This is a genomic window from Citricoccus sp. NPDC055426, from assembly GCF_040677445.1.
GTDB lineage: Bacteria > Actinomycetota > Actinomycetes > Actinomycetales > Micrococcaceae > Citricoccus.
The window spans coordinates 216368-272260 of the sequence record NZ_JBFARZ010000003.1 but is presented as its reverse complement, the minus strand read 5'-3'; the positions used below and the strand labels follow the sequence as shown (position 1 = coordinate 272260).

General features: G+C 69.9%; 52 protein-coding genes (1 of these 52 running past the window's edge). 32 read left to right on the top strand and 20 right to left on the bottom strand.

What is annotated here, in order from left to right:
- Positions 1 to 1189: the 5' portion of an SLC13 family permease gene (locus tag AB0K08_RS07020; RefSeq protein ID WP_363352814.1), read on the bottom strand. It extends 374 nt beyond the left edge of the window; only the first 1189 of its 1563 coding nucleotides appear in the window; it begins with the start codon at positions 1187 to 1189; its stop codon lies off the left edge, out of view.
- A 246-nt stretch (positions 1190 to 1435) separates the two neighbouring features.
- Here AB0K08_RS07020 and AB0K08_RS07015 point away from each other — a divergent pair, with 246 nt between their 5' ends.
- Positions 1436 to 2380, top strand: a complete 945-nt coding sequence (locus tag AB0K08_RS07015; RefSeq protein ID WP_363352813.1) for a LysR substrate-binding domain-containing protein — start codon at positions 1436 to 1438, stop codon at positions 2378 to 2380.
- A 107-nt stretch (positions 2381 to 2487) separates the two neighbouring features.
- The gene (locus AB0K08_RS07010) at positions 2488 to 3591 is read left to right on the top strand and encodes an enolase C-terminal domain-like protein (RefSeq protein ID WP_363352812.1); all 1104 of its coding nucleotides are present in this window, start codon (positions 2488 to 2490) and stop codon (positions 3589 to 3591) included.
- A gap of 96 nt (positions 3592 to 3687) precedes the next feature.
- On the opposite strand, the gene AB0K08_RS07005 is transcribed toward AB0K08_RS07010, so the two are convergent.
- The 3 genes from AB0K08_RS07005 to AB0K08_RS06995 form a co-directional block, all read right to left on the bottom strand.
- Positions 3688 to 4719: a hypothetical protein gene (locus AB0K08_RS07005; protein ID WP_363352811.1), complete on the bottom strand. Its 1032-nt coding sequence runs from the start codon at positions 4717 to 4719 to the stop codon at positions 3688 to 3690.
- A gap of 176 nt (positions 4720 to 4895) precedes the next feature.
- On the bottom strand, positions 4896 to 5525 hold the full coding sequence (locus tag AB0K08_RS07000) for a hypothetical protein (RefSeq protein WP_363352810.1): 630 nt from the start codon (positions 5523 to 5525) through the stop codon (positions 4896 to 4898).
- Between the two features lie 75 nt (positions 5526 to 5600).
- Positions 5601 to 6002 carry a DUF3052 domain-containing protein gene (locus AB0K08_RS06995; RefSeq protein ID WP_363352809.1) on the bottom strand — a complete coding sequence of 134 codons (402 nt, stop codon included), beginning with the start codon at positions 6000 to 6002 and terminating at the stop codon, positions 5601 to 5603.
- Between the two features lie 137 nt (positions 6003 to 6139).
- Here AB0K08_RS06995 and AB0K08_RS06990 point away from each other — a divergent pair, with 137 nt between their 5' ends.
- Positions 6140 to 7291 (top strand): thermonuclease family protein, encoded by a 1152-nt coding sequence (locus AB0K08_RS06990; protein WP_363352808.1) that lies wholly within the window; start codon positions 6140 to 6142, stop codon positions 7289 to 7291.
- Between the two features lie 126 nt (positions 7292 to 7417).
- Here the strand turns inward: AB0K08_RS06990 and AB0K08_RS06985 are convergent, their stop codons facing one another.
- The 3 genes from AB0K08_RS06985 to AB0K08_RS06975 form a co-directional block, all read right to left on the bottom strand.
- A complete protein-coding gene (locus AB0K08_RS06985) occupies positions 7418 to 8197 on the bottom strand; it encodes an SDR family oxidoreductase (RefSeq protein WP_363352807.1) in 780 nt (259 codons plus the stop codon).
- Between the two features lie 137 nt (positions 8198 to 8334).
- The gene (locus tag AB0K08_RS06980) at positions 8335 to 9447 is read right to left on the bottom strand and encodes a YihY/virulence factor BrkB family protein (RefSeq protein WP_363352806.1); all 1113 of its coding nucleotides are present in this window, start codon (positions 9445 to 9447) and stop codon (positions 8335 to 8337) included.
- A gap of 101 nt (positions 9448 to 9548) precedes the next feature.
- Positions 9549 to 10667 carry a YihY/virulence factor BrkB family protein gene (locus AB0K08_RS06975; RefSeq protein ID WP_363352805.1) on the bottom strand — a complete coding sequence of 373 codons (1119 nt, stop codon included), beginning with the start codon at positions 10665 to 10667 and terminating at the stop codon, positions 9549 to 9551.
- A 211-nt stretch (positions 10668 to 10878) separates the two neighbouring features.
- On the opposite strand from AB0K08_RS06975, the gene AB0K08_RS06970 reads away from it, so the two are divergent.
- The 4 genes from AB0K08_RS06970 to AB0K08_RS06955 all read left to right on the top strand — a co-directional run bounded on the left by AB0K08_RS06970 (position 10879) and on the right by AB0K08_RS06955 (position 13877).
- The gene (locus AB0K08_RS06970) at positions 10879 to 11559 is read left to right on the top strand and encodes a YoaK family protein (RefSeq protein ID WP_363352804.1); all 681 of its coding nucleotides are present in this window, start codon (positions 10879 to 10881) and stop codon (positions 11557 to 11559) included.
- 63 nt (positions 11560 to 11622) lie between these two features.
- Complete coding sequence (locus tag AB0K08_RS06965) at positions 11623 to 12744, top strand: DNA adenine methylase (RefSeq protein ID WP_363352803.1); 1122 nt, start codon at positions 11623 to 11625, stop codon at positions 12742 to 12744.
- A complete protein-coding gene (locus AB0K08_RS06960) occupies positions 12728 to 13150 on the top strand; it encodes a thioesterase family protein (RefSeq protein WP_363352802.1) in 423 nt (140 codons plus the stop codon). Before AB0K08_RS06965 ends, AB0K08_RS06960 begins: the two co-directional genes overlap by 17 nt.
- A gap of 106 nt (positions 13151 to 13256) precedes the next feature.
- Positions 13257 to 13877: a malonic semialdehyde reductase gene (locus AB0K08_RS06955; RefSeq protein ID WP_363352801.1), complete on the top strand. Its 621-nt coding sequence runs from the start codon at positions 13257 to 13259 to the stop codon at positions 13875 to 13877.
- A 3-nt stretch (positions 13878 to 13880) separates the two neighbouring features.
- On the opposite strand, the gene AB0K08_RS06950 is transcribed toward AB0K08_RS06955, so the two are convergent.
- A complete protein-coding gene (locus AB0K08_RS06950) occupies positions 13881 to 14060 on the bottom strand; it encodes a hypothetical protein (RefSeq protein ID WP_363352800.1) in 180 nt (59 codons plus the stop codon).
- A gap of 74 nt (positions 14061 to 14134) precedes the next feature.
- Positions 14135 to 15439, bottom strand: a complete 1305-nt coding sequence (locus AB0K08_RS06945; protein ID WP_363352799.1) for a benzoate/H(+) symporter BenE family transporter — start codon at positions 15437 to 15439, stop codon at positions 14135 to 14137.
- Positions 15440 to 15664: 225 nt separating this feature from the next.
- Between AB0K08_RS06945 and benA the strand changes: the two genes are divergently transcribed.
- The 5 genes from benA to AB0K08_RS06920 all read left to right on the top strand — a co-directional run bounded on the left by benA (position 15665) and on the right by AB0K08_RS06920 (position 23101).
- A complete protein-coding gene (gene benA / locus AB0K08_RS06940; RefSeq protein WP_363352798.1) occupies positions 15665 to 17050 on the top strand; it encodes a benzoate 1,2-dioxygenase large subunit in 1386 nt (461 codons plus the stop codon).
- Between the two features lie 40 nt (positions 17051 to 17090).
- Positions 17091 to 17627, top strand: a complete 537-nt coding sequence (benB, locus tag AB0K08_RS06935) for a benzoate 1,2-dioxygenase small subunit (RefSeq protein WP_363352797.1) — start codon at positions 17091 to 17093, stop codon at positions 17625 to 17627.
- 99 nt (positions 17628 to 17726) lie between these two features.
- Complete coding sequence (benC, locus tag AB0K08_RS06930) at positions 17727 to 19373, top strand: benzoate 1,2-dioxygenase electron transfer component BenC (protein ID WP_363352796.1); 1647 nt, start codon at positions 17727 to 17729, stop codon at positions 19371 to 19373.
- Positions 19373 to 20200, top strand: a complete 828-nt coding sequence (locus AB0K08_RS06925) for a 1,6-dihydroxycyclohexa-2,4-diene-1-carboxylate dehydrogenase (RefSeq protein WP_363352795.1) — start codon at positions 19373 to 19375, stop codon at positions 20198 to 20200. The genes benC and AB0K08_RS06925 overlap by 1 nt, the downstream gene beginning before the upstream one ends.
- Positions 20201 to 20278: 78 nt before the next feature.
- Positions 20279 to 23101, top strand: coding sequence for an AAA family ATPase (locus AB0K08_RS06920; RefSeq protein WP_363352794.1), 2823 nt, complete (start codon positions 20279 to 20281; stop codon positions 23099 to 23101).
- Here the strand turns inward: AB0K08_RS06920 and AB0K08_RS06915 are convergent.
- The gene (locus AB0K08_RS06915) at positions 23083 to 24579 is read right to left on the bottom strand and encodes an aromatic acid/H+ symport family MFS transporter (protein WP_363352793.1); all 1497 of its coding nucleotides are present in this window, start codon (positions 24577 to 24579) and stop codon (positions 23083 to 23085) included. The genes AB0K08_RS06920 and AB0K08_RS06915 overlap by 19 nt on opposite strands.
- A 237-nt stretch (positions 24580 to 24816) precedes the next feature.
- Between AB0K08_RS06915 and AB0K08_RS06910 the strand changes: the two genes are divergently transcribed.
- The gene (locus tag AB0K08_RS06910) at positions 24817 to 25515 is read left to right on the top strand and encodes a maleylpyruvate isomerase family mycothiol-dependent enzyme (protein WP_363352792.1); all 699 of its coding nucleotides are present in this window, start codon (positions 24817 to 24819) and stop codon (positions 25513 to 25515) included.
- An 87-nt stretch (positions 25516 to 25602) separates the two neighbouring features.
- Here the strand turns inward: AB0K08_RS06910 and AB0K08_RS06905 are convergent, their stop codons facing one another.
- The 5 genes from AB0K08_RS06905 to AB0K08_RS06885 form a co-directional block, all read right to left on the bottom strand.
- Positions 25603 to 25974 carry a VOC family protein gene (locus tag AB0K08_RS06905; RefSeq protein WP_363352791.1) on the bottom strand — a complete coding sequence of 124 codons (372 nt, stop codon included), beginning with the start codon at positions 25972 to 25974 and terminating at the stop codon, positions 25603 to 25605.
- Positions 25975 to 26210: 236 nt separating this feature from the next.
- Complete coding sequence (aceB, locus tag AB0K08_RS06900) at positions 26211 to 27893, bottom strand: malate synthase A (RefSeq protein WP_363352790.1); 1683 nt, start codon at positions 27891 to 27893, stop codon at positions 26211 to 26213.
- A 198-nt stretch (positions 27894 to 28091) separates the two neighbouring features.
- Entirely contained in the window at positions 28092 to 29396 is a 1305-nt protein-coding gene (gene aceA, locus AB0K08_RS06895; protein ID WP_363352789.1) for an isocitrate lyase, read from the bottom strand.
- Positions 29397 to 29603: 207 nt separating this feature from the next.
- Positions 29604 to 30464, bottom strand: coding sequence for an NUDIX hydrolase (locus tag AB0K08_RS06890; protein WP_363352788.1), 861 nt, complete (start codon positions 30462 to 30464; stop codon positions 29604 to 29606).
- Positions 30461 to 31135 carry a TetR/AcrR family transcriptional regulator gene (locus tag AB0K08_RS06885; protein ID WP_363352787.1) on the bottom strand — a complete coding sequence of 225 codons (675 nt, stop codon included), beginning with the start codon at positions 31133 to 31135 and terminating at the stop codon, positions 30461 to 30463. The genes AB0K08_RS06890 and AB0K08_RS06885 overlap by 4 nt, the downstream gene beginning before the upstream one ends.
- Before the next feature lie 115 nt (positions 31136 to 31250).
- On the opposite strand from AB0K08_RS06885, the gene AB0K08_RS06880 reads away from it, so the two are divergent.
- Genes AB0K08_RS06880 through AB0K08_RS06865 form a run of 4 tightly spaced genes read left to right on the top strand, consistent with a single transcriptional unit; the run spans position 31251 to position 36239 of the window.
- On the top strand, positions 31251 to 32843 hold the full coding sequence (locus tag AB0K08_RS06880; protein WP_363352786.1) for a carboxyl transferase domain-containing protein: 1593 nt from the start codon (positions 31251 to 31253) through the stop codon (positions 32841 to 32843).
- A 5-nt stretch (positions 32844 to 32848) separates the two neighbouring features.
- Positions 32849 to 34933 (top strand): acetyl-CoA carboxylase biotin carboxylase subunit, encoded by a 2085-nt coding sequence (locus AB0K08_RS06875; RefSeq protein ID WP_363352785.1) that lies wholly within the window; start codon positions 32849 to 32851, stop codon positions 34931 to 34933.
- Positions 34930 to 35427, top strand: a complete 498-nt coding sequence (locus AB0K08_RS06870; protein ID WP_363352784.1) for a MaoC family dehydratase — start codon at positions 34930 to 34932, stop codon at positions 35425 to 35427. Before AB0K08_RS06875 ends, AB0K08_RS06870 begins: the two co-directional genes overlap by 4 nt.
- Positions 35424 to 36239 carry a CoA ester lyase gene (locus AB0K08_RS06865; protein WP_363352783.1) on the top strand — a complete coding sequence of 272 codons (816 nt, stop codon included), beginning with the start codon at positions 35424 to 35426 and terminating at the stop codon, positions 36237 to 36239. The genes AB0K08_RS06870 and AB0K08_RS06865 overlap by 4 nt, the downstream gene beginning before the upstream one ends.
- A 1-nt stretch (position 36240) precedes the next feature.
- Here AB0K08_RS06865 and AB0K08_RS06860 read toward each other — a convergent pair whose 3' ends face one another.
- Both AB0K08_RS06860 and AB0K08_RS06855 read right to left on the bottom strand, forming a co-directional pair.
- Complete coding sequence (locus tag AB0K08_RS06860) at positions 36241 to 37986, bottom strand: AMP-binding protein (protein WP_363352782.1); 1746 nt, start codon at positions 37984 to 37986, stop codon at positions 36241 to 36243.
- Between the two features lie 45 nt (positions 37987 to 38031).
- Positions 38032 to 38541 (bottom strand): thioesterase family protein, encoded by a 510-nt coding sequence (locus tag AB0K08_RS06855; protein WP_363352781.1) that lies wholly within the window; start codon positions 38539 to 38541, stop codon positions 38032 to 38034.
- A gap of 202 nt (positions 38542 to 38743) precedes the next feature.
- Here AB0K08_RS06855 and AB0K08_RS06850 point away from each other — a divergent pair, with 202 nt between their 5' ends.
- Positions 38744 to 39526, top strand: a complete 783-nt coding sequence (locus AB0K08_RS06850; protein ID WP_363352780.1) for an electron transfer flavoprotein subunit beta/FixA family protein — start codon at positions 38744 to 38746, stop codon at positions 39524 to 39526.
- A gap of 73 nt (positions 39527 to 39599) precedes the next feature.
- Complete coding sequence (locus AB0K08_RS06845; protein WP_363352779.1) at positions 39600 to 40589, top strand: electron transfer flavoprotein subunit alpha/FixB family protein; 990 nt, start codon at positions 39600 to 39602, stop codon at positions 40587 to 40589.
- Between the two features lie 186 nt (positions 40590 to 40775).
- Here AB0K08_RS06845 and AB0K08_RS06840 read toward each other — a convergent pair whose 3' ends face one another.
- Together AB0K08_RS06840 and AB0K08_RS06835 are read right to left on the bottom strand one after the other, a co-directional pair.
- Positions 40776 to 41156, bottom strand: a complete 381-nt coding sequence (locus tag AB0K08_RS06840; protein ID WP_363352778.1) for a hypothetical protein — start codon at positions 41154 to 41156, stop codon at positions 40776 to 40778.
- 123 nt (positions 41157 to 41279) lie between these two features.
- Complete coding sequence (locus AB0K08_RS06835; RefSeq protein WP_363352777.1) at positions 41280 to 41732, bottom strand: hypothetical protein; 453 nt, start codon at positions 41730 to 41732, stop codon at positions 41280 to 41282.
- On the opposite strand from AB0K08_RS06835, the gene AB0K08_RS06830 reads away from it, so the two are divergent.
- From AB0K08_RS06830 to AB0K08_RS06785, 10 genes are all read left to right on the top strand, one after another.
- Positions 41725 to 42603 (top strand): cytochrome b/b6 domain-containing protein, encoded by an 879-nt coding sequence (locus tag AB0K08_RS06830; RefSeq protein WP_363352776.1) that lies wholly within the window; start codon positions 41725 to 41727, stop codon positions 42601 to 42603. The two genes, AB0K08_RS06835 and AB0K08_RS06830, sit on opposite strands and share 8 nt — an antisense overlap.
- 101 nt (positions 42604 to 42704) lie before the next feature.
- Positions 42705 to 43841: an acyl-CoA dehydrogenase family protein gene (locus AB0K08_RS06825; protein WP_363352775.1), complete on the top strand. Its 1137-nt coding sequence runs from the start codon at positions 42705 to 42707 to the stop codon at positions 43839 to 43841.
- Positions 43842 to 43850: 9 nt separating this feature from the next.
- A complete protein-coding gene (locus tag AB0K08_RS06820) occupies positions 43851 to 44921 on the top strand; it encodes an enoyl-CoA hydratase/isomerase family protein (RefSeq protein ID WP_363352774.1) in 1071 nt (356 codons plus the stop codon).
- A 32-nt stretch (positions 44922 to 44953) separates the two neighbouring features.
- A complete protein-coding gene (mmsB, locus tag AB0K08_RS06815) occupies positions 44954 to 45946 on the top strand; it encodes a 3-hydroxyisobutyrate dehydrogenase (RefSeq protein WP_363352773.1) in 993 nt (330 codons plus the stop codon).
- A gap of 43 nt (positions 45947 to 45989) precedes the next feature.
- On the top strand, positions 45990 to 46790 hold the full coding sequence (locus AB0K08_RS06810; protein ID WP_363352772.1) for an enoyl-CoA hydratase: 801 nt from the start codon (positions 45990 to 45992) through the stop codon (positions 46788 to 46790).
- A gap of 32 nt (positions 46791 to 46822) precedes the next feature.
- Complete coding sequence (locus AB0K08_RS06805) at positions 46823 to 48325, top strand: aldehyde dehydrogenase family protein (RefSeq protein ID WP_363352771.1); 1503 nt, start codon at positions 46823 to 46825, stop codon at positions 48323 to 48325.
- 13 nt (positions 48326 to 48338) lie between these two features.
- On the top strand, positions 48339 to 49619 hold the full coding sequence (locus AB0K08_RS06800) for a CoA transferase (protein ID WP_363352770.1): 1281 nt from the start codon (positions 48339 to 48341) through the stop codon (positions 49617 to 49619).
- Positions 49616 to 50464 carry an enoyl-CoA hydratase/isomerase family protein gene (locus AB0K08_RS06795; RefSeq protein WP_363352769.1) on the top strand — a complete coding sequence of 283 codons (849 nt, stop codon included), beginning with the start codon at positions 49616 to 49618 and terminating at the stop codon, positions 50462 to 50464. The genes AB0K08_RS06800 and AB0K08_RS06795 overlap by 4 nt, the downstream gene beginning before the upstream one ends.
- Positions 50461 to 51237: a MarR family transcriptional regulator gene (locus AB0K08_RS06790; RefSeq protein WP_363352768.1), complete on the top strand. Its 777-nt coding sequence runs from the start codon at positions 50461 to 50463 to the stop codon at positions 51235 to 51237. Before AB0K08_RS06795 ends, AB0K08_RS06790 begins: the two co-directional genes overlap by 4 nt.
- A gap of 152 nt (positions 51238 to 51389) precedes the next feature.
- The gene (locus AB0K08_RS06785) at positions 51390 to 51935 is read left to right on the top strand and encodes a CarD family transcriptional regulator (protein WP_363352767.1); all 546 of its coding nucleotides are present in this window, start codon (positions 51390 to 51392) and stop codon (positions 51933 to 51935) included.
- Positions 51936 to 52036: 101 nt separating this feature from the next.
- Here AB0K08_RS06785 and AB0K08_RS06780 read toward each other — a convergent pair whose 3' ends face one another.
- Positions 52037 to 52897, bottom strand: a complete 861-nt coding sequence (locus AB0K08_RS06780) for an acyl-CoA thioesterase domain-containing protein (protein ID WP_363352766.1) — start codon at positions 52895 to 52897, stop codon at positions 52037 to 52039.
- 388 nt (positions 52898 to 53285) lie between these two features.
- Between AB0K08_RS06780 and ectA the strand changes: the two genes are divergently transcribed.
- The 3 genes from ectA (at position 53286) to AB0K08_RS06765 (ending at position 55805) form a co-directional block, all read left to right on the top strand.
- Positions 53286 to 53801 carry a diaminobutyrate acetyltransferase gene (ectA, locus tag AB0K08_RS06775; RefSeq protein WP_363352765.1) on the top strand — a complete coding sequence of 172 codons (516 nt, stop codon included), beginning with the start codon at positions 53286 to 53288 and terminating at the stop codon, positions 53799 to 53801.
- 143 nt (positions 53802 to 53944) lie between these two features.
- Positions 53945 to 55246 (top strand): diaminobutyrate--2-oxoglutarate transaminase, encoded by a 1302-nt coding sequence (gene ectB, locus AB0K08_RS06770; RefSeq protein WP_363352764.1) that lies wholly within the window; start codon positions 53945 to 53947, stop codon positions 55244 to 55246.
- A 115-nt stretch (positions 55247 to 55361) separates the two neighbouring features.
- Positions 55362 to 55805 carry an ectoine synthase gene (locus AB0K08_RS06765; protein ID WP_363352763.1) on the top strand — a complete coding sequence of 148 codons (444 nt, stop codon included), beginning with the start codon at positions 55362 to 55364 and terminating at the stop codon, positions 55803 to 55805.
- Positions 55806 to 55893 lie beyond the last annotated feature (88 nt).

Below are 55893 nucleotides of genomic sequence, written 5' to 3'. Positions count from 1 at the left end.
GCCACTCGGAGAAGCCGGTGGCCGTGAACATGGCGGACAGGGACAGGCCGCCGCCGAAGAGCAGCAGCAGGCCCCACGGGATCTCCTTGGCGGCGGACCACCGCAGCAGCGGGGTGCCGTCGGCGTCCGCGGAGCGCTTCTGGGCCGGGACCAGGAAGCAGGCGATGGCGGCGGCCATGGCGACCTGGGTGTCCGAGATGGCGCCGAGGAACGGCAGGGTCTGGGCCACGGCCGGGATGTCCGCGATGAAGGGCACGGCGACCCAGAAGAAGATCGCGACCAGGAAGATGATGCCCACCCGGCGCTCCGGGGTGGTGAGGCGGCCGAGCTTGCTCAGCTCGTCCTTGATCATCTGTCTGCCGCCCGGGATCTCGGAGACCTCGGCGCGGAACACGAGCTTGGTCAGCACCAGCCAGGCGATGAGCACCATGACCACGGCCCACGGGACGCCGACGAGCATCCACTGGCCGAACTGCAGGTCGTAGCCGTGGGACTCCAGCAGGTAGGCCTTCATCAGGGCCATCGGCGGCTGGCCGATCAGGGTGGCGGTGGAGCCGATGGTCACGCCGTACGCCACGCCGAGGAGCATGGAGGCGGCGAACTTCTTGCCGGCGGCCGACGGGTCCACGGAGCGGACCAGCTGGAGGATGGACACGGCGATCGGCACCATGATGACGGCCGTGGCGGTGTTGGACACCCAGGCCGAGATGAAGGCGGAGGCCACCATCAGGCCGAGGACGATCTGAGCCGGCCTGGTGCCGATCGTCCGGATGGTCAGCAGGGCCACCCGAAGGTGCAGGTTCGACTTCTCGGTGGCCAGGCCCAGGATGACGCCGCCCATCACGAGGAACACCACCGAGTTGGCGTAGGGTGCAGCGACCTCGGCCATGGTGCCCATCCCGAACAGCGGGAAGAGCACCAGCGGCAGCAAGGAGGTCACCGGGATCGGGGCGGCCTCGGTCATCCACCAGATCGCCATCCAGAGGGCGCAGCCGGCCACGGCGCGTCCCTCGAAGGACAACGACGCCGGCAGCACCAGTGCCAGCACCAGGCCGGCGACCGGCCCCAGGGCCAGCAACCACCAGTTGCGCTTGCCCCCGGAGTCCAAGGCGTCGCCCTGGGGTTCGGTCTGCTGGTCAGGCTGGACGCCCGGCTCCGGCCCGACGGCCTCGGTCGTGGACTGTGTCATCGCATTCATCCTTGAAGGTGTCTGAAAGTGTGAGTTAACACACCGTACGTGGATCAATGTATGGACAGAAGTACACATTCAACCCTCATTGATATCCTGGACGTTCTAATATGGCCGGAACTGGTCTTTCACTTGTGAGTCAGGTCATCCCTACGCTGGATCGGTACACGGCCGACGCCACGGCGCGGCCCGTGCCGGTGGCCGGACGCCGGCGCCGGGGATGACTTCAGAGAGGGGGTGGCGCCGGTGGACCTGCGCCAGATGCGTTACTTCGTGGCCGTGGCCGAGGAACGGCACTTCGGGCGGGCCGCCGAACGGCTGCACATGGCCCAGCCGCCCCTGTCCCAGCAGATCAAGCAGCTGGAGGCCTCCCTCGGCACCAAGCTCTTCGAACGCACCACCCGCCGCGTGGACCTCACCGATGCCGGGCAGCTCATGCTCGAGCGCGCCCGCCAGATCCTGGCCGATGTCGATGCCCTGGGCCATGACGTGAAGGAGATCGGTGACGGCGCCGCCGGGGTGCTGCGCGTCGGCTTCGTGGGCTCGGCCACCTACCGGGTCATGCCGGCCCTGGTGCAGCTCGCCCGGCGGGAGCTGCCCGGCGTCCGACTGCATGTGATGGGGGAGATGCTCACCCCGCAGATCGAGCAGGGCCTGCTGGAGAACCGTCTCGACGCCGCCGTGCTGCGCCCCCCGGTGCAGTCCTCGGACCTGGTGCTGGACACCCTGGAGGGGGACAGCCTGGTCGTGGCCCTGCCCGCACACCACCGCCTGGCCACGGGCGGTGGTCCGATTCCCCTGTCCGAGTTGGCCGGGGAGGAGTTCGTGGGCTACCCGCAGGGCTCCGCCGTCTCCACCATCACCTCGGAAGCCTGCCGCGCGGCCGGCTTCCGTCCCCGGGTGGTGCAGCAGGCCACGGAGACCTCGACCCTGCTGGCCTTCGTCGGAGCCGGCATGGGCCTGGCCCTAGTCCCTGACGGCGCCCGCCGGGCCGCGGCCTCCCCGGTCGCCTACCGCGAACTCATCGGAGCGCCCACGGTGGGGCTGGCCGTCGCGTGGAAGCGGGACAGCCGCTCCACGCTCATCTCCTCCTTCCGCTCCCTCGTCCACCGCGTCGTGGACGAGGTGCGGGACCTCCCCCGTCACTCCGACCCGACCCCGACCTCACCCCACCCCCGAGGCGCGAAGTGACTCCACCCCCGCCGGAGTGACGCCTCCCGGTCACTCTGTGCCCACGCCGACCGCCCCGACCGTCCCGTCCGCCCCGTCCAGAACGAGCCCAGCCCCCAGGAGCGCCCATGAAGATCACCGGCATCGAAGCCATCCCCTATGCCATCCCGTACCACCACCCGTTGAAGTTCGCCTCGGGTTCGGTGGAGACCGCCGACCACGTGCTGGTGAAGATCCACACGGACGAGGGGGTCACCGGGGTGGCCGATGCCCCGCCGCGTCCCTACACCTACGGGGAGACGCAGGTGTCCATCAAGAACGTGGTGGAGGAGATCTTCGCCCCGCAGGTCATCGGCCTGGACCCCTTCGACCGCGAGAAGGTCCACGCCGTGATGCGCCGGACCATCCACAACCAGGTCGCCAAGGGCACCGTGGACATCGCCCTCTGGGACCTGGCCGGCAAGGCCGTCGGCCGTCCGGTGCACCAGCTGCTCGGCGGGTGGACCGATTCGATGCGGGTCTCCCACATGCTTGGGTTCAAGCCGGCCCAGGAGCTGCTGGACGAGGCGGTGCGGTTCGGTGAGGAGTACGGCATCACCACCTTCAAGCTCAAGGTCGGCCGCCGCCCGCTGTCCCTGGACATCGAGGCCTGCCGGGTGCTGCGGGAGGGGCTCGGCGAGGACGTTGAGCTCTACCTGGACGCCAACCGCGGCTGGACGGCCAACGAGGCCATGCAGGTGCTGCAGCAGACCGAGGGCCTGGGCCTGACGCTGCTGGAGGAGCCCTGCGATGCCAAGGAGGCGATGAGCCGCCGCCGCCTGGTGGAGAAGTCGCCCATCCCCGTCGTCGGGGACGAATCCGTGCCCACGGCCGGGGATGCCTCCCGCGAGTTGCTCTCGGGCGGCTGCAACGCGATCTGCATCAAGACCGCCCGCTCCGGCTTCACCGAGGCCACCGAGATCCTGGGGCTGTGCACGGGGCTCGGCGTGGACGTGACCATGGGCAACCAGATCGACACCCAGATCGGCTCGCTGGCCACCGTGACCTTCGGCGCGGCACACGAGGCCACCTCCCGCCGGGCCGGGGAGCTGTCCAACTTCCTGGACATGTCCGATGACCTGCTCGCCGACCCGATCGCCATCGTGGACGGCAGGATCTCCGTGCGGGACCTTCCGGGCGTCGGGGCCGAGGTCAGCGAGGACAAGCTGGCCCGGTACCGCACCGACCGCTGACCCCTCAGGCGCAGGGTGACGCCGCCCCCACCCTCGTGACGGGGCGTCGTCACTCTGTGCCCAGGCCGGTCAGGTCGGTCAGGCCGGTCGCATCGGTCAGGCGGACCAGCGGATCGAGGCACGACGTCGGCGCGGCACCCGGTTGCGCACCAGCAGTTCCGCGAAGCGCTGGGGATCGGACGCATCGGTCCAGTCCCAGCGGATGAACCGGTAGCCGCGCTCGCGGAGGGCGTCCTCACGCCGCTTCTCCCGGCGGAGCGACTCCGCCGGGTCGGCGCCGTCAGTGGAGTACTTGCCCCAGCCGTCGGATTCACCGACCAGGCCCAACTCCTCCCACCAGAAGTCGACCCGGTAGTCCACGCCGTCGGCCCCGGTCAGATGAACCTGCAGCTGTGGAAGCTCGAAGCCCAGCTCGATCATCCGGGCGCGGCTCAGGGACTCCGCGGGTGACTCGCTGAGACGGCTCGCGTGGCGGAACACGCGGCCCAGGGGCGAGGTGGCGGTCCCCGAGGTCTCCTGCTTGAGCAGTCTCTCCAGTTCGTTCCGACCGAACCGGATCCCCTCCCGGTTGCGGCCGGACAACAGGCTGTCGGTGGCCATCAACGCGCCGCTGAAGTCCAGGCTGGTCAGGGTGTCGACCAGGTGCTCACCCAGGTCCACGCACCGCAGCGAGGTGGGGATGCCCGGCCACAGCGGCTCGTTCAGGCTGTAGGGCGGTTCCCGGAAGACATGCCGGGTCCGGTGGATGTAGGGCAGGTCATCCGCATCCCGCAGGTGGGCCTCGTGGTACCCGGGCATGGTGGTCTGCAGCCCCGCCCGCGACGGCGTCGAAGTGACGACGTCCACCGTGGCCGGCGTCTCCGCGAGAGGGATCCCCTGCAGCGCCAGGGCGGTGGCACCGGTGAAGACGGGCTGGTGCAGGCGTCCCGCCACCGCCTTGACCGTCGTCATGAAGCGCTGCGCCGAGGTGGCCTCACGCCAGAGGCCTGTCTCGACATAGAAGCCCTGGCGCACCCGGACGAGGTCTCCCGCCGCGAAGGCGCGGCTCAGCGATTTCCGGGACCGGCCGCCGTCGTTCCCGGGGGTCAGAGCCGGCAGGGGCCGGAACCACTCATCCACGTCATCCATGCGCACCAGCATCCCAGCGGAGGCCCGCCGCCCGCACGGTTATCCACAAGCTGTGGATTGCCATGCCGGACGGCCGGGTGACGGGGCGCAGAGTGACGAGGAGGCGTCACAACGGTGGGGGCAGAGTCACTTTGCGCCTGAAGGCGAGGTGGGGCGGGCCGTGTGGCCGTGTCGGGTCAGCCCTCGTTGACGAGGGGGCGGATGCCGCACAGGCGCATGGCCTGGCCGTAGGTCTCGACCATCTGGTCCTCGATCTCCTCCGGCGTGAGCTTCTTGTTGGCGCTCTGGGTCTGCAGGGCCGGAACATGGAAGACCTTGATGGCCTTGTCCGTCAGCACGGTGCCGCCGATCGTCGCCGCGAAGGCCTTGAGCAGCTTCTGGGCCTCGCCGCCGTGGGCCATGATCGCCACCACGCGGGGGACCTTCTTCAGGAAGCGGTTGAAGGGCTTGATGCCGCTGGTGATGCGGTCCTTCGTGAGGTTCAGGGCGTAGTCGTCCTGGGTCCAGGGGTGGACCGTCCACGGGATGGTGTGCTTCGGGTCCAGGCCCGCCGCGGCGAAGACGCGGAGCAGGCGCTCGGAGGAGTCGTCGTCGTTCTCGTGCGAGAGGAAGCCGGAGGCGGTGCCGGGGCCGGGTGCCGGCGTGAGCACGAGGATGCGGGCCCCGTCCACGTCGTAGAAGGGGTCGACGTAGGGCACGGTGCCCTTGTCCGCGGTCTTCAGGGAGTCGCAGAGCTGGGTGATCGGGGCGATGTTCTCGTCGTGGACACGCTCTTGGCAGTCGGAGACGTAGTCAGGATCGGACATGTGGCGCATGGGTGCTGTCCCTCAGTGTTGAAGTGTGGTGCTCCGGCCGGTTCGTGCCGGCGCGCTGCCTCCAGTCTACGAGCCGGTGCGCACCCGGACCGAGGACCACTCCTGGGACAGCGGGATATTGGCGTTCAGCCGGTGCCCGCGGGCCTCGATGTCCTTCCAGATGGTGTCCCGGTTGATGTCAGAGCGCCCGCCCTTCGGATAGCCGATCCACAGCACACGCGCGCCGAGGCCGGGCTCCAGCCAATCGTCCAGCACGCCGTCCAGCGACTTCTGGTCCTGGGCGAACAGCATGACGGCCGTGGCCTCGGTGATGTCCTGCGTCAGGGTCACGCCCTGCGGCAGCGGATCCAGCAGGGCGTGCAGGCCCTGGTGGCCCCCGCCGAGGTAGAGGGTGTCGGTCGGCTTGATGAACAGCTTCTGGGCTGTGGTCTTGACGGGCTGAGCGGGCTGTTCTTCAGTGGTGGCCATGTCCCCATTCTGCCCGTCATCTCCGGTGTCCGTAGCCGTGGTGCCCTGCCGGTCGCCTATCCTGCTGTGGTCATCACGCGGAGGGGACTCGCACAGGGGACACGACGTACATGGCTGGATTATGGGCAAGGTCAACGGTGACCGCCAAGGTCGTCACCGGAGTGGCGGTACTGACGGTGGCGGCAGGAGCCACCGGCATCGCGGTGGCGCAATCAGGCGGACCCGACGACCGCGACCGGGCCACCGTGGTCCGGGTGATCGACGGTGACACCATCGACGCGGAGGTGGACGGCGACGTCGAACGCGTCCGGCTGCTGAACGTGGACACCCCGGAGACCAAGCACCCGGAGAAGGCGGTGCAGTGCCTCGGGCCGGAGGCCACGGAGTTCCTCGAGGACCTGCTGGCCCCCGGGGACCGGATCGAGCTGGCGTACGACGTGGAGCGGACCGACCGCTACGACCGCACCCTCGCCGGTGTCTACAAGGACGACTCCCTGGTCAACGCGGATATCGCCGAGGCCGGCTTGGGCGTGGCCGTGCTCTACGAGCCGAACGACCGGTTCTACCAGGAGGTGCTGGACGCCCAGGCTCTGGCCCAGGAGGCCGGCGAGGGACTCCACGACCCGCAGGTCGGGTGCACGCTGCCGGCGCTGGCGGAGGCGCTGCCGCCTCTGGAGGAGCTCCCCGCGGAGATCCCGGCGGATGCTGCGGGGGTGGCGGCCGCCTTGGCCGCCGCCGCACCGGTGATCGCCGCTGGTGAGGTGCTGGGATCCGCGTTGGATCTGGTGGAGTCCGGCTCCCACGTGGTGCTGGCCAAGGCCTATGCGGCCTCGGTGCCAGGGTGGAGGAAGCGGATCGACGCCGCGCTGCCGGCGGCCGTGGCCTACCAGGAGGACCTGCAGTCCGCGAAGGCAGAGCTGGACGAGGCCGAACGCCAGGCCGAGGAGGCCAGGAAGGCGGCGGAGAAGAAGGCAGCCGAGGAAAAGGCTGCCGCAGAGAAGGCAGCGGAGGAGGCCGCGGCGAAGAAGGCGGCGGAGGAGGCCGCGGCGAAGAAGGCAGCTGAGGAAGCTGCTGAGCAGGCCGAACGCGAACGGCAGTGGCAGGTCGAACGTCAGCGCCAGGAAGCGCAGCGGCAGCAGGAGGCAGAACGCCGCCGCGCGCCAGCACAGCAGCAGGCACCCCCGCGCCAGCAGGCCCCGTCCAGCGGATACGGGACCGACGCGGACTACCCCGGATACACCGGGCCGCGCTGCTACGCGCCCGGCGGTCAATCCTGGAGGCCCTGCTGACCACCGAGACTTTCCGGGCAGGGATCACTGGTGATCTCTGCCCGGAGAACCCCGGGGACGACGCCGGCCCGGCACCTTCCCGAGGAATCTCGCGGAAGGCGCCGGGCCGGCGTCGTGATGGGGAAGTCAGTACTTGATGTGCTGGCCGCCGTCGATCGGGATGACGGTGCCGTTGATGAATCCGGCGGTGTTGGAGAGCAGGAAGGCGACCAGTGCGCCGACCTCCTCCGGCTTGCCGAAGCGCTTCATGGGGTTCGGCTGGACGAACTCCTTGCCGACCTCTTCCCAGTTCTCGCCGCCGATCTGCTTCAGGGAGCCCTCGACCATGGGGGTGAGGATGGCGCCCGGGGCGATGGCGTTGACAACGATGCCCTTCTCGCCGTACTCGATGGCCGAGTTGCGGGTCAGGCCCACCACGCCGTGCTTGGCGGCGGCGTAGCCGGACTGGTTGCCGACGCCGCGGATGCCGCCCACAGAGGCGGTGTTGACCACGGCGCCGTGACCCTGCTGAGCCATGATCTTGAGGACCTTCTCCAGGCCGAGGAAGACGCCGGTGAGGTTGACGGCGAGGACCTTTTGGAACTCCGCGTTGGTGAAGTCCTCCGTGAGGTTCTGCTTGCCCTCGATGCCGGCGTTGTTGAAGAAGCCGTCGATCGCCCCGAACGTGGCCACGTGCTCATCCACGTACTTCTGGACCTGGGCCTCGTCCGTGACGTTGGCGGTGACCAGGAGGATCTCGGCGTCCGGCACGGACTGGAGGATCTGCTCCCGGGTGGCCTTCAGGCCGTCCTCGTTGAGGTCCACCAGGGTCTGCCGGCCACCCTGACGGGCGATCTCGAGGGCGGCTGCGGCGCCGAGGCCGGACCCGGCGCCGGTGATGATGACTGACTTTCCCTTGAGTGACATTGAGGTTCTCACTTTCGCTGGAGATCTGCCGTTGCGGTGCCGGTGACCGGCCCGTGGCGGGAGGAATCCCGTCACCCAGCACAACCCTATGAATTTGAAAAGTATTCCCGCAAGCTAGTTTCGTCAGCCGGCGCTCATCAGCCCGCGGGGTCTGCGGGGCCGTAGGTCAGGCGCAGCACCCGGCCGTCGGACTCCAGCTTCTCCCGCACGTCCTTGGCCTTGTGCACCCTGGCGGTGTCCTGGGGAGGCAACTGGATCGCCACTTCAGCCGGGATCCCGGCCAGCAGCTGCCGGGCCCGGGCCACCTCGGCGTCGACGTAGGCGCCGAACAGCAGCACGATGTTGAAGACCCACAGGACGACCAGCAGAGCCATCACCGTGCCGACGGCGCCGTAGGAGCTGTACCCGGCGAACCGGCTCAGGTAGATGGACAGGGCGACCGCAGCGAAGCCGATCCCGAGGATGGCAAGCACCGAGCCGCTGCGCAGCCAGCCCGACCTGGGCTTCTTCACGTTGGGGGTGGCCAGGTAGAGCACCGCGATCATGCAGATCATCAGCGCCAGGACGACGGGCCACCTCAGCCACGCCCACAACGGCAGGAACGTCTGCGTGAGGAAGGCCAGGGTATCGGTCAGGCCGAGGGGCTCGGCGATCGGACCGAGCACGCCGTTGACGAGCGACTGGTTCAGGGCCAGGGACACCAGGATCAGCACGACGCCGATGAGCAGCGCCAGTGTGGTCAGGAGCATCGTGGCGAGCTGCCGAACGAGACCGCGGCCCTCGTGGACCCCGTAGACCGTGTTCATGCACCGGGAGAAGGCCCTGACATAGATCGAGGCCGACCACAGCGCGGTGGCGATGCCGATCGCGAGCGCGACGGCACCACCCGAGGAGGCCCTGATGACCGTGCCCACCAGGTCGACGATGAGTCCCCGGTAGTCGGCGGGCACGTACTCGACCACCAGGTCATTCACCAACTGCGTCACCGTGTCCGCGTGGTTCGCCAGGACGAGGGAGATGATGGAGAAGACCGCCAGCAGTGCCGGTGCCAGGGAGAGCACCATGAAGTAGGTCAGCGTGGCGGACAGGTCGATGCCTCCCGTGGCGACGAATTCCCTGATAGCCCGAGTGAAGGCGTACTTCCGGCCCGGGCCGTTGAGTCGGCCGGGGACGGGCGGCTGGCCTCCGTGGTGCCGTTCCGACCGGTCCGCCGCTGCCAGGGTGGTCTCAATGGGGTCTGTGATCGGCACGTCGGAGGTCCTCTCGTCGTCCACTGCTCGCTGGTCGTGCTGTCGTCGCGACCGCGGACCCGTGGCTCCCGGACGACTCTGGGGTCACCGCGGGCCGAGGGTCATGTCTCCCGTGCCGACCCGGTGTCGCTGTGCGCCAGGCGAAGCACGCGCCCCTCGGATTCCAGGTCGTCGCGCGCCTTCTGCAACTTTTCCACCTTGGAGATGTCCCGCGGCGGGAGCTGGATCATCTCCTCCGCCTGGATGCCCGCCTGCAGCTGCCGGGCGCGTTCGACCTCCGCATCGATCTCCGCGCCGAGCAGCAGGACGATGTTGAAGACCCACAGGGCGAACAGCAACGCCATCACGGTGCCGATCGCGCCGTAGGAGCTGTACCCGGCGAACTGCGAGAAATAGATGGACAGGGCCACGCCCGCAATGGCGATACCGAGGATCGCCACGATGGAGCCGATGCCGACCCAGGTGAACTTGGGCTGCTTGACGTTGGGCGTGAAGTAGTACAGCACGGCGATCATCGCGATGATGAGGGCCAGCATCACCGGCCACTTGACCCAGGCCCAGATCGGCAGGAACGTCTCGGTCAGGAAGGTCAGGGTGCCGCCCATCCCGAGGGGCTCGGCGATCGGGCCCAGGACGCCTTCGACCAGGGACTGATTCAGGGCGAGCGAGACCAGGATGAGCACCACGCCGATGAGCAGGGCCAGGGTGACCAGGAGCATGGTGGCGAGCTGCTTCACGAGGCCGCGTCCCTCCTCCACCCCGTAGATGGCGTTCATGGAGCGCGAGAAGGCCTTGACGTAGGCCGAGGCCGACCACAGGGCGGTGGCGATACCGATGACCAGGGCGATGACGCCTCCGGTGGAGGAGCTGATCATCGTGTCCACGAGGTTGACCACGAGGCTCTGGTAGTCCGCCGGCACGTGCTGCTTGACCAGGTCGTCCACCAAGGTGGTGACCGTGTCGGCGTTGTTGGCGAGCACGAGCGTGATGATCGAGAAGATGGCCAGCAGGGCCGGCGCCAGGGACAGCACCAAGAAGTAGGTCAGTCGGGCAGCCAGGTCGGTGCCGCTGTCGGTGCTGAACTCCTTGAATGCCCGTTTGAAGGCGTACTTCCAGCTGGCGCCCGTGAGTTTGGGCGGGTTGTCAGGCTTCTCGCCGTGATCCGGGGACGGGGAATCCGCCGCGTCGAGCGTGGCGTCAATGGGGTCTTTGATGGGCACGTGCTGTCCTCTCTCGTTCCCTCGCTCGAGGTCCTGTCTGCCGGACGCTGGGCCGCTGGCTGGTGACGGCTCCGGGTGGGCACCGGCCGCTCTTCGTGTTCCCTGTCATCCTGTCCTGTTGTGCCGTCGATGGGAACCACCCTAGGACGACGCCTGGTCCAGGCGCACCCGAGTACAGTCGAGTCGTTGACCCGAGGGAGAGGAGCAGGCCGTGGCCGGACACCTGAGTCTCCGCCAGGGACTGCTCGCCGCGGTCCTGACGAGCATCGCCGGGTTCGTGGACGGGCTCGCCTTCATCCACCTCGGCGGCTATTTCGTCTCCTTCATGTCCGGCAACTCCACCCGGGCCGGCGCGGACCTGGCCACGGGCGACCTGCTGGGCTGGGCGAAGGCCATGGGCCTGGTGCTGTTCTTCGTTCTCGGGGTGGTGGCCTCCTCCCTCGCGGTGCACGTGCGGTCCTCCCGGTCCGGGCGCGTGCCGCTGGTCGGCCCGCGCTCCACTGCGGTGTGGGTGTCCCTCATCCTCCTGCTGGTCGCCGCCGTCTTCGCCTCGGTCCCCGTCCTCCAGGTCGCCGTCCCGCCCGTCATCGCAGCCGGCATGGGGGCGGTCAACGGGACCTTCACCCGGGGTGGCGAGGTCACCGTGGGGCTCACCTACATGACGGGGACCCTGGTCAAGACGGGTCAGCATCTGGCCCACGCCCTCACCGGGGGCGACCGCACCCACTGGCTGCGCTACCTGGTGTTGTGGTGCGCCATCGCCGTGGGTGCCATCGCGGGGGCCGTCGCCTACCAGGTCCTGGGACTGGGGGCGCTGTGGGTGGCCGTCGTGCTGTTGCTGGTGCCCGCCGTGACCCTGAGCCTCAGCCAGCGGCGGCCGCGTGCCGCTTGATCCGCCGCCACCGGGCGCCGCGCCTTCCCCCGCCGCACCTCAGGTGTCGGTTAGGTTCGATGCATGATCAAGTACCTGGGCTCCAAGCGCCTGCTGGTGCCCGTGCTGGGAGCCCTGGCGGAGGCGGTAGAGGCTCGGACCGCCGTCGACCTCTTCTCCGGGACCACCCGCGTGGCCCAGGAGTTCAAGCGCCGCGGCCTGAACACCACGGCCTCGGACCGGGCAACCTACACCGGCGTGCTGGCCGGGTGCTACATCGCCACCGACGCGCGGGACATCGACCGCGCGCACCTCGCCGGGATCCTCGCGGACCTGCAGGGCACGACGCCGGCCCGCGGCTATGTGACGGCGACGTTCTGCGAGCAGGCGCGCTACTTCCAACCCAAGAACGGCATGCGGATCGACGCGATCCGCCAGCGGATCGAGGACGAGTACGCCGGCACCGGCTGGTACCCGATCCTGCTGACCTCCCTGATGGAGGCGGCCGACCGGGTGGACTCCACCACCGGCATCCAGATGGCCTACCTGAAGTCCTGGGCCCGGCGCTCCGGACGGGACCTCGAACTGCGGGTCCCGGCGCTGCTGGAGGGCCCGGGCGAGGTGGTGGTGGGAGACGTCATGGACACGCTGGACACCCTCCCCGCCGCGGACCTCTACTACGTGGATCCGCCGTACAACCAGCACCGGTACTACGCCAACTACCATGTCTGGGAGACCCTGGTGCGGTGGGACGAGCCCGAGCACTACGGGGTCGCCTGCAAGCGGGTGGACGTCCGGGACGAGGACACCCGGAGCGTCTTCAACTCCAAGCGCACCATGCCCGCCGCGCTGGCCGAGGTGTTCGCCCGGATCCGCTCCGAGGTGGTGATCGTGTCCTACAACGACGAAGCCTGGATCACGGCCGAGGACATGGAGGACTCCCTGCGCGAGGCCGGCCACGAGGCGGTGGCCGTACTGGGCTTCGACTCCAAGCGCTACGTCGGGGCGAGCATCGGCATCCACTCGCCCACGGGCCAGAAGGTCGGTACGGTGTCCCACCTGCGCAACACCGAGCTGGTGTTCATCGCCGGCCCCCAGGAGAAGGTCGAGGCGGCGCGAGCGGCGGTCGGCACCACGATGAACACCCGAGATGACACCAGCAGGAACACCGGAGATGACAGGAGACACCGTGTCCACACCGTATGAGATCGAGATGGACCTGCGCTGGTCGGACCAGGATGCGCAGGGCCACGTCAACAACGCGAAGATCGTGACGCTGGCCGAGGAGGGGCGGATCCGCTTCCATACGTTCCTGGCGTCCCGTCGTCAGGGCGGCGGGGAGAGCGGCAGCCTCGTGGTGGCCCGCCAGGAGATCGACTACCACGCCCAGACCCGGTACGCCCCCTCCATCACCCTGCGGGTGTCCGTGGTGCGGATCGGCACCAAGTCCTACACGCTGCGCCAGCAGGGGATCCAGGGGGGCGAGCCGGTCTTCACCGTGGACTCCATCCTGGTGCGGTTGGACGGATCCGGTGCCTCCCGGGCCCTGACGGAGCAGGAGCGGAAGGAGCTGGCCGCCTGGTCCTGGCCGGAGGAGCAAAGCTCGGCGTGAGGTGCATCTCAGGCGACGCTGCGGGGGAATAGCGGGCCAGCCCGCACCGGTTGTGAGTAGAGGACCAACCGCCCTCCGGCGCCGCCGGCCGAGCCCAGGAGCATGCATGACCGAGACCATCCAGAACACCGAGACCGTCGCGATGGAGCCAGTGGACCCGAAGGCGCTGGACCAGCTGTTCCATGACGCCCGGACCGCCAACACGTTCTCCGACGAGCCGGTCTCCGCGGACACCCTCCAGGCGATCTACGAGCTCACCAAGATGGGCCCGACCATGATGAACCTGCAGTCCCTGCGGATCACCTGGGTGCAGTCCGAGGAGCAGCGAGCCCGGCTCGTGGCCCACGGCGGCGGCAACGCCCCCAAGGCCACGACCGCCCCGGCCGTGGCCGTGCTGTCCTGGGATGCCGACTGGCACGAGAACTTCCCGGTGTTCTTCCCGCACGCCCCGGAGCGCAAGGAGATGTTCTCCGACGCCGACTCCCGCGCTCTGATCGCCCGCCAGAACGCCTGGCTGGCCGCCGGCTACTTCATGCTCGCCGTCCGGGCGCAGGGACTGGCCGCCGGCCCCATGACCGGCTGGGACTTCGCCGGGGTGGACGCCGACTTCAACGCCGGCACCACCTGGAACGCCTTCATGGTGGTCAACGTCGGCAAGCCCGGCGCGGATGCCTGGTTCCCGCGCCTGCCTCGCCTGGACGAGGAGCTCGCGGTCAAGACCGTCTGAGGGTCAGTAGTTCGAGGGCGGGTCCGAGGCGGGGAAGGACTCGTCCTCCCACTCGTCCACCCGCTCGTCGTCGTGCTGGTGGACGGCCGCCGCCGCGGCGTCCTCGGTGGACTCCGCGTCCGTCTCCGTCAGCGCCTCCTCCACGCGGTCCTCGTCCGGGACCTCGGGATTCACGTGCTCCATGCTGGCTCCTTCATCCGACTTCATCCGACGCTGGGGCTCCCAGTCTGGCGACCGCCCCCGGACGGGGCAAGCGCTCAGGTTCCCCTCCGGTGGGCCGTGGCGGTCAGGACCAGGTAGACCAGCGCTCCGGCGAGGAACCCCCAGAACGGCGCGGCGATGTCCGCCACGGTCAGTCCGGAGGCGGTCACGGCCAGGGTCACGACGCCGGCCTCGAGACCTGCGAGGCGGGCCCGCCCGGTGCTGCCGGTTGCCTTGGCCCCGCCCGCCTTGGCCCCGCCCGCCTTGGCCCCGCCCGCCGGCGGATCCACCCGGACCGTGTCCGTCAGGGCCCCCTGTAGCGCGCCGATCAGGGCGACGCCCGCGGCGGCGGTGACCAGCTGCTCGGGCACCGCCCCCAGCAGCTCCACGATGTTCTGCCCCGCGAAGCCGAAGGCCGCGAAGAACACGCCGCAGGAGATCCCGGCCACGTAGCGCCGGGCCGGGTCCTCGTGGGCCTCCCGCCCGCAGCAGATCCCGGCGGTGATGGCGGCCAGGTTGATGGAGTGGGCCCCGAAGGGCGCGAAGAGCACTGAGCCGGCCCCCGCGGCGCCGAGGAGCAGCCGGTCGTCCGCGGCGTAGCCGTTCGAGTGCATCATGGCCAGGCCGGGGCCGTTCTGACCGGCCATCGTGACGATCAACAGCGGGATGGAGATCCCCATGACCGCCTGCAGGTCGAAGGTCGGGGTGGTCCACAGCGGCATGGTGGCCCCGGCACTCAGGTGCGCGGCCGTCGTCGTGCCCGTGGCGAAGGCCAGCACGACCCCCACCGCCAGCGCCAACAGCACCGCGTACCGGGGCAGCAGGCGGCGGCCGAGGAAGTAGGCCAGCACCAGGCCGCCCGCCACGATGGGCGCCTCGGCGGAGGCCCCCGCGGCATCGAGGACGAAGGGCAGCAGCACCCCGGCCAGGACCCCGGCCATGATCGGCTTCGGAAGGGCCTGCATCAGCCGGCCGAACCACCCGGTGACGCCCAGGATGATGGTCAGCACGCCGGTGACGATGAAGGCCCCGATGGCGTCGGAGTAGGCGTAGTCGCCGAGCGTGGTGATCAGCAGCGCGGCGCCCGGCACGGACCAGGCCACCACCACGGGCTGGCGGGTCACCAGGCTCATGGCCACGCAGATGATGCCGCTGCCCACGGAGATGGCCCAGACCCAGGACGCCGTCTGGGCGGCGTCGAGGCCGGCCCGTTGGGCGGCGCCCAGGACCACGAGCAGCGGCCCGGCGTAGGAGATGGCGACCGCCACGAGTCCCGCCACCACGGCGGACACGGAGACGTGCCGCCAGGCCGGGCGGCGGGCGGTGGTGATGCTGCGAGGAGGATCGGTGAGCTGGGTCACGCAGGCCACCGTACGGCCCCGGGATCCCTCCGCGCCAAGAGGGAATCGCTGCCGATTGAGACGCCCGCTCTGCCCAATCCGACCCCCTGGGTCAGCCCTAGGGGAATGCCTGATGTGACTGGGGTCACCGGTCCTCAGACTGGCTGGGTACGCATCTGGGGAAGCCTCCCGGCCGCCGCATCTGAGGCGCCGGTGCCGTCCCTCCCCGTGAAGAAGGAGAACGACATGACCGAGAACCTGACCCACGTCCGGGACGTCCTCACCGACGCCGTGGTGGACGACCGCGAGAAGGGCATCATCCGGGCCAAGCGGGAGATCTTCACCGACGAGGAGGTCTTCGAGCTCGAGATGAAGCACCTCTTCGAGGGCAACTGGGTGTACCTGGCGCACGACTCCCAGATCCCGAACGTGGGCGACTACTTCACCACGTACATCGGGCGCACCCCCGTGGTCATCACCCGGGACAAGGAGGAGAACCTCAACTGCATCGTCAACGCGTGTTCGCACCGCGGGGCCATGCTGTGCCGCCGCAAGACGGACAACCGCACGACCTTCACCTGCCCGTTCCACGGCTGGACGTTCAAGAACTCCGGCGAGCTGCTCAAGGTCAAGGACGGCCGGAAGGGCGGCTATCCGGAGGGCTTCAACACCGACGGCTCCCACGACCTCACCAAGGTGGCCCGTTTCGAGTCCTACCGCGGCTTCCTCTTCGGGTCCCTCAACGCGGACGTCCTGCCGTTGCAGGAGCACCTGGGGGATTCGACCAAGGTCATCGACTCGATCGTGGACCAGTCCCCGGACGGGCTCGAGGTGCTGCGCGGGGCATCCACCTACACGTATGACGGCAACTGGAAGGTCCAGGCGGAGAACGGGGCGGACGGATATCACGTGACCGCCGTGCACTGGAACTACGCGGCCACCACCGCCCGCCGCACCGCCGGCGACTCCGCCACTACCACCAAGGCCATGGATGCCGGCAAGTGGGGCAAGGTCAAGGGCGGGTTCTACTCCTATCCCAACGGCCACCTGCTGCTCTGGCAGGAATGGACCAATCCGCAGGACCGTCCGCTGTGGGACCGGCGCGAGGAGCTGGTGGAGAAGTACGGGGAGGAGATGGCGAACTTCATGATCAACATCTCCCGCAACCTGTGCCTCTACCCGAACGTCTACATCATGGACCAGTTCTCCTCCCAGATCCGCCACTTCCGGCCGATCTCGGCGGACCAGACCGAGGTGACCATCTACTGCATCGCCCCGAAGGGCGAGTCGGCCGAGAACCGCGCCAAGCGCATCCGCCAGTACGAGGACTTCTTCAACGCCACCGGCATGGCCACCCCGGACGACCTGGAGGAGTTCCGCTCCTGCAACAAGACCTACTGGGCCACGAGCGCCCCGTGGAACGACATGTCCCGCGGCGCCACCCACCAGATCGACGGCCCGGACGAGCAGGCCGCCGCGCTGGGCATGAACGATGTCATCGCCTCCGGCGCCCGCACCGAGGACGAGGGGCTCTTCCCGATCCAGCACATGTACTGGCACGAGGTCATGGAGCAGGCCGTGGCGGAGGAATCAGCGGCCGAGGAATCGACCGCCGAACCGTCCCTGGCCTGACCGAAGCCCACCCACGAACAGCGCGAGGAGCTAGAACAGCATGACCACCAACGCCACAGCGGTGCCCACCGCCAAGACCGTCGAGGACGTCGCCACCCTCGAGACCATCCGCGCCTTCCTCTACAAGGAGGCCCGGCTACTCGACGACCGCGAGTTCGACGAGTGGCTCGAGTGCTACCACCCGGACTCCGAGTTCTGGATGCCGGCCTGGGATGACAACGACGAGCTGACCGAGGACCCCCAGTCCGAGATCTCCCTGATCTACTACGAGAACCGGGGCGGGATCGAGGACCGGGTCTTCCGCATCAAGACCGACCGCTCCTCCGCCACCTCCATGCCCGCCCCGCGCACCGGGCACAACATCACGGACGTGGAGCTGCTGGAGCGGGACGGGGACACCGTGAAGGTCCGGTTCAACTGGTTCACGCTGTACCACCGCTACCAGTCCACGGACACGTATTTCGGGACCAGTCACTACACGATCGACCTCTCGGGGCCCGAGCCCGTCATCCTGCGCAAGAAGGTCGTGCTGAAGAACGACTACATCCACCATGTGGTGGACATCTACATGATCTGAGCCGCCCCGGAGACCTCCGGCCGCACTCCGGACCCAGACACCCCACCACCAGATCCACCAGATCCAGCAGACCCACCCAGATTCACCCAGGAGGACACCATGGGCCATCAAGTAGCCCTCAGCTTCGAGGACGGCGTGACCAAAGTCGTCAAGGTCGGCGACTTCGAGACCATCATGGACGCCGCCTACAAGGCGCGCATCAACATCCCCTCGGACTGCCGCGACGGGGCCTGCGGGACCTGCAAGTCCTTCTGCGACTCGGGGACGTTCGACCCGGGCGACTTCATCGACGACGCCCTGACCGAGGACGAGCTGGAGAAGGGGTTCCTGCTGACGTGCCAGGCCGTCCCGGAGTCGGACATGATGATCCAGGTCCCGGCCACGGCGGAGTCCGCGAAGACCTCGGCCGCCGCGTTCACCTCCACCCTGAGCCAGCTGGACAAGCACTCCGAGTCCACCATCTCCTTCACCCTGGACGTGCAGGACCGCGAGGAGCTGGCGTTCCTGCCGGGCCAGTACGTGAACATCAAGGTCCCCGGCACGGACGCGGAGCGCTCCTACTCCTTCAGCACCGGCCCGGAGGATGACGGCTCCTCCTTCATGGTGCGCATCACCCCACAGGGGGCCATGTCCGAGTACCTGCGGGACCGCGCCGCGGTGGGGGACACCGTGGAGTTCAGCGGGCCGTACGGCTCCTTCTTCCTGCGCGAGCCCAAGCGGCCGCTGCTGCTGCTGGCCGGCGGCACCGGGCTGGCGCCGCTGATGTCCATCCTTCAGAAGCTCAGCGCCAACCCGCCCGCGGACCCCGTGCACCTGATCTACGGGGTGAGCCGCGAGGCGGACATCGTGGGCCTGGAGTGGCTGCGCGCCTACGAGGAGAAGCTGCCGAACTTCACCTGGGACCTCATCGCCTCGGAGGAGGGCACCTCCGCGCCCCACACCGGCTACGTCACCCAGATCATCGAGCCGCAGCACCTGAACGACGGTGACGTGGACATCTACCTCTGCGGGCCGCCGCCCATGGTCAACGCCGTGGCCAAGTGGCTGGACACCGAGGGCATCGAGCCGGCCAACTTCTACTTCGAGCGGTTCGCACCCAAGGAGGCCACCGGCGGGGACGCCGAGACCGGTGCCCCGGCCTCCGCCGAGCAGGTCCGGTCCGAGGGGGACACCCTGACCCGGTCCGAGGCCGTCTCCTCGATGACCACGGGCCGACTGTCCTTCCGCAAGGAGGACAGCTACGCGCAGCTGGACGCCCGGATGGGCCTCGAGCTGGCCATCACCGGGCTGATGGTCGGCCGGCTCACGGACGAGCAGCTCCAGCAGTTCCGCCGTCTCGCCGAGGCCACCGCGGCCTGCGTGGGGGAAGGCACCGTCACGGACCCGGAGGAGTACGTGAAGACCAACGAGGCCTTCCACGAGTACCTCTTCACCATCTCGGACAACCCGGTCCTGCTGGAGTCCTACCGCCGGCTGGACCTCAGCGAGCAGATGTTCGCCACCTTCGAGCAGGGCACCGAGATCTTCACCCGGGTGGCCCAGGACCACCTGGACGTGGTCCAGGCCTTCGAGGACGGTGACGGCGAGCGGATCCGCGAGATCGTCATGGCCCACGCCCGGGACGCCAAGGACACCATGGCCACGGCCATCGACGTGGTCGAGTCAGGTTCCGGTGGCTCACGGCAGGGGCACGACGCCGGCCCGGCGGGCTCCGCGGCCGGCTCGGCCGGCGCGGCGGTCGCCTGATGGCGGCCCCCTACGCCGGTCAGTTCATCACCCCGGGGCGCTTCGCCGGCAAGGTCGCGGTGGTCACCGGGGCGGCCCAGGGGATCGGTTCGACGGTGGCCGAGCGGATCGGCGCCGAAGGCGGCACGCTGGTGCTCGTGGACCGCGCCGAGTTGGTCCACGAGGTGGCCGCCGCCCTGACCGAGCGCGAGGCCTCCACCGGGTCCGGGGGATCGGCCACGGCCGTCACCGCCGACCTGGAGACGTTCGCCGGCGCCGAGGCCGCCGTGGCGGCGGCGGTGGCCACGCACGGCCGGGTGGACGTGCTGGTGAACAACGTGGGCGGGGCCATCTGGATGCGCCCCTTCGAGACCTTCAGCGCCGAGCAGATCGAAAGGGAGGTCACCCGGTCCCTGTTCCCCACCCTGTGGATGTGCCGCGCCGTGCTGCCCACCATGCTCGAGGCCGGCCAGGGCACCATCGTCAACGTGTCCTCCAACGCGACCCGCGGCATCCACCGGGTGCCCTACTCCGCAGCCAAGGGCGGGGTGAACGGCATCACGCAGGCCCTGGCCATGGAGACCGCCGAACGCGGGATCCGGGTGGTCGCCACCGCCCCCGGCGGCACCCAGGCGCCGCCCCGCACCGTCCCGCGCGGCCCCGGCCCGGAGGGCGCCCGCGAGGAGCAGTGGATCCAGGACGTGGTGGACCAGGTGACCCGGTCCTCCTTCATGAAGCGCTACGGCACCCTGGACGAGCAGGCCGCGCCGATCGTCTTCCTGGCATCGGACGAGGCCTCCTACGCCACCGGGACCATCGTCCCGGTGGCAGGTGGCGACCTCGGCTGAGCCCGCCCAGGAACCGTCCCGTCCACCGTGGCACTGCCCCACCACGTCCTCGGAGGATGGCTCGGTAGACTTCCGCCCATGACGCCTGGCCACCACTCAGGTGCCGAGATGCCGCTCGTCGGCCGGGCCCGGGTCCTCGACGAGTTGCTGCAGGCACTGTCCCGGGCCCGTCACGGGGCCGTGCAGACGGTGGTGCTCAGCGGGCCTGCCGGTTCCGGGAAGACCGCCCTGCTGGACCACTTCCTGGCCCAGTGCGAGACCGCGGGCTACGAGGTCCAGCTCCTGAGCGCGGCCGGGGACGAGTGGGAGCGCGGGCTGGCCCTGTCCGGGTATTCGCAGCTGATGCGCCGCGAGCCCCTGCGCTCGTCCAAGGGCATCGAGGGGGCCGTGCTGCCCAGGCCGGAGTCCGAGGTGGACCTCACCCCGGCGCGCGCCGCGCACTTCGCGGACACCCTGGCGGCGCACCTCACGGCGCTGCAGGCCCGTTCCTGCGTGGTCGTGGCCGTCGATGACGTGCAGCTGCTGGACGAGCCGAGCCTGCGGGTGCTGCTGTTCGCCCTGCGGCGCATCCACCGGCAGAAGGTCCTCTTCGTCCTCACCCTGGACCACGCCCGGGCCCACCAGGTCCCCCCGGGGCTGCTCGACCTGCTGAACAGCCACCGGGTGGACCACCTCCGGCTGGAGCCCTTGGAGGCCGAGGACGTGCGGGAGCTGGCGCGGCGGCGGTTCTCCCTCGACCTCGGGTCCACCGCCGCCCACGGGCTGGTCCGCCACACCCGCGGGATGCCCCAGCCGATCGTGGAGCTGCTGGGCGAGCTGCCGCCCGAGACCTGGCAGTCCTGGTTCCCCAGCCTGCCGGCCAGCTCGCGGATGCTGGCCCGGGTCCGCGGGGTCCTGGAGACCTCCTCGGAACAGCTCGTGCGGGTGGCGGAGGCCGTCGCGGTCCTGGGCGTCGCCGCGACCACGGATGCCCTCGCCCATGTCAGCGAGGTGGACGAGCTGATGGACGCCCTCGATGAGGGGCACCGGGCGCGGTTGCTGCGCCTGGCCGTCGACCCCACGCAGGCGCTGGTCGAGTTCGTGGCGCCGGGGGCCGCCGAGGCGGTGTACGGCCAGCTGCCGCCCAGCCGCGGCCAGCAGCTGCACCGGCGCGCGGCCGACGTCGTCCCCCTGGAGGGTGACCGACTGGGTCACCGGGCGGCCGCCACCCTGGGGGTGGACGAGGACCTGGCGGTGGAGCTCGAGGAGTTCGTGCGCCGCCGGGCCCAGGTGGGGGCGTGGAGCGATGTCGCCACCGCGCTCTTCGCCGCATCCCGGCTCTCTCCCAGCCCCCTGGCCCGGAGCCAGCGGCTGTTGCGGGGCGTGGACGCGCTCGTGGCCTCCGGCAACATCGCCCAGGCCCAGATGTGGGCCGCGGCGGTGGAGGACATGCCGCCCTCGCCCCTGCGGTCCTCCGTGCTCGGCTACCTGTCCACCGCGTCCGGGCACCAGAACACGGCCCGGACCCAGCTGGAGCAGGCCTGGGCGGACAGCGACCCCGAGCGGGACCCGGCCGCGGCGGCCTCGGTAGCCCAGCGGATGGTGCTGCACGGGGTGGCGTCCTGGGACGGGCCCACCATGGGCCTCTGGGCCGAGCGGGCGATGGCACTGACCGCGCCGGGCACCCCGGCACACATCGAGTCCGAGGCGATCTACGGGCTCGGCCTCTACGCCCAGGGCCACACGGCGGAGGCGGAGCGGAGTTACGTGCGGGCCTTCGAGCACGTGGCGGAGAACGCCCAGAAGCAGCGGATCCAGATGGGATCGGCCTGGCTGGCCCTGCGGACGGACCAGGTGGAGACCGCCCGGGTGAACTTCGAGGCCGCCGTCCCCACCGAGCAGCGCGGCGGGTCCCTGCGGATCTCGCTGTGGGCCGAGGCGTGGCTGGCGCGGACCCAGCTCACCCTGGGCGACTGGGACACCGCTGCCGCCACCGTCTCCCGCGCCGCCGTGCGGCTGGAGACCTCGAGGATGCCGCTGATCCGCCCCCTGCTGTACTGGACCGCCGCTGAGCTGTGGTCCATGCGGGGGGACTGGGAGCGGGCGCGGCGCTACGTCTCCCTGGCGGCCGTCCAACCGGGGACCTACCGCGCCATGCAGGTGCCCTCCATCCTGGCGCGGGCCCGGTTCCATGAGGCCCGCGCGGACTACGCCGGCGCCCTGGAGGCCATGGAGTCGCTCGTGGAGATCGACCCCTGGACGAAGGACCGCGTCTCCTTCTGGCCCTGGCAGGACACCTATGTCAACGCCCTCGTCATGACCAACCGGGTGGAGGAGGCGGACCGGTTCCTCACGGGCTTCGAGGCCATCCCCCGGCAGAAGGCGGTGCCGTCCGACCTGGCCCGGATCGCCTGGGCCCGGGGCCGGATCACGGCCGCCCAGGGCGATCCGGATGAGGCGCGGGACCAGTTCGAGGCCGCGCTGGGGCACCTGCGCGGGCTGCAGCGCCCGTACCTGCGGGCCCGCATCAGCTTCGCCTTCGGCCAGAGCATGCGCCGTGCCGGCAAGCGCGGGGTGGCCTCCTCCGTGCTGCACTCCGCCCGGGACCTGTATGACTCCCTGGGTGCGGCCACCTACGTGGAGCGCTGCGATCGGGAGCTGCAGGCCAGCGGCGTGGACGTCGGCCTGACGGGCGACCCTGCGGAGGCCGGCCCGGTCTCCGTGGACCGGGCCGGCCCGGAGCTGACCGCGCAGGAGCGGGCCGTGGCCGAGCTGGTGGCCACCGGGGCCACGAACAAGGAGGCGGCGCAGACCCTGTTCGTGGCCGAGAAGACTGTCCAGTACCACCTGACCCGGATCTACCGGAAACTCGGCATCCGTTCCCGCAGCGCGCTCGCCGCGCGTTACCGGCCCACCGCCTGAGCCGGCTGGATTGGTTGAGCTGGTTGAGCTGACTGCGCTGTTTGAACCGGTTCCACCGCCTGAGCCGGCTGGGCCGGACGACTGGACGGGCCGTCGTCGGGCGTTGCCGCCGGTGCGTCCGCCGTACTCGCAGCCTGCTCCAGCACGCGCTGGCGGGGGACACCCAGGGTGACGAGGGCGCCGAAGAGGGCCACTCCGCCGAAGATGTAGAACGCGGAGCCGCCTCCGATGCCGAGTGCCACCAGCCAGCCGCCCACCAGCGGTCCGAGGACGCCGCCGATCCGGCCGAATCCGGCCACCCAGGACACCCCCGCGGCGCGGGCGTTGGTGGTGTAGTAGTTCGAGCTGAAACCGTAGATCAACACCTGGGTCCCCAGGGTGCCGACCCCGGCCACGGCGATGAACAGGAACAGGACCGGAGCCGGGAAGGAGAAGGTCATCAGCGCCAGCGTGATGGCGGCCAGCACGAAGGTGGTCGCCACGATCCGCTGGGCGCCGAGCCGGTCGGCGGCCTTCGAGGCGATGATGCCGCCCAGGACGGCGCCGCAGTTGAGGATCAGCAGGAACGCCAGCGAGTAGTTGGTGCCGAAGCCGTAGCCCTCCATGATGCGGGGCAGCCAGGTGTTCAGCCCATAGGTCAGCAGCAGCCCGGAGAAGGACATGAACCCCAGCAGGATGGTGGCCACGAGGAACTGACGCGAGAAGACGGCGGCGAAACCGCGGCGGGCGGGGGCGGCGCCCTTCTGCTGGACGATCTCCTCCTCGAGCAGTGGGATGCCGGTCTTCGCGGAGGCGGCGTGGGCCTGCTCGGTCCGGCCGCGGGAGAGCAGCCAGCGCGGGGACTCGGGCAGCTTGAACCAGGCCAGGGGCAGCAGGAACAGGATGGGGGTGGCGCCGAGCATGAAGAGCCCGCGCCAGCCGAGGGGCTCCAGCAGCAGGATCCCGAGCAGGGCAGCGACCACCCCGCCGGCCGGGATGCCGGAGTAGACCACGGCGTTGTAGAAGTTGCGGCGGCCGGCGGGGGCGAACTCGGCCATGGTGGCCCCCGCCGTGGCGAGGATGACGCCGAGTCCGAGCCCGGTGAGCAGGCGCATCGCGCCGAACGCGGGCACCGTGGTGGTCAGCGCGGTGATGAACATGCCGAGGGAGAACCAGGCGATGCCGCCCAGGATCAGCCGGCGGCGCCCGAAGTGGTCGCCGAGGAAGCCGCACGTGAGCGAGCCGATGAGCACCCCGATCAGGGCCAGGGAGCCGAGGGCTCCGGCTGCGGCCTCATCGACGACCCCGATGTGGCTGGGATCGTCCAGGAGCGTGGAGAGCACGGTGCCGTAGATGGTCAGGTCGAAGCCGTCGAACACGAGGGCCATGCAGACGATGGCGGCCACCCAGTTGGCGGTGCGCCGCTCCTTCCGCGGGTCGTGGGTGGTGCCGCCCGCGGCGGGAGACAAGCCGCCGGGGGCGGGGGAGTGCAGGGTCATGACCGGGGTCCTCTCGGGTCAACGGTGGCGCGGGAACAACCGGCCGGGATCCAGCGTGACAGCGGCGTGACGCCCGTCACATCAGGGTTTTGCCCGGGGAGTCGTCAGGGGGTGCTCCGGGGGTCTTCGTGGCTGCGGGGCATCAGGTCGGGCCGCGTCTGGATCGCTGCTGAACGCGTCTGGGCCAGGGGCTTCATGCGGTGGTGGGCGTCACAGGCTGGTCACTAGGGTGGGGGCATGATCAATCCCGCACGCCTGCACTCCGACCAGTCGCGGCTGGACCGCGAGACCGCCATGCTCCTGGCCACCGTCGAGTCGCTCTCCGAGGACGAGCTGGCCGCGCCCTCACAGTGCGAGGGCTGGAGCCGGGCGAACGTCGTGGCGCACCTGGCCTCGAACGCCCGTGCCCTGGTGCGGATGGTGGACTGGGCGGTCACCGGCGGGGAGCAGTCCGTGTACTCCTCCCCGGAGGCCCGCGCCGAGGACATCGCCCGGATCGCCGCGATGCCGCGCAAAGAGCTCATCGCCGATCTGGTCGAGGCGTCCCGGTTCTTCGCCGAGCAGTCCGAGCGGCTGGCCGGTGAGATCCAGGCGGAGGAGGTCCGCATCGGGGCCACGCCCATCCCCGCCACGTCCCTGGTGGCCGTGCGCATCTCCGAGGTGGTGGTCCACCACGCCGACCTGGACACCGCCTGGACCATCGAAGAGGCGGATCCGGACTCGCTGCTCAATGCCGTGGAGGCCGCCGTCCGGGCCATGCGGACCCGCAACGCGCCCGGCATGACGCTGGTGACCGAGGAGCGTGACGAGTGGATCATCGGCGACGGTGCCCTCAAGGTCGACTCCGACCGGGAGGGCCTGCTCGCCTGGCTGGCCCGGGGCGACGCCGGGGGCGTCGAGGCCGACGGCCCCCTGCCGGAGTTGCCGGCCTGGTAGGCAGTCCAGGCGTTGCTTCCGGGCACGGAGTGACCTGACCCCCGCCATCGTGACCGGGTGGGGTCACCCTGTGCCTCGGCCCGGCCGTCAGGTGGCGGGAGGCATCTGCTGCAGCGACCAGGTGTTGCCGTCAGGGTCGGCGAAGTAGACGAACCGGCCCCAGTCCTGTTCGTCCACCTCGCTGCACTCCACTCCGCGTGAACTCAGCTCGGCCCGGGCGGCGTCGGCGTCGTCGATCACCATCTGGACGCCCTGCTGTGATCCGGGAGCCATCTCGGTGATGCCGATGCCCATCACGACCGAGCAGGCGGATCCCGGTGGTGTGAGCTGGACGAAGCGCAGCTCAGGGGAGATGACGTAGTCGTGGTCGGCGGTGAATCCGACTCGGTCCACGTAGAACGCCTTGGCCCGGTCGACGTCCGTGACCGGGATGGCGACGAGCTCGATCTTCATGTCCATGGTGGACACGGTAGGTCGTGGCGCCGGTCTGGTTCGAGATCTCGTCGCCAGCGACTCAGTGACTCAGTGACTCAGCGACTCAGTGACTCAGCGACTCAGCGACTCAGAGGTTCAGTGACTCAGCGACTCGCCGGCCGGTGTCCCGGTGCCCCGAGTCCGATCCATCCGGGCTCAAAGTGACCCCGCCCCGTCACAACGGTGGGGGTGGGGTCACTTTGCGCCTGGGGGGCGAGGGGTCAGGCTGGGGCGCCGGCCAGCTCCTGCCGCTCCGGGGCCTGGGCCGAGAGGAACCTCCGGTAGGCCGGCAGCGTCAGGAAGTCCGGGTACTGATCGGCCAGGGCGGAGCTGGCGAAGACCTCCAGGGCGTCGTCGAAGCGGTCGCCCTCGCCGCGCCCGGTCTCCAGGATCCGGCCGAACTCCTCGTCCATCAGCTCCTGCACCCACTCGCGGGTCGCGGTGCGCGTCCCGCCGTCGGTCAGCTGCACGGTGGACCCGGCGTTGATCCACTGCCAGATCTGGGAGCGGGAGATCTCCGCGGTGGCGGCGTCCTCCATCAGGTTGTTGATGGCGGCGGCGCCGTTGCCCCGCAGCCAGGACTCCACGTACCGGATGCCGACCTCGATGTTCATCCGCACGCCGGCCTCGGTGATCGAGCCGGGGGTCTCGGACACGGCCAGCAGTCCGGCGGCATCCGGCTGGACGTCCTCACGGCGGCGGGAGCGGATCTGGTTCCGCGTCTCGCCGAGCACGGCGTCGAAGATCTCCATGGCCACCGGCACGAGGTCCGGGTGGGCCACCCAGGAGCCGTCGAAGCCGTCGGACGCCTCGCGGGTCTTGTCCTCCCGCACCTTGGCCAGGGCGTTCTCGTTGGCCTCGGGGTCCCTGCGGTTCGGGATGAAGGCCGCCATGCCGCCGATCGCCGAGGCACCGCGCTGATGGCAGGCCCGCACCAGCTGCTCGGTGTAGGAACGCATCATCGGGGCGGTCATGGTCACGTCCGCCCGGTCCGGCAGCACGAAGTCATCGCCACGGTCCCGGAAGTTCTTGATGATGGAGAAGATGTAGTCCCAGCGGCCCGCGTTCAGGCCGGCGGAGTGGTTGCGCAGCTGGTAGAGGATCTCCTCCATCTCGAAGGCCGCGGTGATGGTCTCGATCAGCACGGTGGCACGCACGGTGCCCTGCGGGATGCCGAGTTCGTCCTGGGCCACCACGAAGATGCAGTTCCACAGCCGGGCCTCGAGGTGGTTCTCCGTCTTCGGCAGGTAGAAGTAGGGCCCGACGCCGCGGCGCAGCAGCTCCTTGGCGTTGTGGAAGAAGTAGAGGCCGAAGTCCACGAGCGCGCCGGCCATCGGCTCGCCGTCCACGAGCAGGTGGTCCTCGTCCAGGTGCCAGCCGCGGGGGCGGACGATGATGGTCGGCCGGTCCACCAGCTGCACCCCGCCGAGGGTGTACTCCTTGCCCTCGGGGGAGGTGAAGTCGATCTGGCGGCGGATGGCGTCGAACAGGTTCACCTGGCCGTTCAGCATGTTGGACCAGGTCGGCGAGGAGGAGTCCTCGAAGTCCGCCAGCCAGCACTTCGCCCCGGAGTTCAGCGCGTTGATGGTCATCTTCCGGTCCACCGGCCCCGTGATCTCCACGCGGCGGTCCTTCAGACCGGGGGCCAGCGGGGCCACGCGCCACGAGTCGTCCTCGCGGATGGTGCGGGTCTCCGGCAGGAAGTCCGGGGTGTATCCCTCGGAGATCCGCTGACGCATCTGATCGCGCTTGGCCAGCAGTTCGGCACGGCGGCCGTTGAAGCGGCGGTGCAGGGTGGCCAGGAAGTCGAGGGCATCCGGAGTGAGGATCTCCTCCTGGCGCGGCTGGTGCGGCCCGGTGATCGTCACGGAGTTGAGGGTGATGGGCTGGTCGGTGGGGTACATGGGATTCTCCTCGGGGAGTCGTGCGCCTCCGGCGGCGGTGCCGTCGGCGCGGGCGCGCGGTGCGCGCCGAATAAAAGCGGGATGAGGGTGAAGAGCCCCAGGGCTGGTGGCGGGGTGAAGCTGGGAAGAACAAGGGGCGACGCCGGCCGGTCGGGTGGGGGCCGGCGTCGCCCCTTGTCCGGGTGGTTCAGGTCCGGGTCAGAACTGACCGGCCTCGGTGGAGCCGGCGAGCGCCGTGGTGGAGCTCTCCGGGTTCAGCGCGGTGGAGATGGCGTCGAAGTAGCCGGTGCCGACCTCGCGCTGGTGCTTGGTGGCGGTGTAGCCGCGGGCCTCGTCCGCGAACTCGCGCTCCTGCAGCTCCACGTAGGCGGACATCTGGCGCTCCTTGTAGCCGGTGGCCAGATCGAACATGGAGTGGTTCAGGGCGTGGAAGCCGGCCAGCGTGATGAACTGGAAGGTGTAGCCCATGGCCCCGAGCTCGCGCTGGAACTTGGCGATGGTGGCATCGTCCAGGTTCTTGCGCCAGTTGAAGGACGGCGAGCAGTTGTAGGAGAGCATCTGGTCCGGGAACTCGGACTTGACGGCCTCGGCGAACTGCTTGGCCAGCTCCAGGTCGGGGGTCCCGGTCTCCATCCAGATGAGGTCGGAGTACGGGGCGTAGGCCTTGGCGCGGGCGATGCAGGGCTCGATCCCGTTGCGGACCTTGTAGAAGCCCTCCGCGGTGCGCTCTCCGGTGATGAAGTCGGCGTCGCGGGAGTCCACGTCCGAGGTGATCAGGGTGGCGGCCTCCGCGTCGGTGCGGGCGATGACCACGGAGGGGACGTCCGCGACGTCGGCCGCCAGGCGGGCGGCGTTCAGGGTGCGGATGTGCTGTCCGGTCGGGATGAGGACCTTGCCGCCCAGGTGGCCGCACTTCTTCTCGGAGGCCAGCTGGTCCTCCCAGTGCACGCCCGAGGCACCGGAGGAGATCATGGACTTCATCAGCTCGTAGGCGTTCAGCGGGCCGCCGAAGCCGGCCTCGGCGTCCGCGACGATCGGGACCAGGTAGTCGTCCACCGTCTGGACACCTTCGGAGAACTCGATCTGGTCGGCGCGCATCAGGGCGTTGTTGATGCGGCGGACGACCTGCGGCACCGAGTTGGCCGGGTAGAGGGACTGGTCCGGGTAGGTGTGGCCGGAGAGGTTGGCGTCCGCGGCGACCTGCCAGCCGGAGAGGTAGATGGCGCGCAGTCCGGCCTTGACCTGCTGCACGGCCTGGTTGCCGGTGAGGGCGCCCAGGGCATTGGTGTAGCTGCCCTCGGCGTGCTCGGCGGTGAGCTGGCTCCAGAGCTTCTCGGAACCCCGGCGGGCCAGGGTGTGCTCCTCCTGGACCCGGCCGCGCAGCTTGACGACGTCCTCGGCGGTGAAGCTGCGCTCGGTGTTCTCCCAACGGGGGTTGTGGTCCCAGTCGTGCTGGATCTGCTCGGCGGAGGCCGGGGTGTGCTGGTTGGTCTGCTCGGTCATGGCAGTCTCCTGTGTTCGGCTGGACGGTGGATCTGTGGTGTCGAAGCGGTGTATCGCTGCTTCGTTGAGATCCAGTCTTGACTGAAGTTCCAGGCCGCAGGCCGAAAAACCAGAGAAAGTTCCGTCAAGTCTGACGACTGTCAAGAAACGACAGTTCTGCCTAATTTTGCATGGCTTCTCCTGGTGTGGAGGCCCTATTGGTGTAGGTTACTCAGTTCTTGCCTCGGTCCACCCTGCGGCGACGTCTCGCTCGAAGGCCTCAGCCTCAGCGAAGCCGGTCGCCGTGTGGGGGTCCCCGCTGGTGACCACGGGGATGACGGGCTGGATGGGCCCGGTGGGTGTCAAGGCCTGCGCCAGTGTCTCGGCGGGGAGCAGGGTGCGGAACTGTGACCAGGTGGGTGCCATCAGCTGGTGGATGCCGGCGCGGAAATCGGCCAAGGCGTCGGCCGCCGTCGTCCAGCGGCTGTCGACGCCCTCGAAGGACAGGACGCCGGGAGCCTGCCCCGCCGGGAGGGCGGCGGCGAAGAAGTACGTGTCGTAACGCCGCGGCGGGCCCTCCGGGGTGATCCACCGGGAGAGGGGCCTCATGCCGCTCACGTCGGGCCGCAGGCCGTGATCGGACAGCAGGGTGCCGAAATCCAGCCCGTGGTGCTCGACCTGGATCCGGGCCTCGGCAGGGAGCCCGGCCAAGGCCTCGGGCCGTACCGGGGTGCCGTCCTGGTGCTGCGCCAGAAGCACGCCGGTCTCCTCGAAGGTCTCCCGCACGGCGCCGGCGAGGACCATCCCCGCGGCGCCCGCGTCCAGGCCGAGTAGGGTGGCCCAGGCCGTCAGGTCGGTGCCCTCCCAGAGGTAGCCGGCGAGCTCGTCGGCAGGGTCGATGCGGCCGCCGGGGAACGCGGAGACGCCGGCGCTGAAGACGAGTGCCGAGGACCGGGTGATGGTGAAGATCTCGGGTGCCGCACCCTCGGTGGGGCCGGCGGCGGTGGCCGTGGCCGGCGTCTGGCCGGGGCTGGCGGTGCCGGGGCGGAGCAGCAGGATGCTGGCCGCCTGGGGGACGGGAAGGCTCACTGTGCTGCTCCTGTTGTTCCTGTCGCTGTTAATCCGATGCTGCCGGCCCCTGCCAGGGACCGGAGGGCCATCCCGGCCAGGATATTCCCGGCTGCCGTCCGGTCCGTGTCTCCAACGGTGCCGTCGGCACCCCGGGCCGGTGCTCGGTCGGCGCTGTGCGGGGTGGAGTTGAGCAGACCGAAGGTGCCCAGCAGGCGGACCTGGCGCTCGCCGTCGTCGAGCGCCGGGCGGAGCGCGGCCAGCACTCCGTCCCAGAGCTGGACGTACTCGCGCTGGAGCCGGCGCACGGCCTGGTTGTCCCCAGTTGAGAGCGAGGGCAGTTCGCGGTCCTGGATCCGGATCACGTCCGGGTCCGTGGTGGCGAACTCGAGGTGGAACCGGACGAGCCGATCAAGGATCTCCGCCGGTCTGCTGCCGTCCTGATCGCCCGCCGCCAGGATGGCCCGGCATCCGGACAGCAGTCGCTCGGAGGCGTCCATGAGGATCTCGGCCAGCAGGGCGTCCTTGGACGGGAAGTGCTTGTAGAGCGCGGGTCCGCTCATCCCCACTGCCTCACCGAGCTCGGCGGTGGACACCGCGGCAAAGCCGCGCTCGGCGAACAGTCGGGCCGCGGACTCCATCAGGGCGGCGCGGCGGTTGGCCTTCTGGGTGGCCCGCCAGGTTGCAGTCATCGGGGTCCTCTCGCGGTGCGTGAGACTCCAGCATAGACAACTTCGGTTATCGGCCACTAACCTGATTTCAGTTACCGACTGATCACCCAAAGGCACCCGAAGGACGGCCCCGTCGATGTCGACCACCTACCCAGAGCTGATCGCCGAGCTGCGCGAACGGCGTGCCGCCGCCGCCCTCGGCGGCCCGGAGCGATCCCGTCAGAAGCACACGGAACGCGGCAAGATGTTGGCCCGGGACCGCGTGGACACCCTGTTGGACGAGGGCAGCCCCTTCCTCGAGGTGGCACCCCTGGCGGGCTTCGAGCTGTACGGGGGAGACGCCCCGGCTGCCGGAGTGGTGGCCGGCATCGGGCTCGTCGAAGGCCGCCAGGTGATGGTCGTGGCCAACGACGCCACCGTGAAGGGCGGCACCTACTACCCCATCACGGTGAAGAAGCACCTGCGCGCCCAGGAGATCGCCGCCGAGAACCGGCTGCCCTGCCTCTACCTCGTGGATTCCGGCGGGGCCTTCCTGCCGATGCAGGACGAGGTCTTCCCGGACCGGGACCACTTCGGCCGCATCTTCTACAACCAGGCCCGGATGTCCCGGGACGGCATCCCCCAGATCGCCGCCGTGATGGGCTCCTCCACCGCCGGCGGCGCCTATGTGCCCGCCATGAGCGATGAGACCGTGATCGTGCGGAATCAGGGCACCATCTTCCTCGGCGGCCCGCCCCTGGTGAAGGCCGCCACCGGCGAGGTCGTCACGGCCGAGGACCTCGGCGGCGGCGAGGTGCACTCCAGGGTCTCCGGCGTCACGGACCACCTCGCCGAGAACGACGAGCACGCCCTGCAGATCGTGCGGGACATCGTCGCCACCCTGCCGGAGTCCCCGGCGCTGCCCTATGTCCCGGCGGCCGTGGTGGAGCCCGAGCAGTCGCCCGAGACCCTCGCGGACGTGGTGCCGGTGTCCCTGACCAGCCCCTATGACGCCCGGGAGATCATCGCCCGCACCATCGACTCCGGCAGTTTCCACGAGTTCAAGGCCGAGTACGGGACCACCCTGGTGACCGGCTTCGCCCGGATCCACGGCCACCGGGCGGGGATCCTCGCGAACAACGGGGTGCTCTTCGCCGAGTCCGCCCTGAAGGGCGCCCACTTCATCGAGCTGTGCGAGCAGCGGAGGATCCCGCTGCTGTTCCTGCAGAACATCACCGGGTTCATGGTGGGCCGGGAGTACGAGTCCGGCGGCATCGCCAAGCACGGCGCCAAGATGGTCAACGCGGTGGCCACGGCCTCCGTTCCCAAGCTGACCGTCGTCGTCGGCGGCTCCTTCGGGGCCGGCACCTACTCGATGTGCGGGCGTGCGTACTCGCCCCGGTTCCTCTGGCTGTGGCCCAACGCCCGGGTCTCCGTGATGGGCGGCCCCCAGGCCGCCTCGGTGCTGTCCACCGTGCGCCGGGACCAGATCGAGGCCGACGGCGGCACCTGGAGTGCCGAGGAGCAGGCCGCCTTCGAGGCCCCCACCCGCGAGCAGTACGAGCGCCAGGGCAGCCCCTACTACTCGACCGCCCGGCTCTGGGATGACGGCATCATCGAGCCCGCCCAGACCCGCGACGTGCTGGGCCTGGCCCTGGACGTCGTGATGCGGACTCCGTCCGACACCACAGCCAGCACCGCCCAGACCCCCGCCGGCCAGACGTCGTCCTTCGGCGTCTTCAGGATGTGAGCACGATGCCAGAAAAGACGACCCACACCATGTTCAAGACCGTCCTCATCGCCAATCGCGGCGAGATCGCCTGCCGGGTGATCCGCACCCTGCGCTCCATGGGCATCCGCTCGGTGGCGGTGTACTCCGACGCCGACGCCGGCGCCCGCCACGTGCGGTTGGCGGACGCCGCCGTCCGGCTGGGTCCGGCCCCGGCCGCCCAGAGTTACCTGGACGTCGACGCCGTCTTGGCGGCCGCCCGCGCCACCGGTGCGGAGGCCATCCACCCCGGCTACGGCTTCCTCGCCGAGAACGCCGCCTTCGCACAGGCCTGCGCCGACACCGGGATCGTGTTCATCGGCCCGGAGGCGGAGTCCATCCGGGTCATGGGGGACAAGATCACCGCCAAGAACGCGGTCGAGGCGCGCGGGGTGCCGACCGTCCCGGGCGTCGCCCAGCCGTCGATGTCCAATGACGCACTGGCCGCCGCGGCCCCCGGGATCGGCTATCCGCTGCTTATCAAGCCCTCCGCGGGTGGCGGCGGCAAGGGCATGCACGTGGTGGAGTCCGAGGACCAGCTCGCTTCGTCGCTGGAGGCCGCCCGGCGCGAGGCCGCCGCGAGCTTCGGGGACGACACGCTGTTCCTGGAGCGGTATGTCACGACCCCGCGGCACATCGAGGTCCAGGTCCTGGCCGACGCCCACGGCCACGTCATCCACCTCGGAGAGCGCGAGTGCTCTCTGCAGCGCCGCCACCAGAAGGTCATCGAGGAGGCGCCCTCGCCCCTGCTGGACGAGGCCACTCGCGCCCGGATCGGTGAGGCCGCCTGCCAGACCGCGCGCTCGGTGGGCTACCGCGGGGCCGGCACGGTGGAGTTCATCGTCCCCGCCGACTCCCCGGGCGAGTTCTTCTTCATGGAGATGAACACTCGCCTGCAGGTCGAACACCCGGTGACGGAGGAGGTCACGGGGGTGGACCTGGTGGAGCAGCAGCTGCGGATCGCCGCCGGCGAGGTGCTGGAGTTGGACCAGGACGACATCGTGCTGGACGGCCATTCGATCGAGACACGCATCTACGCCGAGGACCCCGCCGCCGGCTTCCTGCCGACCGGCGGACTCGTGGAGCACGTGCGCCATCCCGAGGGAGAGGGCATCCGCGTGGACACCGCGCTGGAGGACGGACTGAGCGTCTCCATCGACTACGATCCGATGCTCGCCAAGGTCATCACCTGGGGCCGGGACCGCGAACAGGCCCGGGCCCGCATGGTCGCGGCGTTGGAGAACACGGCCGTGGTCGGCTTCACCACCAATGTGGAGTTCCTCCGCGCGCTGCTTCAACTGCCGGCCGTCGTCGCCGGGGACCTGGACACCGGCCTGATCGCCCGCGAATTCGACGCGATCGAGTTCGCCGTCCCGGGGCGGCGAGAGTTCGAGGAGGCCGCCCTGCTGATGGACGCCGCCCGGGGCTCCTCAGCGGACCCGTGGCAGCGCAGGGACGGCTGGCGCCTCGGGACGCCGGCGCCCCGGCGCTTTCCGCTGGTCGCCGCGGACGGCACCAGCCGGACGGTCCTGCTCTCCGGCACCGTGGACGCCCCCAGCGTCGTCGCCGAGCCGGACGCAGGCGCCGCCGCAGAAGCTGAAGCGGGGCCCGACGCCGGCCGGCCCGGTCCTGCTGATCACTCGCCTGCGCTCGTCAAGCGCCGGGGGCAGGACGTGACCGTCACGATCGGCGGCGTCGGGCGCAGCTTCACGGCCGTCGTCGGGCCCGAGGGGGTCCAGCTCACCCGGCTGGGAGCCCTCTTCGACATCCGCCGGGTCCATGCGGACCACAGCATCCAGGGCGAGGCCGAGTCCAACCCGACCCTGGCCTCGCCCATGCCCGGCACCGTGCTGCTGACGCCGGTGGCGGACGGCGACGCGGTGGCCGAGGGCGATCCGGTGATCGTGGTGGAGGCCATGAAGATGGAACACGTCATCCGCTCCACCGTGGCCGGTACCGTGGCGCTGCATGCCGCGGTGGGGGACGCCGTCTCCCGGGGCCAGACGCTCGCGGTGATCACGCCGGCGGAGGTCACAGGGGGCGCAGCGAACGAGAGCGAGGAAGTGGCATGAGCGGGGAGCGGATCGTGCAGCGGGGGCTGTACTTCGACGAGATCCAGGAAGGGGCAGTCTACGTGCACAGCCCCGGCCGGACGGTGACCGAGGCGGACAACGTCCTGTTCACCACCCAGACCATGAACACCCAGTCCCTGCACCTGGACGCAGCGTGGTCCGCCGGGACCGAATTCGGCGAGCCGCTGGTCAACAGCATGTTCACGCTCTCCACGCTGGTGGGGCTGTCCGTGGCGCAGTTGACGCAGGGAACCATCGTGGCCAACCTCGGCTTCAGCGAGGTGGCCTTCCCCGCGCCGATGCGGCACGGGGACACCCTCTACGCCGAGACGCTGATCGCCGGCACGCGGCGCTCGAGGTCGCGGCCGCACCAGGGAATCGTGGAGTTCCACCACACCGGCCGGAACCAGGATGGGGTGGTGGTGGCCACCGCCCGACGGTCCACCCTGATGCAGGTCTCCCCGGAGACGCTGGCGGGGGAGGGCGGATCATGATGCTCGGCCCGTCCATCCTGTTCTGCCCGGCCGACCGACCGGATCGCTACGCCAAGGCGGCCGCGGCGGCAGACGCGGTGATCCTCGACCTGGAGGACGCCGTGGCACCCGCGGACAAGGCGGCGGCCCGCGAGCACGTGGCGGCTTCGGAGCTGGATCCTGCGTCGACCATCGTCCGGGTGAACCCTGTGGGCGGTGAGGCGGCGGAGGAGCACCGCCTGGACCTCGCCGCGCTCGACGGCGGCCGGTACCGGACGCTGATGGTCGCCAAGGTCGAGGACCCGGCCCAGCTGGACCACCTGTACGAGGCCGGCTACCGGGTCATCGCCCTGTGCGAGACCGCGGCCGGGGTGGAACGGGCGTTCGAGATCGCCCGGCACCCGGCCGTCGTTGCACTGATGTGGGGTGCCGAAGACCTGGTGGCCTCCATGGCGGGCAAGTCCAGCCGCTTCGCCGAAGGCCCGCGCGCCGGGCAGTACCGCGAGGTGGCCCGGTATGCGCGCTCGCGGGTGCTGGTGGCGGCCAACGCCGCCGGGAAGGTGGCGGTGGACACGGTGTTCATGGACATCGGCGACCTGGAGTCTCTGCGGGCCGAGGCCGGGGACGCGGTGGCCTCCGGCTTCGCCGCGAGCGCGTGCATCCACCCCTCCCAGGCCGCCGTGATCCGGCAGGCCTATGCCCCGAGCGGCGAGGAACGCGAGTGGGCCGGGGCGGTACTGGCGGAGGCGGAGGTACAACCGGGGGTCTTCCGGTTCCGGGGGCGCATGGTGGACGAACCGATCCTGCGGCAGGCCCGGCGGATCGTGGGGTGACTCAGCGCAGCAGTTCGTCGGTGTACTCGACCGACGCGGAGCCGCCGCCAGCCGCGGCGGGTGCGGCGCCGCCGTCGGGATGGAGCTGTTCCTCCCGCCGGCGCAACTCGACCCGGCGGATCTTGCCGGAGATGGTCTTGGGCAGTTCGTGGAACTCGAGTCGGCGGATGCGCTTGTAGGCGGCCAGCGTGTCGCGGCAGTGCTGCAGGATGGCGCGGGCCGTCTCCTCTCCGGGCTCCCAGCCCTCGGCCAGCCGGACGTAGGCCTTCGGCACGGCCAGGCGGATCGGATCGGGGGAGGGGACCACGGCGGCCTCGGCCACGGCGGGGTGCTCGATGATGGCGGACTCCAGCTCGAACGGGGAGAGCCGGTAGTCGGAGGCCTTGAACACATCGTCATTGCGGCCCACATAGGTGATCACGCCCTCGGCATCCCGAGAGACCAGGTCGCCCGTGTGGTAGAGGCCGTCCCGGAAGGCGAAGGCCGTCTTCTCCGGGTCGCCCCAGTACCCGGGGGTCAGCCCGACCGGCCGGGGGTCCAGCCGCAGGCAGAGTTCGCCGGACGCTGCCTGCTCCTGCCCGGTGTCCGGGTCGATCAGTACGACGTCGTAGCCCGGCAGGGGGCGGCCCATGGCGCCAGGGCGGACCGGCTGGCCAGGGGTGTTGGCCACCTGCAGTGTGGACTCGGTCTGTCCGAAGCCGTCACGGATCTGGCTGCCCCAGGCCTCCTCCACGCGCGCGATGACCTCGGGATTGAGGGGTTCACCTGCGGCCACGATCTTGGTCGGTGGCGTCTTCAGCTGCGACAGGTCAGCCTGGATGAGCATCCGCCACACGGTCGGCGGGGCGCAGAAACTCGTGACCTGCTCCCGTTCCATCTGGTCCATGAGCGCCACAGCGTCGAAGCGCCCGTGGTTGTAGAGGAACACGGTGGCCTCAGCGATGAACGGGGCGAAGAAGTTGGACCAGGCGTGCTTGGCCCATCCGGGGGAGGCGACGTTCAGGTGCACGTCTCCCGGCTCCAGCCCGATCCAGTACATGGTGGAGAGGTGGCCCACGGGGTAGGACGTGTGCGTATGCTCCACCAGCTTCGCTCGCGAGGTGGTGCCGGACGTGAAGTAGAGCAGCAGGGTCTCATCCGCCTGGGTCGGGGTGACCAGGTGGAACTCGGCGGGAGCGTCGGAAGACTCGCTCCAGTCGTGCAGGTGGCGTCCCGTGGCCCCCTCCACCGGGACCTCACCGATGTGGACGATCTGGAAGTCGCCGGGGACGTCCTGGAACTTCGGGACCTCGGCCCCATTGGTGACCACCCAGGTGGCGGCACCGCGCTCCACCCGATCCGCGAGGTCTGCCGTCCCGAGCATGAGCGTGGAGGGGATCACCGGGGCGCCGAGCCGGACGCAGGCCAGCATGACCTCCCACAGCTCCACCTGGTTGCCGAGCATCACGATGACCCGGTCTCCGCGCCGCACCCCGATCCCGGACAGCCAGGCCGCCACCTGATGGGACCGCTCCGAGAGCTCCTGGTAGGAGCGACGCTCGGCTCCGCCATCCTCCTCGACGATGACCAGGGCCGGCTGCTCACCACGAGGTCCGGCCGCGATGTCATCGATCCAGTCCGAGGCGAAGTTGAAGTGCTCGAAGCGGGGCCAGACGAACGTGCGGTGGGCGGTGTCCGGGTCGGTGCGGCAGGCCAGGAGCCGCTCCCGGGCTGAGCGGAACGTATCGGCGTTGGACGGCGAGTTCATGGTCGACAGCATACGGATCCGAGCATCACCCGGAACAGGAGGTTCCTACCTGCTACGCGGACCCAGGATTCCGCAGACCGGTGCGGGCCAGGACGCCGTGGCCTGATCCTGGGCGACGGCCTGATCGTAGGCCGCGGCGACATCCTCCGGGAAGTCCGTTCCCCGGCGGGTGTCCAGGTCGACGTGGACGAGGACCGTCTCGAAGATGCACGCCAGCCGGTCCCGGCCGCGGTCCATGATGAGGGCCAGCATATGCCCGACCTTGGCGCTTCGCTCCAGTGTCCGGACGTGGACGGTGATGGGGGTCCCCAGCTGCATCTCCTGCAGGTAGGTCAGGTGGTGTTCAGCGGTGAAGACGCCCAGCCGACGCTCGGCGCGGTAGGCATCGTCGATCCCGAAGGCTTGGCAGACCTGTTCGGTAGATTGCCCGCCCAGATCGAAGTAGTGGCGGATGTTCATGTGTCCGTTGGCGTCGATCCAGTCGAGAGGGACCTCGTCCTCCCAGACCGGTTTGATCTGCAAGACCTCGTCGGCGGTGGGAGCGGGGCGGGTCATGACCACGGTGGTCTCCTTTGGGCGGGGCCGTCGGCACGTTCAATTATTCGGTCACACCTTATAGCCATGGGTGTTCGGGGCGGCGGCCACGCATGGATTCGATCACCCACCGGAATTTACTAGGACACCCTAGTAATTAGAAGGAAGCCCTAGTACCTTGGTGCGCAGATCGAATATCACCCCGTGTCGAGGAGAGCGCTCCATGAAGATTGTCGTATTGGCGAAGCAGGTCCCGGATACCTGGTCGGATCGGAAGATCGATCTGGAGTCAGGGCTTCTGGATCGCGCCGCTTCTGAGCCGGTGCCGGACGAGATCAACGAGCGGGCGCTGGAGAACGCGCTGGCCTTCAAGGATGAGAACAAGGACACCGAGATCGTGGTCGTCGCGATGGGTCCGGAGGATGCCACGAAGACGCTGCGGAAGCTGCTCTCGATGGGCGCGGACTCCGCGGTCCTGGTCTCGGACGCGGCCCTGGCCGGCTCGGACATGGTGCAGACCGCCCGGGTGCTGGCCGCGGCGATCGAGAAGGTCGGCGGGGCCGATCTGGTGGTGGCCGGCAACGAGGCCACCGATGGCCGCGGCGGGATGATCCCGGCGATGGTCGCCGAGGTGCTGGGGCTGCCGGTGCTGCCAGGTCTGGACGAGATCCAGATCGCCGCGGACCGGGTCTCCGGTGAGGCCGTGGTGGACGGTGGGGCCCTGCAGGTCTCCTCCGGGTACCCGGCGGTGGTCTCGGTGACGGAGAAGACGGCCGAGCCGAGGTTCCCGAACTTCAAGGGGATCATGGCGGCGAAGAAGAAGCCGCTGGAGAACTGGTCGCTGGCGGACCTGGGGATCCAGGCCGGCCCCGAGGCCGCCTCCGTCCGCTCGGTGATGGTCTCCGCAGCCGCCCGCCCGCCCAAGGAGGCGGGTCCGAAGGTCGCCGATGACGGCACCGCGGCGGCGCAGCTGGCCGAGTTCCTGGCCACGAACCGGCTCATCTGAGCCAGACGTCCGGGCCCGTACCCGGTCTGATCTGTGAATCGCACGAGACTTTTGAGCTGAAGGAAGCGCACACATGGCGAATGTTGGAAATGTACTGGTCCTGATCGAGACGACCGCCGAAGGGGCCCCGAAGTCCACGGCCGCGGGCCTGCTGGGGGCCGCTGCCGGCCTGGGCAACCCCGTGGCGGTGGCGGTGACCGCGCCCGGGGCGTCCGGGAACCTGGCCGCCGACCTGGGTGCCCTGGGAGCGGCTCAGGTCTATCTTGCCGAGTCGGAGACCGCGGCCACCGAGCTGGGCTCCGCCGCGGTCGGCGCCCTGGCCGATGCCGTGCAGGCCCTCTCGGCACCGGTCGTGCTGCTCTCGGCTACGAATGACTCCAAGGCGGTGGCCGGGCGACTGGCGATCGTGGCCGGCGGGTCCGTGGCCAGCGACGTCGTCGGCATCGCCTACGACGAGGAGGGCCAGGAGGTCATCGCCTCCCACGCCGTGTTCGGCGGGGACTTCACCACCGAGTCCACCGTCGAGGGCGGCCTGTTGATCGCGACCGTTCGCCCCGGCTCGATCGAGGCCCGCGCCGAGGCCGTGGCCTCCCCGGAGGTGACGACGGCCTCCGTGTCCACGCAGGCCGCGAAGGGCGCCGTGATCGACTCGGCCAGTGAGGCCCCGGCCACCTCGGACCGTCCCGCGCTGCGGGGCGCCAAGGCCGTGGTCTCCGGTGGCCGCGGGGTGGGCTCGAAGGAGGCCTTCTCCGTGGTCGAGGACCTCGCCGACGTGCTCGGTGCGGCCGTGGGCGCCTCCCGTGCCGCGGTGGATGCCGGCTATGTCCCGCAGTCCTACCAGGTCGGCCAGACCGGCGTGACGGTGACCCCGCAGCTGTATGTGGCGTTGGGGATCTCCGGGGCGATCCAGCACCGGGCCGGCATGCAGACCTCCAAGACGATCATCGCGATCAACAAGGACGAGGACGCCCCGATCTTCGAGGTCGCAGACTTCGGGATCGTCGGCGACGTGTTCTCCGTGGTCCCGCAGCTGATCGAGGAGATCGGCAAGCGCCGCAACTGACCCCCGCCGGCCCGCCGCCCGCAGACCACTCGCCGACCACGCGGGCTGCGGGCGGCGCGGGCCAGCCCGGCCTCTTCCTCCCCGGCGCACCTGGCGCACTGTGTTGATCCCGTCAGAAGGACTGAATACCACCATGAGCAGCGAGCAGAACCCGGGGCAGTCGCCGGTACGGCGCCGGATGGCGGGCTACACACCGCTGGCCGCACGGCCCGAGGCGCCGGCCACCGAGCATGAAGCCCCCGCCTCGGCCGTCTCGGAGGCCACGGCCCGTGAGGCGCAGGTGCCGGCGCAGCCGGAACCGACGCCCGCTGCCTCGGCCCCGGCTCCGGCCGGGCAGCCGGAACCGGCCCCAGCGGCCCCGGCGAACCACCAGGAACAGGCCCCCGCACCGGTCGCCTCCGAGGCCCCCGCCCGGAAGCGTCGCATGGGCGGCGCACCGGCACCCCTGCCGCCCACCGGCCAGCCCACGACGCCGGCCCCGGCACCCGCCGCTGCGGAGCCGGCTACCCCGGTGGCTGAGTCCTCCTCCCCGGCAGACTCCGGGCAGCCCGCTCCAGCCCCCGCCACCCAAGCCCCCTCCGCCCAGGCCCCGTCCGCACCGACGCGGAAGCGTCGGATGGGCAGCGCCCCCGCTGCGGCCGCAGCCGCGGCGCCCGCAGCGCCGGCGGGTCAGGATGCGTCACCGGCCGGTCAGGACTCAGCCACTGCCCAGCCCGCCGCTGGTGGGCCGACGGCATCGCCGGCAGCTGCGGACGCGCCGGCGGCTCCGGCTGCTGGTGCGCCGAAGCGTCGCATGGGTGGCGCCCCCGCGGCCCAGGCCAGCACCCCGTCGGCAGCGGCGCCTGATGCCACGGCTTCCGAGACCGGCGATGCGGCGGCCCCGAAGAAGCGGATGGGTGGCGCCCCCTCGGCCGGGGCTGCGGCGTCCACTGCGGCTGCCCCGCCTTCAGCAACCCCCGCAGCCTCCACTCCAGCCGCCTCCGCCTCCAGCACAGCGTCCACGCCCGCCTCCACCTCGGGATCCGCCGCCACGACCACGCCGGCCAACCGGCCGTCGTCGGGCAGGGCGGGGACGCCGGGACCGGCCGGTGCGGCGACCCCGAAGAAGTCCGAGCGGCCGTGGGTGAAACCCGCGGTGATCATCGGATCCCTGGTGGTCGTGGCCGCCGCGGTGGTGCTGGGTGCCCGCTGGCTGCGGACCTTGGAGGGGGTGCAGGAGTTCATCGCCACCTATGACGGTCATTCCACCCAGTTGGAGGCGGCCCCGGAGGGCATGCCCTGGTGGATGGGCTGGCAGCACTTCTTCAACATGTTCCTGATGGTGTTGATCATCCGCACCGGCCTGCAGGTCCGCAACGAGCGCAAGCCCCCCGGCTACTGGACGGCCAAGAAGGGCTCGTTCTTCTCCCCGAAGGGAAACACCCCCAAGAAGGTGTCCCTGACCCAGTGGCTGCACCAGTCCCTGGACGTGCTCTGGGTCCTCAACGGGCTGGTCTTCATCATCCTGCTGTTCGCCACGGGCCACTGGATGCGGATCGTGCCCACGGACTGGGACGTGTTCCCGAACATGCTCTCCGGAGCCATCCAGTATGCCTCCCTGGACTGGCCCACCGAGAACGGCTGGGTGCACTACAACGCCCTGCAGGTGATGGCCTACGGGTTCACGGTGTTCATCGCGGCCCCACTGGCGATCCTCTCCGGGATCCGGTTCTCCACCTGGTGGCCGGACAACGCCGAGAGGCTGAACAAGATCTACCCGGTCGAATGGGCCCGGGCCACGCACTTCCCGGTGATGCTCTACTTCGTGGGCTTCATCATCGTGCACGTGTTCCTGGTGTTCTTCACCGGGGCCCTGCGGAACCTGAACCACATGTACACCTCCCGCGACGTCGTGGACTGGTGGGGCCTGGTGATCTTCCTGGTCTCGCTCGTGGTCATCGCGGCGGCCTGGTTCCTGTCCAAGCCCCTGTTCACCACACCCATCGCCAACACCATGGGCAAAGTCAGCAAATAATCACCGCATGACACCTCCTGGTGCCGCCCCGTGACCCGGGGCGGCTCCGGGCCACTCGCCCTCCTGTGATCCGGGATGGCGTCAGAAGAAGGACGGACAACATGCTTCGCATCACCGAAGACCAGCAGGCACTCGTGGAAGCCGTCCGCGGCTTCGCCACCGAGCGAATCGCCCCCCACGCGCTGGAGTGGGACGAGCAGAAACACTTCCCGGTGGACGTCCTGGCTGAGGCCGGCGAACTCGGTCTCGGTGCCATCTACGTGAGGGAGGAGCACGGCGGCGCAGGACTGGACCGCAAGGACGCCGTCCTCATCTTCGAGGAACTGGCGAAGGCCGACCCGGCCCTGGCTGCCTACATCTCCATCCACAACATGGTGGTGTGGATGATCGATTCCTTCGGAACGGACGAGCAGCGCGCCCGGTTGATTCCGGACCTGGTCACCATGCAGCGCCTCGGCAGCTACTGCCTGACCGAGCCCGGCGCCGGCTCGGACGCGGCGTCCCTGGCCACCCGCGCCGTCCGGGACGGCGAGGACTACGTGCTCAACGGTGTCAAGCAGTTCATCTCCGGTGCCGGTGCCTCCGAGTACTACGTGGTGATGTGCCGGACCGCGGACACCGGGTCCAGGGGAATCTCCACCCTGGTGGTACCCAAGGACACCCCGGGGCTGTCCTTCGGGCCGAGCGAGAAGAAGATGGGCTGGAACACCCAGCCCACCCGGCAGGTGATCTTCGAGGACGCCCGGGTGCCGGTGGCCAACCGCCTCGGGGCCGAGGGGGACGGCTTCCACATCGCCATGAAGGGGCTCAACGGGGGGCGCATCAACATCGGTGCCTGCTCCCTCGGTGGGGGACAGACAGCTCTCGAGAAGGCAGCCGCCTACCTCAAGGAACGCACCGCCTTCGGTGCCCCCCTGACCACCAAGCAGTCGCTGGTCTTCGACCTCGCCGAGACGGACATGAACCTGGAGGCGGCCCGCACCCTGCTGATGCGTGCCGCCGATGCCCTGGACCGCCAGGACCCGGACACCGTCCGGCTCTGCGCCATGGCCAAGAAGGTGGCCACCGATGCCGGCTTCGAGGCGGCCAACACCTCCCTGCAGCTCCACGGCGGCTACGGCTACCTGCACGAGTACGGCATCGAGAAGATCGTCCGGGACCTGCGGGTCCACCAGATCCTCGAGGGATCCAACGAGATCATGCGGCTGATCGTCGGCCGCATGCTGGTCGACGGCTGAGAGGAACCCATGAGCACCGACACGCCCACCCCTGAGGCAGAGCCCGAGGTCATCGTCCGCCGCGCCGGCCGCCTCGGACACCTGATCCTCAACCGGCCGAAGGCCCTGAACTCCCTCACCCACGGCATGGTGAAGACCATCAAGGCCACCCTGGAGACCTGGAGGGACGACGCGTCCGTCGCCACCGTCCTGGTCTCCGGCGCGGGGGAGAAGGGCCTGTGCGCCGGGGGAGACATCGTCTCCGTCTACCGCTCCATCACTGCGGGGCGCCCCGAGGACGGCGACGTGTTCTTCGCCGACGAGTACGCCATGAACTCCCTCATCGCCGACTACCCCAAGCCCTATGTGGCCTTCATGGACGGGATCGTCCTGGGCGGTGGCGTCGGGGTCTCCGCCCACGGCTCACACCGCATCGTCACCGAGCGCACTCGCCTGGGAATGCCGGAGACCGGCATCGGCTTCTTCCCCGACGTCGGCGGGTCCTGGCTGCTCGCCCGCACCCCCTCGAACCTCGGACTGCACATGGCGCTCACCTCCGGTCACGTCACCGGAGCCGACGCCCTCGTGGCCGGCTTCGCCGACCACTTCGTCCCGTCCGAGCGGCTGGCGGAACTGGCCGGCGCACTCGAGTCTGCGGGCGCGGACGAGGCGATCGCCGCCGTCGCGATGGCAGCCGGCGACATCCCGCCCGCACCGCTGGCCCAGCAGCGGCACTGGATCGAGGCCTGCTACAGCGCGGACACCGCCGAGGAGATCGTGGCCGCGCTGCAGGCCGATGGCGCCCCGGAGGCCGCTGCGGCGGCCGAGGCGATCCGGGGGAAGTGCCCGGCCTCCGTGAAGATCACCCTGGAACACGTCCGCGGCGCGGCGCAGGCCCGCTCGGTGCAGGAGGTGCTGGCGGCCGACTACAGGCTGACCTATCACCTGCTGCGGGCCCACAACTTCCCCGAGGGCATCCGCGCCCTGCTGGTGGACAAGGACCGCAACCCGCGGTGGGAGCCAGCCACGCTCGACCAGGTGTCAGCGGAAGACGTCACCGCCCTGTTCGCCCCCATCGAAGGCCGAGAACTCACCCTCTGACCCTCCGAAGCATCACCCCAGGAGAACCTGACATGACCGAGAACACCGCAGCCACCGTCACCACGCCGGGCGCCGCCGGAAGCCCGTCCGAGCTGCCCGCCGTCGCCTTCATCGGCCTGGGCAACATGGGCGGGCCGATGGCCCACAACCTCGCCGCCGCGGGCTACCGGGTCTTCGGGTTCGATCTGGCCCCGGAGGCCCTCGAGAAGGCGCGGGCGGCGGGCGTGGAGATCGCCGCCACCGGGGCGGAGGCCGTGCGCAGCGCCGCCGCCTCAGGGTCGTCCGGGGGTAGCCTCGTCATCACCATGCTGCCGGCCGGCCGGCACGTGCTCGGTGCCTACCAGGGCAGTGAGGCCGGCGAGGGCCTGCTGCCCGCGGCTGCACCCGGCACGCTGTTCATGGACTGCTCCACCATCGCGGTCGAGGATTCCAAGCAGGTCCACCAGCTGGCGACGGCGGCCGGGCACCGGGCGCTGGATGCCCCGGTCTCCGGCGGCACGGTCGGGGCCGAGGCTGGCACCCTGGCGATGATGGTCGGCGGTGCGGCCGAGGACTTCGCCGAGGCGCTGCCCGTCCTGGAGGTCGTGGGCCGGCGCGTGGTGCACTGCGGCGAGGGCGGCGCCGGGCAGGCCGCCAAGGTCTGCAACAACATGATCCTCGGCGCCTCCATGATCGCCGTCTCCGAGGCCTTCGTGCTGGGAGAGAAGCTCGGCCTGAGCAACGAGGCGCTGTATGACGTGGCCTCGGAGGCCTCTGGCCAGTGCTGGGCCCTGACCACCAACTGCCCCGTCCCCGGGCCGGTCCCCACCTCCCCGGCCAACCGCGACTACCAGCCGGGTTTCGCCGGCGCCCTGATGGCCAAGGACCTGGGCCTGGCCAAGCACGCCATCGAGACCACCGGTACCGCGAGCCGGATCGGCCTACTCGCCGAGGAGATCTACGCCGCCTTCGCCGACGGCCAGGGCGGTTCCCAGGACTTCTCCGCCATCATCCAGCAGATCCGCGAGCAGTCCGCGGCCGCCTGAGACCTGTGCGAGCCCCTGAGACCAGTACGAGCAAGGAGCACCATTGACCTCTGACCACAGCACTGAAGACCGCACCTACGAGACGATCCTGACCAGCGTGACCGGACGCGTCGGAACGATCACGCTGAACCGGCCGAAGGCCCTCAACGCCCTGAACCTGCAGCTCACCGAGGAGTTGCTCGAGGCCGCCGAGGCCTTCGACGCGGACCCGGGGATCGGCGCGATCATCATCACCGGCTCGGAGAAGGCGTTCGCCGCCGGGGCGGACATCAAGGAGATGGCCACCCACTCCTTCGCCGAGGTCTACGCCGCCGACCTCTTCGGAGCCTGGGACCGACTCGCCGCGGTGCGCACCCCCGTCATCTCCGCCGTGGCGGGCCACGCCCTGGGCGGCGGCTGCGAGCTGGCCATGATCGCGGACATCATCCTCGCCGCGGACAACGCGAAGTTCGGCCAGCCCGAGATCAAGCTCGGCATCATCCCCGGCATGGGCGGCTCCCAGCGGCTCACCCGGGCCATCGGCAAGTCCAAGGCCATGGAGATGGTGCTGACCGGCCGGGTCATGGGCGCCGACGAGGCCGAGCGCTCCGGACTGGTGGCCCGCGTGGTCCCGGTGGCATCGCTGGCGTCCGAGGCCGCCGAACTGGCCGCCACCATCGCGGGGATGTCCAAGCCGATCGCGATGATCGCCAAGGAGTCCGTCAACCGCTCCTACGAGTCATCCCTGAGCGAGGGCCTGCTCTACGAGCGCCGGATGAACCACGCCTGCTTCGCCACCGAGGACCAGAAGGAGGGCATGGCCGCGTTCGTTCAGAAGCGCCAGGCCACCTTCACCCACCGCTGAGCACCACACGATTGCCCTGAAAGGGGAAGACCATGAGTGAGATCATCCTGGACGAGCGAGCGGCCGGCATCCTGGCCGGCGTCGAGCAGCTGTTGTGGATCGACGGGCGCGCCACCGAGGCGTCCACCGGCGAGTGGCGCGGGGTGCGCAACCCCGCCCGGCGTGGGGAGGTCATCGGCCGGGTGCCGGCCGCCGGCGAGGAGGACGTCAACCGGGCGGTCTCCGCAGCCCGCCGGGCCTTCACTCAGTGGCGCAGCGTGCACTTCACGGACCGCGCCAGGGCCCTGCTGGCCATCGCAAACGACATCGAGGCCGAGGCGGAGAAGTTCGCACGGCTCACCGCCCTGGACACCGGCAACGCCCTGAGCACCCAGGCCCGCCCAGAGGTCAAGACCCTGGTCTCCCTGTTCCGCTACTTCGCCGGCGTGGCCGGGGAGTCCAAGGGCGTCACCCTGCCCGCGGGGGACCAGCAGCTGCAGTACACCCGCCGCGAGCCGCTGGGCGTGGTGGCGTGCATCCTGCCGTGGAACTCGCCGTTGATGATCGCCGCCTTCAAGGTGCCGGCCGCCCTGGCCGCCGGCAACACCGTGATCCTCAAGGCCGCCGACGATGCGCCGCTGACCATCCAGTACCTGGCCCAGGTCTGCCAGCGGCACCTGCCGGCCGGCGTCGTGAACTCCCTGACCGGCCGCGGCTCGGTGATCGGCAACGCCCTGTCCACCCACCCGGGAGTGGACAAGGTGTCCTTCACCGGTTCCACCGAGGTGGGCCGTGGGGTGGCCGCGCAGGCTTCCGAGCGGCTGGCGCACCTGTCCCTGGAGCTGGGCGGCAAGAACCCGTCCATCGTGTTCCCGGACGCGGTCGAGGACGAGGGCATCCTGGACGGGCTGATGCTCTCCTCGCGCTTCGCCCGCCAGGGCCAGTCCTGCACCGCCGGCTCCCGGCTGTTCCTGCATGAGGACATCTATGACGAGATGTTGGAGAAGCTGGCGGCCAAGCTCGGGGCCATGACGGTCGGCGACCCGCTGGACGAGGCCACGGACATGGGCGCGGTCATCAACCAATCCCAGTTCGACCAGATCTCCGGCTTCATGGAGGACGGGCGGAACCACCCGGACCTGACCACCGTGCTCGGCGGGTCCGCGCCCACCGAGGGGCCGCTGACGGAGGGCTTCTACCACGTGCCGACGATCTTCGGCGGGGCGAAGAACGACTTCCGGCTGGCCCAGGAGGAGATCTTCGGCCCCGTGCTGGTGGCCATCAAGTGGAAGGACGTGGACGAGGTCATCCAGATGGCCAACGACTCCCACTACGGCCTGGCCGCGTACGTCTGGACGCACGACCTGGACAATGCCCTGAACACCGCGCACCGGCTCGAGACCGGCTGGGTGCAGGTCAACCAGGGCGGCGGGCAGGTGGTGGGCCAGTCCTACGGCGGCTACAAGCAGTCCGGCATGGGCCGGGAAGCGTCACTGGAGGGCATGCTGGAGGGCTTCACCCAGATCAAGCAGGTCAACGTCAAGTTGCGGAAGTAGGCGGGGGTTGAGCATGGCGGACAAGACTGCGGACCACACCGTGCCCGACGGCGGCGCGGCGCCTGCCGCGGCCGGCGCGGCCCTGCCGCTGGCCGGGATCACCGTGATGGACCTGTCCCGGGCCCTGGCGGGGCCGTACTGCACGGCGCTGCTGGGCGACCTCGGGGCGGACATCATCAAGGTGGAGTCCGCCAAGGGCGGGGACTCCACCCGCTCCTGGCCGCCGTTCGAGGACGAGCACTCGCTCTACTTCGACTCCACGAACCGCAACAAGCAGTCGATCGCGGTGGACTTCTACACCGAGGCCGGCCGGCGACTGCTGTGGGACCTCGCGGTAGCCGCGGACGTGCTGGTGGAGAACTTCCGCCCCGGCGTCCTGGCCACCATGGGGCTGGACCCGGCCGCGCTGCGTGAGGCGAATCCAGGGCTGGTGATCGCCTCCGTCTCCGGCTTCGGGACCACCGGCCCGCTGTCCCAGGCAGCCGGGCTGGACCAGGTGGCCCAGGGGATGTCCGGGCTGATGTCCGTGACAGGCCCGGACGCCGACTCGCCCACCCGGGTGGGGGTGCCGGTGATGGACCTCTACGCCGGCGTCTTCACCGCCGTGGGGATCTGCGCCTCGCTGGCCGGCCGCGCCGGCAACGGGGGACAAGGCCACGAGGTGGGGACCTCCCTACTGGAGGCCGGGCTGGCCGTCTCGGCCTTCCAGGGACAGAACTACCTGTCCACCGGCGCGGTCCCGGTGCCGCAGGGCAACAACCACCCGGTGCTCTCCCCGTACGGGGTCTTCCGCACCGCCGACATCCCCGCGATCATCGCGGTGGGCAACCAGGCCCATTGGGCCAAGTTCTGCGCCATCATCGACGCCCCCGAGCTCGAGCACGACCCGCGCTTCGCCGTGGGACGTGACCGCTCGGAGCACCGGGCCGAACTGACCGAGCTGATCGAGGCGAAGCTGGTGCACCGGCCCGGGCTGGAATGGATCGAGGCGTTCCGCGCCGCGGGGATCCCCACCGGACCCATCTACACCTATGCCCAGGCCTTCGACGACCCCCAGGTCCAGGCCCTGGACATGGTCCAGACCGTGGCGCGGACGGACGGCTCGGCGCTGCCGCTGCTGCGCGGACCGCTGAGCATCAACGGCACCGCCACCGGCGTGCGCAAGGCCCCGCCCGCCCTCGGCGAGGACACCCGGTCCGTGCTGGAGGGCCTGGGCCTGGACGAAAGCCAGATCGCCGGCCTCGTCGAGGCAGGCATCGTCCAGGAACACGGTCGAGAGGGAGTGCGGTCATGACCGAGTCCACGGTGACCGGTGGTTCGGTCCAGGTCTCCCAGTCGGGGCCCATCGCCACCCTGACCCTGTCCAACCCCGGGCGGCGCAACACCATGACGGAGGCCATGTGGCGGGCCCTGGAGCCGGCCTGCGCCCGACTGGCCGATGACGGATCGGTGCGGGCCGTCGTCGTGCGCGGGGCCGGGACGGATTTCTCGGCCGGGGCGGACATCTCCGACCTGGGCTCGATCCTGAAGGACGAGGAGTCCGGGCATCACGACGGCGGGGCCGTGGCCGCCGGCGAGGCGGCCCTGGCCGGGCTGCACAAGCCGACCATCGCCGCCGTCGAGGGCTACTGCCTGGGCGGTGCCTGGCAGATCGCGGCGGCCTGCGACATCCGACTGGCCTCCTCCGATGCGACCTTCGGGATCACCCCGGCCAAGATCGGGATCGTGTACCCGACGGCCGGAATCGAACGGCTCGTACGCATCGCCGGGCCGGCCACCGCCAAGTACCTGCTGTTCAGCGGCGACTTCGTGGACGCCGAGCGGGCCCGCGTGCTCGGCCTGGTCCAGGCCGTCCACCCCGCCGAGACCTTCTGGGACGAGGTGGACGCGTTCGTGCAGCGGCTCGCGAACCGGTCCCAGCTGTCCATCCAGGCCATGAAGGACATCGTGGACACCGTGGTGGCCGGGGACGGAAGCGGGAACGAGCTGCGCCACGCGAGCAACCACTGGCAGCACCTGATGGCCACCACCGGGGACGCCGAGACCGGCATCCGGGCGTTCCTGGCCAAGGGGACCCCCGAGTTCACCTGGAACGGCGGCCGGGACACCCAACGGCGCACCACGAGCGCGGCCTCATGAACCCTCCGCTGCAGCACGACCCCGTGGCGCAGGCCCACCACAACTGGACCGGCCACGGCTGGGGCGAGTCCGCGGACGCCATGGCCGCGGTGACCTCCCTGTTCCGCGTGCAACAGATCCTGATGGCGCGGATCGACGCCGTCCTGCGGCCCTTAGACCTGACGTTCGCCCGTTTCGAGATGCTGACCCTGCTGGGGTTCTCCCGGACCGGGGCCATGCCGCTGGCCAAGGCCTCGAGCCGGCTCCAGGTCCACCCCACCTCGGTCACCAACACGGTGGAGCGCCTGGGGCAGGCCGGACTCGTGGAGCGGCAGCCGCATCCCACGGACGGCCGGGCCAATCTCATCGCGATCACCCCCCAGGGGCGCGATCTGGCCCTGCAGGCCGCCCGCGAGCTCAACCGCGAGGTCTTCTCGGACATCGGCCTGCCCACCGGTGAGCTGACGGACCTGAACCGCCTCCTCGCGACCCTGCGCTTCACGGCCCGCGACTTCTCCGAGCCCAGCGCGCTGATGGGCGGCGCGGGGGAGCGTGCGGCCGGCACGGCGTCCGAGGTCAGGGACGGCGCCGGAGATCGGACCGGCGCCGGGACCGGAACCGGGCCTGTAGCCGGCACCGGGACCGGGACGGAGGATCCCGGACGCGCCACGGCGGGGACCGATCGCGCAGAGCCGGACCACGCGGAGCCGGACGCATCCACAGCATCACGCGACCCCTCGGAGACCGCCGCCGAGACGGTACGGCCCCGGCGGCGCAGGCTGCCGAGAGCATAGAGCATCGCCCGATCCAAGGGGCCCAAGGACACGCCCTCGATTTGCTTTCGGGAACAAACAATGAGAAAATAAATTGGTCTATTTCCCGGTGGCTGGCTTCTCTCTGCCCCGGTGACATCTCGGTGTTAGCAACAGGAAGGTGCATCCCACCCATGCGTCTGGTTCCCGGTCAGTTCGTTGTCCATCCCCATCACGGACCCGCTGTGGTCCTCGACCGCCAGGTCCGGCAGTTGAAGGGCAAGGACGTCGCGTATGTGGAGCTGGACATCCAGGACAAGGGCTTGCGCATCTCCGTCCCCGAGTCGATGGTCAAGGACATCGGCGTCCGGGACGTCAGCAGCCACACCCAGGTGCGCAAGCTGATGTCCCTGCTGGCCAAGCCCAGCGAGCACGTGGAGGAGCAGTGGTCCCGCCGGCTCAAGGCCTTCCAGGAGAAGCTCGCCACCGGCGACCTGCACCGCGTGGCCGAGGTCGTCCGTGACCTGCACCGCCGCCAGGCGGAGAAGGACCTCTCCATGGCCGAGCGCACCCTCTACCGCGATGCCGCGGAGGTGCTGGCCGCCGAGGTCGCGATCGTGCTTGACATCTCCGTGGTCGAGGCCGAGGAGGTCATGGTCCAGGCCGTGGACGGCGTCCCCCTGAAGGACCTCGGGCTGGACCGCGGCAAGGACTCGAAGAGGGACAAGCAGGCCGCCTGATACCCCGGCCGATCTTGTAGATCCAGCGGTCGAAAGAGGCCCGTTCCACGCCCGAAGAGGGCGGCGAGGAGCGGGCCTCTTTCGACCTGCAGACGTATGGGTCAGCGGGCGGTGCGGAAGGTCGCCGTCGCCTGCACGAAGGGCTTGGTCTCGTTCCGGTGCCCGACGCCGGCCCCCTCGCCCCGCTGTCCGGCTGCGGTGGCGCGGTGCTCACCGGAGAACAGCTCGACCTCGACGATCCGCAGGGAGCGCCCGGCGTGCCGGACCCTGGTCCAGGTGGCGATCGCCCCCGAGGCGGGACGCAGGAACCGCACCTGCAGGGATTGGAGATCGTAGCCGGTACGGTCCGGCAGGGCCTGCTGGGCCGCGAGCCCGGCCATCATGCTCAGGGCGCCGCCGTGCGTGGCCCCGTGTGGGTTCTTCAGGACGTCGAGGGCTCCGAAGTCCACGCCCGGTCGGAAGTCCTCCGTCACCGCCGGCCGCTCCTCTCGACGAGGCTCGGCCACCCGGAGCCCGAGCAGCGCCGGGAACGGCGACTCCGTCTCCGGGCCCAGGGGCAGCGCGGCCTGGCGCTCGTAGTGGTCCAGGGCCTCCTCGCTGTTCTCCGCCACGGCCTGGAACCACCCCGTGGCGTGCGCGTACTCCGTCCCCTCGGCGTCCAGCAGGGTTCCCCGGGACGCCCCGCCCAGCCCGTCCACGGAGGTGGCCTGGGTCCAGGCGTCCAGGACGGTGCCGTCGACCGGGAGCGGGCGGGTGAAGTTCAGCTGCAGCTCGGTGGTGACGATCCAGTCCAGGTCCGGGGCGGCCGCATGGACGGACTTGGCCAGGGTGTTGTCCAGCAGGACCGCGGCGGAGAGGGCGGTGGGGCGGTCGTCCGCGTCGCGTGACCACGGGCCGGTGGTCAGGGACCCGGACCGTCCCGGGGCGAACCCGCCGGCCGCCCCGTCGATCTGCACGCGCATCAGCCGTTCCGTGCGGCCGAGCGGAGAGATAGCCTTCCTGCCAGAGCGTGGGTGCGGCGGAATCCGAGGGGCCCGCGGAGCGGTCCCGGTCGTGTCGGTCGTCGGATGGGTCATCCCAGCAACCTAGCGCAGCGGTGGCCGCCGGAGGTGAGGAGGGCCTCGTGTGACCCGACGCATAACAGGTCCGCCATCGATGCGCAAAGATAACAGATTGATAAAGATCTCCGAGCCCCCTGAGGGGGCCTGGCAATTTGCCCGGGCAACCGCGTCAGGCATGGGATGCGGCGGTGCGTCGGACGCCCGCAAACGGAGCGGAGGAGGGCCTGAAACCCCGGTATTCCGCAGAAGCCGGCTTGAAATCAGATCTCATCTCGTTAGGTTGGAAGGGATGGCAGATGATGCAGACACACCACTGACCCACCGACCGACAGCCCCCGTGCTCCGTCCTCCGAGAATCGAGGACGGCGCCGCGTTGTGGCAGATCACGAAGGACTCGAAGGTCCTGGACGTCAACTCGTCCTACTACTACCTGTTGTGGTGCAGGGACTTCGCCGACACCACTGTGATCGCCGAGATCGACGGGCGTCCGGCCGGCTTCGTCACCGGATACCTCCGGCCCCAGGCCCCCACCACGCTGATGGTGTGGCAGGTGGCCGTCACGGAGGCCGCCCGCGGCTACGGTCTGGCCTCCCGCATGCTGGACGAGCTCGTGACGCGCACCTCTGCCCAGGCGCTGGAGACCACCATCACCGAGGACAACGCGGCCTCCCAGCGGCTGTTCGCCAGCTTCGCGGAACGCTTCGGGGCGGACCATGAGATCACCCCGCTCATCACCGCGGAGATGTACCCGGACGGCCACGACACCGAATTCCTGCACCGCATCGCCCCACTGGCGAGTCAGTAGCCGACGCGGGAAGCACCGGCACGTCTTGGCCCCACACGGGCCTCCGGCCGCCTCGATCCTTCACCCACTCGCCAGCCCCACCGCACCAGCTGGCCGCACGCCTCGCGCGCCGGCCACCACCGTCCACGAAAGGGATTCACACCATGGACACCACCGTCTTCACCACCGTCGAGTCAGAGGTCCGCAGCTACAGCCGCGGATGGCCCACCGTCTTCGCCAAGGCCAAGGGCTCCATCCAGACCGCCGAGGACGGCAAGGAGTACCTGGACTTCTTCGCCGGCGCGGGCACGCTGAACTACGGCCACAACCACCCGAAGGTCCAGCAGGCCGTGGCGGACTACCTCACCACCGATGCCCCGGTGCACTCGCTGGACATGATGACCCCGGCCAAGCGGGAGTTCCTGGAGACCTTCCGGGACGTGATCCTCACCCCGCGCGGCCTGGACTACAAGGTCATGTTCCCCGGCCCGACGGGCACCAACACCGTGGAGGCCGCGCTGAAGCTGGCCCGCAAGGTGACCGGCCGCCAGCACGTGCTGTCCTTCACCAACGCCTTTCACGGCATGACGCTGGGTGCACTGGCCGTGACCGGCAACTCGATGAAGCGCAAGGGCGCCGGCATCCCGCTCACCAACAGCTCCAAGATCCCCTATGACGACTACTTCGGCGGGGCCACCGAGGACTTCCTGTGGCTCGAGCGGGTCCTGGACGACTCGGGCTCCGGCGTGGACAAGCCGGCCGCCATCATCGTGGAGACCGTCCAGGGCGAGGGTGGCGTGAACGCTGCCCGGCTCGAGTGGCTCAAGGCCCTGGCGGACCTGTGCGAGAAGCACGAGATCCTGCTGATCGTGGACGACGTCCAGGCCGGCTGCGGCCGAACCGGCACCTTCTTCAGCTTCGAGGAGGCCGGTTTCACCCCGGACATTGTCTGCCTGTCCAAGTCGATCTCCGGCTTCGGCCAGCCGATGGCGTTGACCCTGTTCCGCCCCGAGCTGGACGTGTGGGAGCCGGGCGAGCACAACGGCACGTTCCGCGGCAACAACCTCGCCTTCGTGGCGGCGACCACCTCGCTGAAGGAGTTCTGGGCCGACGACTCGTTCCAGAAGGGCCAGCTGGCCGAGAACATCGCGGTGCTCCGCGGCGGACTCGAGCAGATCGCCGGTGCCGTGGAGGGCTCCTCCGTCCGTGGCCGCGGCATGTTCGGCGGCCTGCACTTCCCGGACCTCGAGGTGGCCGGCAAGGTGGCCGCCGAGTGCTTCGCGCAGGGCCTGCTCGTGGAGACCTCCGGTCCGGACGACGAGGTCCTGAAGTTCCTCGCCCCGCTGAACACCCCGAAGGAGCAGCTGGAGCGCGGCCTCGGGATCGTGGCCGCCGCGGTGGCCACCGTGACCGGTGTCCCCTTCGACTACAAACCCGGCGAGACCAAGCTGGCCGGCGCCGCCTAAGCCCCACCACTACTCATCACGAGAGTGGTAACTGTCGAACCGCGCGGCGTGTCTCGACAGTCACCGCTCTCGTGATCGATGCTCACAGAACGTTTTCCACCGAAAGGAACCCCTCATGCTGGTGACCAACCTGAACGACCTGAATGACACCGAGCGCGATATCAAGTCCGAGACCTGGCGCTCCCGCCGGATGGTGCTGGCCCGTGAGGGTGTCGGCTTCTCCTTCCACGACACCGTGATCTACGCTGGCACGACCTCCACGTTCCACTACGCGAACCACATCGAGGCCGTGTACTGCGTGCAGGGCGAGGGCACCCTGACCAACGAGGTGACCGGCGAGGTGCACGAGATCAAGGACGGCAGCATGTACCTGCTGGACGGCCACGAGAAGCACACCGTGCGGGCCACCACCGAGATGCGCATGGCCTGCGTGTTCAACCCGCCGGTGACCGGCCGCGAGACCCATGACGAGAACGGCATCTACCAGCTGGTACTCGAGGAGGGCTCGGACCGCAAGGTGCCCAAGAAGGCCAACGTGGAGACTCAGGCCATGGCCTGATGGCCTGATCCACACCCCACCCACGACGGCGGCGCGTCACCTGCAGAAGCCTGCACGGCTCCGAATTCCGCCGGACCCACCAGTGGAA

Bases quoted from the DNA above. Each gene is read 5' to 3' on its own strand.
- aceB (WP_363352790.1), bottom strand. From the start codon at position 27,893: ATGTACCCCACCGACCAGCCCATCACCCTCAACTCCGTGACGATCACC.
- AB0K08_RS06765 (WP_363352763.1), top strand. From the start codon at position 55,362: ATGCTGGTGACCAACCTGAACGACCTGAATGACACCGAGCGCGATATC.
- AB0K08_RS07010 (WP_363352812.1), top strand. From the start codon at position 2,488: ATGAAGATCACCGGCATCGAAGCCATCCCCTATGCCATCCCGTACCAC.
- AB0K08_RS06780 (WP_363352766.1), bottom strand. From the start codon at position 52,897: ATGCGCGTGCAGATCGACGGGGCGGCCGGCGGGTTCGCCCCGGGACGG.
- AB0K08_RS06875 (WP_363352785.1), top strand. From the start codon at position 32,849: ATGCCAGAAAAGACGACCCACACCATGTTCAAGACCGTCCTCATCGCC.
- AB0K08_RS06870 (WP_363352784.1), top strand. From the start codon at position 34,930: ATGAGCGGGGAGCGGATCGTGCAGCGGGGGCTGTACTTCGACGAGATC.
- AB0K08_RS06865 (WP_363352783.1), top strand. From the start codon at position 35,424: ATGATGCTCGGCCCGTCCATCCTGTTCTGCCCGGCCGACCGACCGGAT.
- aceA (WP_363352789.1), bottom strand. From the start codon at position 29,396: ATGACCGAGCAGACCAACCAGCACACCCCGGCCTCCGCCGAGCAGATC.
- AB0K08_RS06785 (WP_363352767.1), top strand. From the start codon at position 51,390: ATGCGTCTGGTTCCCGGTCAGTTCGTTGTCCATCCCCATCACGGACCC.
- AB0K08_RS06855 (WP_363352781.1), bottom strand. From the start codon at position 38,541: ATGACCCGCCCCGCTCCCACCGCCGACGAGGTCTTGCAGATCAAACCG.
- AB0K08_RS06985 (WP_363352807.1), bottom strand. From the start codon at position 8,197: ATGTCACTCAAGGGAAAGTCAGTCATCATCACCGGCGCCGGGTCCGGC.
- AB0K08_RS06915 (WP_363352793.1), bottom strand. From the start codon at position 24,579: ATGACCCTGCACTCCCCCGCCCCCGGCGGCTTGTCTCCCGCCGCGGGC.
- AB0K08_RS06825 (WP_363352775.1), top strand. From the start codon at position 42,705: ATGCTTCGCATCACCGAAGACCAGCAGGCACTCGTGGAAGCCGTCCGC.
- AB0K08_RS07000 (WP_363352810.1), bottom strand. From the start codon at position 5,525: ATGTCCGATCCTGACTACGTCTCCGACTGCCAAGAGCGTGTCCACGAC.
- AB0K08_RS06860 (WP_363352782.1), bottom strand. From the start codon at position 37,986: ATGAACTCGCCGTCCAACGCCGATACGTTCCGCTCAGCCCGGGAGCGG.
- AB0K08_RS06920 (WP_363352794.1), top strand. From the start codon at position 20,279: ATGACGCCTGGCCACCACTCAGGTGCCGAGATGCCGCTCGTCGGCCGG.
- AB0K08_RS06910 (WP_363352792.1), top strand. From the start codon at position 24,817: ATGATCAATCCCGCACGCCTGCACTCCGACCAGTCGCGGCTGGACCGC.
- AB0K08_RS06995 (WP_363352809.1), bottom strand. From the start codon at position 6,002: ATGGCCACCACTGAAGAACAGCCCGCTCAGCCCGTCAAGACCACAGCC.
- AB0K08_RS06965 (WP_363352803.1), top strand. From the start codon at position 11,623: ATGATCAAGTACCTGGGCTCCAAGCGCCTGCTGGTGCCCGTGCTGGGA.
- benB (WP_363352797.1), top strand. From the start codon at position 17,091: ATGACCACCAACGCCACAGCGGTGCCCACCGCCAAGACCGTCGAGGAC.
- AB0K08_RS06905 (WP_363352791.1), bottom strand. From the start codon at position 25,974: ATGGACATGAAGATCGAGCTCGTCGCCATCCCGGTCACGGACGTCGAC.
- AB0K08_RS06880 (WP_363352786.1), top strand. From the start codon at position 31,251: ATGTCGACCACCTACCCAGAGCTGATCGCCGAGCTGCGCGAACGGCGT.
- AB0K08_RS06795 (WP_363352769.1), top strand. From the start codon at position 49,616: ATGACCGAGTCCACGGTGACCGGTGGTTCGGTCCAGGTCTCCCAGTCG.
- AB0K08_RS06850 (WP_363352780.1), top strand. From the start codon at position 38,744: ATGAAGATTGTCGTATTGGCGAAGCAGGTCCCGGATACCTGGTCGGAT.
- AB0K08_RS06800 (WP_363352770.1), top strand. From the start codon at position 48,339: ATGGCGGACAAGACTGCGGACCACACCGTGCCCGACGGCGGCGCGGCG.
- AB0K08_RS06845 (WP_363352779.1), top strand. From the start codon at position 39,600: ATGGCGAATGTTGGAAATGTACTGGTCCTGATCGAGACGACCGCCGAA.
- AB0K08_RS06885 (WP_363352787.1), bottom strand. From the start codon at position 31,135: ATGACTGCAACCTGGCGGGCCACCCAGAAGGCCAACCGCCGCGCCGCC.
- ectB (WP_363352764.1), top strand. From the start codon at position 53,945: ATGGACACCACCGTCTTCACCACCGTCGAGTCAGAGGTCCGCAGCTAC.
- AB0K08_RS06805 (WP_363352771.1), top strand. From the start codon at position 46,823: ATGAGTGAGATCATCCTGGACGAGCGAGCGGCCGGCATCCTGGCCGGC.
- AB0K08_RS07005 (WP_363352811.1), bottom strand. From the start codon at position 4,719: ATGGATGACGTGGATGAGTGGTTCCGGCCCCTGCCGGCTCTGACCCCC.
- benA (WP_363352798.1), top strand. From the start codon at position 15,665: ATGACCGAGAACCTGACCCACGTCCGGGACGTCCTCACCGACGCCGTG.
- AB0K08_RS06820 (WP_363352774.1), top strand. From the start codon at position 43,851: ATGAGCACCGACACGCCCACCCCTGAGGCAGAGCCCGAGGTCATCGTC.
- AB0K08_RS06955 (WP_363352801.1), top strand. From the start codon at position 13,257: ATGACCGAGACCATCCAGAACACCGAGACCGTCGCGATGGAGCCAGTG.
- mmsB (WP_363352773.1), top strand. From the start codon at position 44,954: ATGACCGAGAACACCGCAGCCACCGTCACCACGCCGGGCGCCGCCGGA.
- AB0K08_RS06950 (WP_363352800.1), bottom strand. From the start codon at position 14,060: ATGGAGCACGTGAATCCCGAGGTCCCGGACGAGGACCGCGTGGAGGAG.
- ectA (WP_363352765.1), top strand. From the start codon at position 53,286: ATGGCAGATGATGCAGACACACCACTGACCCACCGACCGACAGCCCCC.
- benC (WP_363352796.1), top strand. From the start codon at position 17,727: ATGGGCCATCAAGTAGCCCTCAGCTTCGAGGACGGCGTGACCAAAGTC.
- AB0K08_RS06925 (WP_363352795.1), top strand. From the start codon at position 19,373: ATGGCGGCCCCCTACGCCGGTCAGTTCATCACCCCGGGGCGCTTCGCC.
- AB0K08_RS06835 (WP_363352777.1), bottom strand. From the start codon at position 41,732: ATGATCACCGCGGGTTTCACCCACGGCCGCTCGGACTTCTTCGGGGTC.
- AB0K08_RS06790 (WP_363352768.1), top strand. From the start codon at position 50,461: ATGAACCCTCCGCTGCAGCACGACCCCGTGGCGCAGGCCCACCACAAC.